Source organism: Luteimonas salinilitoris, assembly GCF_041300785.1.
Taxonomy (GTDB): domain Bacteria; phylum Pseudomonadota; class Gammaproteobacteria; order Xanthomonadales; family Xanthomonadaceae; genus Luteimonas; species Luteimonas salinilitoris.
Genome location: NZ_JBFWIB010000006.1, coordinates 113132 through 167472, shown reverse-complemented (window position 1 = coordinate 167472; position 54341 = coordinate 113132). Strand labels below are relative to the sequence as shown.

Sequence of the window (54341 nt, the reverse complement as noted above, 5' to 3'; positions counted from 1 at the left end):
GTGCATGGCGATCCCTGACGTGCGCGCGACGCGTCGGCCGCCGATGCACGGATGACCGGATTCAATGCCCCTCAAAGCAGCCGCTGCCAATACCCGACATCGATCCAACGATCCTGCTTGAACCCGACCTGCTCGAAATGCCCGACCTTGCGGAACCCGAGCCGCTCGTGCAGCGTGATGCTCGGTGCGTTCGGCAATGCGATGCCGCCGATGGCCGCGCGCATGCCCAGCGTCTTCACCGCGTCGATCAATGCGGCGTACAGGGGCAGGCCGAGCCCACGGCCGGTGCACATGGGATCGAGATAGACGGTGGTCTCGACCGAGTAGCGGTACGCGCAACGTCCCTTCCATTTCGCCGCGTACGCGTAGCCGGCGATCGCGCCGTCCGCTTCGGCCACCAGCCAGGGCAGCGGCATCTCCAGCGTATCGGTGATGCGCTGCGCCATTTCCGCCGCGAAAACCTCCTCCGTCTCGAAGGTGACGCAGGTGTCGGCGACGTAGTGGTTGTAGATGCGCGCGATCGCGTCGGCATCGCCGGGCGCCGCGGGGCGGATGACGGGGTGCATTGGAACCGGCGGGACGGCGGCGCGGAACGCGCCGGCGCCTATTGAACCCGATTACACGCGGCGCGGCGACGGTCTGCCGATGCGGCCGCCTGTCCGCTTGCGACAGACGCCGTTCGGCACGCCAGCGGACCGGCAGCGCGGAAAACTCGACCACGCTCCACGCATGCGCCGCCGGACCCGGCTTCACCGCGCATTGATGCAAGCTGGCGCAGATTCGCGCTGGCGCGGGGCGGGGATTCCGTGTCCTCCGGCTCCGCCGCTGAACCGGCGCGCGCTGTGGCACCCATCGACGGCCCGTCGCCCGATCCTCTCCGGAGCCATTGCGATGAAATCCCTGATCCGAACCCTGTTGCTCGCCGCCGCCGTCCTGCCGCTGTCGGCCTTCGCGCAAACCCTGCATGTTCCCCTCAGCGGCTACCAGGAGGTCGCGGCGCTCTCGTCGCCGGGCAGCGGCATGTTCCGCGCATTCGTCGATCGCCGCGCCGGCGTCATCCGCTACGCGCTCAGCTACCGCGACACCGGCAGCGAGGTCACCCAGGCGCATATCCATCTGGGCCAGAAAGGCGTCAACGGCGGCGTGATGGTGTTCCTGTGCAGCAATCTCGGCAATTCGGCGACCGCGCCGCCGTGCCCGGCCGCACCGGGCATCGTGACCGGCACGCTCGCGGCCGGCGACGTGGTCGGGCCGGCCGGCCAGGGCGTCGCGGCCGGCGACTTCGAGCAGCTGCTCGAGGCGATCCGCCACGGCGTCGCCTACGTCAACATCCATACCACGGCCTATCCGGGCGGCGAGTTGCGCGGCCAGACCCGGCGCTGAAGAGCGCTCCGCACCGCCTACGGCGGCAGCGGCACGCCGCCGAACGCCTTGACCGTGCGCAGCACGAAGCTGGAGTTCACGTCGGCCACGCCGCTGGCGTTGAGCAGGCGGTCGAGCAGGAAGCGGGAGAAGTGGTCCAGGTCCTGCACCATCACGTGCAGCAGGTAGTCCATGTCGCCGGTCAGGGCGTGGCAGGCGACCACCTCGTCCCAGCCGTGCACGGCCGCGGTGAAGCGGCCGACGTGGTCGGCATCGTGCTTTTCCAGCTGCACGCGGACGAAGGCCTGCAGGCCGAGGCCGACGCGCTCGGGGTCGACCTCGGCGCGGTAGCCGGCGATCACGCCGCTGCGCTCGAGCCGCTGCACCCGGCGCAGGCAGGCCGAGGCCGACAAGTGCACCCGCTCGGCCAGCTCGGCATTGGTGAGGCGCCCGGCGCGCTGCAATTCGGCCAGAAGCTGCAGGTCTGTGCGGTCTAGGTCTGGAATCTGCATGGTTCTGCCGCCTTTCCGGTGTTTCTCGCAATAATACTGCGCACCGGCCGGGTTTTCCCGCAACAACGCAATCTCCTTGCGCGGCACCGGCGCTACAGTCGGAAATAGTCCCAACCAGCCGTGGAGCCCCCGTCATGAGCACCCAGCCACGCCGCGTCGAGAACCTGCACACCGACAAGGGCAAGGTGCCGGTGTACGCCACCGGCATCGTCGAGCAGCCCTGGGACGACTACAGCGACGACGACCACGCCACCTGGTCGACGCTGTACGCGCGCCAGCGCGAGATCCTGCCGGGCCGCGCCTGCGACGAGTTCCTGGCCGCGCAGGATGCGATGGGCATGTCGGCCGACCGCATTCCGAAGTTCTCCGAACTCAACCGGGTGCTCGCCGCTGCCACCGGCTGGACGCTGATGGGCGTGGAGGGGCTGCTGCCGGAACTGGATTTCTTCGACCACCTGGCCAATCGCCGCTTCCCGGTGACCTGGTGGATCCGCAAGCCGGAGCAGATCGACTACATCGAGGAGCCGGACCTGTTCCACGACCTGTTCGGCCACGTGCCGCTGCTGATGAACCCGGTGTTCGCCGACTACATGGAGGCGTACGGCAAGGGCGGGGTGAAGGCGCACGGCATCGGCGCCGATGCGCTGCAGAATCTGACCCGGCTGTACTGGTACACGGTGGAGTTCGGCCTGATCAAGCAGAGCGGGGGCGGGCAGGCCGGCGGGCTGCGCATCTACGGCAGCGGCATCGTCTCATCGAAGGCCGAGTCGGTCCATTCGCTGGAAAGCGCCGCGCCCAACCGCATCGGCTTCGACCTCGAGCGGATCATGCGCACCCGCTATCGCATCGACAGCTACCAGAAGACCTACTTCGTCATCGACAGCTTCGAGCAGCTGATACAGGCGACGCAGCCGGACTTCACCCCGATCTACGCGCGGCTGTCGCGGCAGGCTTCGCTGCCCGCCGGCGAGGTGCTCGACACCGACACGGTGTACCAGCGCGGCACCGGCGAAGGCTGGCCGACGGATGCGGATGTCTGACGGCGTCGCGCCGTAGCGAGCATTCCCGGCAAAGCCGGAGCTTTAGAGGTGAGCCCCTCAAAGGGGCCAATCAAAGCATGCGCCGCCTGAAGGCGGCAGACGCATTTTCCTTCTCCCTCCGGGGTGAAGGCGTGCTGCTTGCGAGCCATCGGCTCGCGCACGCCTGAACGCCCTTGCGCCAAGCGCAAGGGCCGGGCCAGGTCACGTTGCGCACGTTGTAATCTGCACACCCGATCCCCCCGAAGCCCTCTTTGTCGATGCTGAATGTCTGCCTGGCCTGTGCGCTCCTGCCTGTGGGCGCCGTCGCGCTGAATCCCGACGCCAACGACGCCGTCACGCTCGACCGGGTGGTGGTGGAGGCCACGCGCCTGCGCGGCGTGCCGGCGTTCGACATGCCCGCGTCCACGGCGACGATCTCGCTGCGCGACGACGGCAACCGCGCCGGTGCCGACGTGTCGGAAGTGCTGCGCGGCATACCGGGGGTGCTGGCGCGCGACCGGCAGAACCTGGCGCAGGACACGCAGCTGTCGATCCGCGGCTTCGGCGCGCGCTCCACCTTCGGCGTGCGCGGGGTGCGGCTGTACGCCGACGGCATTCCGGCGTCGATGCCGGACGGCCAGGGCCAGCTGTCGCACTTCAGCCTCGCCGGCGGCGACCGCATCGAGGTGATCCGCGGGCCGTTCTCGGCGCTGCACGGCAATTCGTCGGGCGGCGTGGTGCAGATCCACAGCGCCGACGGCGAGGCCGGCGATCCCTGGCGCGCACGCGCGACCGTCGGCCGCGACGCGACGTATTCGGCTGCCGCGCAACTGCTCGGCGGCGGCGGGCGCATCGGCTACAACCTGGCGCTGTCGCGCTACGACACCGACGGCTGGCGCGACCACAGCGCCGCGCGCCGCGACACCGCCAACCTCAAGCTCGACGTCGACCTCGGCGAGCGCCGGCGCCTGGACCTGGTGCTCAACTACGTCGACGTGCCGGAGGCGCGCGATCCGCTGGGATTGACGGCTGAGCAGGTGCGCACCGATCCGCGCCAGGCGGTCGCCAACGCGATCCTCTTCGATACCCGCAAGACGGTACGCCAGCACCAGGCCGGCATGACCTACGAGCACGGCCTGGGCGCGGCGCAGGCGCTGCGGCTGATGGCCTACGGCGGCAGCCGCGACGTGCTGCAGGTGCTGCCGATCCCGGACTTCGCCCAGGGCAATCCGCTGAGTTCGGGCGGGGTGATCGACCTGGACAACCGCTACGACGGCCTCGACGCGCGCTGGTCATGGCAGGGCGCGGTCGCCGAGCGGCCGTTCGAGTTCACCGTCGGCGGCAACCTCGATCGCCAGCGCCAGCACCGCCGCGGCTTCGAGAACTTCGTCGGCGAGACGCTCGGCGTACGGGGCGCGCCGCGCCGCGACGAACGCAACGCCGTCGACAACACCGACGCCTACGCGCAGGCGTGGTGGCGCTTCGCCGAACGCTGGTCGCTGCTGCTGGGAGCGCGCCACAGCGAGGTCGAATTCGAATCGCGCGACCGCTACGTCACCGACGCCAATCCCGACGACAGCGGCCGCGTGCGCTTCCGCCATACCGCGCCGGTGGCCGGCCTGACCTTCGCGCCGCAGGCGGACTGGCGCGTGTACCTGTCGGCCGGCCGCGGTTTCGAGACCCCGACCTTCAACGAGATGTCCTACCGCGCCGACGGCGGCGCCGGGCTCGCGTTCGGGCTGCGCCCGGCGGTCAGCGACAACGTCGAGCTCGGCATGAAATGGCGCAACGCGCGCGGCGCGACCTGGGAGGCGGCGCTGTTCCGGGCCGACACCGACGACGAGCTGGCGGTGGCGCGCAACGTCGCCGGCCGCAGCAGCTTCCGCAACGCCGGGCGCGCGCGGCGGCAGGGGTTCGAGACCGCCTTCGCCACGCCGCTGGGCCAGGCCTGGGACCTGCGGCTGGCGTACACGCAGCTGGACGCGACCTTCCGCGACGCCTACCTGATCTGCCAGGGCGTCGGCTGCACCGTGCCGGAGATCGAGGTGCCGGCCGGCACGCGCATCCCCGGCGTGCCGGAACGGCAGCTGTTCGCGCGCCTGCAGTGGCGCGGTGAAGCCTGGAGCACGGCGATCGAGGGCGAGGCGGTCGGCGACGTGCCGGTGAACGACCTGGGCAGCGAATCGGCCGCCGGCTACGGCCTGCTGCACCTCGAGGCCGCGCGCCGCTGGCGCACCCGCAGCGGCGAGCTGCGCGCCTTCGCCCGCATCGACAAACTGCTCGACCGCGCCTACGTCGGCTCGGTGATCGTCAACGAGGGCAACGGCCGCTTCTACGAACCCGGCGCCGATCGCGGCTGGCTGCTGGGCGCGGAGTGGACCTGGGCACGCTGAAGTCGCGCCAGGCAGCCTTCTTCGTTGCGGCGAGACAAGCCCCGTCGCCACGGGCGGTGTCAATCAATCGCCAAGCCCTTCACGATGGACCAACACCGCACCCGTTGACTCCAGGTGCGGGCGATTCACTGACACCGCCCATGGCGACGGCCCATTCTTCACTGCGGCGGACAGGGCTGCCTGGCGCGGCACCGCCGAAGGCTTCGGCTTCAAACCCAACCGTCGCTGCCGACCGCACGCAGGTAGGCCTGCAGGCCGCGATCGGCCGTGTCGTCGAACCGTTCCCCGGTCCCGGCGAACGCGTCCATCCGGTCCGGACGGAAATTGCGGAATCCGGCGCGCAGCCGGCACCAGGCGCCGAGCGTCCAGCTGCCGCCCCAGAACGCCAGGCACAGCGGCTCGATTTCACGTTCGCTGTTGCGGCCGTCGCCGTCGCAGTAGCGGATCGCCAGCACCTGCCGCGCCTCGATCGCGGCGTGCAGGCGGTCGATGACGCCGCTGGCCTCGATCCGGTCTCCGCGCGCGGGCGCGTAGATGCGGGTGCGCTGCGCGCGCGCCTGCAGCGCCGGCGGCAGCACCGCCTCGATCTTGAGCAGCGCGGCGCGCGCCGCGGCCGCCAGCCGCGGACCGCCGAACGCGCGCACGAAGCGCGTGCCGGTCACCAGGGCCTCGAGTTCGTCGCCGTCGAACATCAGCGGCGGGATGTCGGCGCCCTTGCGCAGCACGTAGCCGATGCCGGCCTCGCCCTCGATCGGCACGCCCGACAGCTGCAGGTCGACGATGTCGCGGTACACCGTGCGGACCGACACCCCGAGGGTGGCGGACAGCTGGTGCGCCGGCAGCGCGGAACGGCGGCCACGCAGGGCATGGATGATCAGGAACAGTCGGTCGGCGCGGCGCATCGGCACATCATTGCGCAGGGCCTTGGCGGCGGCCAGCCGCCGATGGGACGGCGCGGGCTCACCACGGCGAGCCCGCGGTCGGCCGCAGGCGCATGACCTCGCGTTCGCGCGGTCGCTGCGGCGGTGCGTCGGCATGCCAGGCCGCGCGCATGCCGTCGTCCCACACCGGCACGCGGGCGAACCAGGCGAACACGTGTTCCCCCTGGCGCACGGGCAGGGCGGGAAAATCGTTCGACGCATACTCGCTGGCGAAGACGCCCAGCAGCGCGGCGCCGGCGGCCGCGAACCGCGGCCACAGCCGCTGCCGGAAATGCAGCGGCACCGCCGGATCGACCGGGGCGTCGAAACGGCACACCACGCCGATCACCTCCGCGCCCGCGGCCACGCCGGCATCCGTCGCGTCCGCGTCGGCCGGATCGAGGACCGGCCGCAGCAGCAGCACGTCGTCCGAATCGATCATGGTCGCGTTCGCCGCATCGCGATGGCGGCGCCACGCCGGACCGCCGTAGAAGCCGGCCAGCGCCTGCCGCCGCGCCTCCATGCCGGGAAAGCCGCGCAGCCACACGAAGCGGTCGGGCACGTCGAGATCGCGAAAACGGCCGAGCAGGCGCATGCCGCAGGCTTCCTGCGGCGTCACCAGTTCGCGCTCGAACAGGTCGATCAACGTATCGCGGCGCCCCGGGTGCAGGGTGTAGCGGCGCAGCTCGACCACCACGGGCAGCCTCGTCGCCGTTTCATCGTGCCCTGTCATGGCCGCCGCTCCGCGGCCGCAGGCCGTCGGTGGCCGCCACGTCCGGCGGCGCAGGCGCCACGGCAGCTGCGGACCTGCAGCCGGCGCGTCATGCCGGCAACCGCGTGAAGTACATGTGCCAGTTGGTTTCCCAGCTGGCGCCGCCGTCGGTGGACAGGCCCTGCTGCCAGTGCGCGCCGTCGGCGGTGATGTCGTTCCAGATGAAACGCGCCAGCACGGTGCGGCCCTGGTGCCGGTCCATTCCGTAGAAGCTGCCGACGCCGTGCTCGAAGCCGCCGACGACCGGCGCCTCCAGGATGCCGTCGCGGTTGCTGGCCCAGTACAGGCTCCATTGCCGCGCCTGCGGATCGAACAGCCGCAGGGTCATGCCGAGCAGGCCGCCGCCCCAGTCGCTGACGAACTCGTCGACGTTGCCCAGGCCGCGCAGCACCGGCCGACATACCTGCTCCGCATCGAAGCGGTCCCAGTCCTGTGCGCCGGCCAGGCGCGTCCCGAGTCGCTCGTTGCGGACTCGCCAGCGGCCGTGCAGGAAATCGAAGTCGTGGCGACCGTCGCGGTCGTCGTGCGCTGCTTGCATGAAGTGTTCCTCGTCGATGGTCCCAGGCCACCGGGCCTGCGGGGCCGGCACGGGGGTATCCGCAACGGGAGACACCCGTCGATGCGGGCGGTTCCGGGGGAGGCGCTTGTTGCGCCGCGGTGGGAACAGCCTGCGCCGGGCCTGCTGACAGCATGGTGTCAGCAGGCATCGGCGCGCCGGCCTGCCGCCGCTGCCTGGCGCGCGCCATGCGCTTTATGCCTGGGCGAAGTGCCCGTGGAAGCCGAGCGGGAAGGCATACGGCAGCCAGACCTGGGCCAGCGGCCCGTCGCCGATGCGCCGTGCATCGAATACGGCGATGCCGCTGCGATCGTGCGCCGCATCGAGCAGGGTGCCGACCAGCCAGCCGTCGTCGGGCCGGTCGCTGCCGGGGCGCGGCACGAACACGTGCTCCTCGGCCAGGATGTCGGCGCCGTAGCGGTGCACCTCGCGCCGGCCGCGGGCCGGGTCGAGCATCGCCACGGCGTTGAAGTAGGGCGCGTTGGCTTCGCCCGCGGTGGTGGGTGCATACAGCCGCGCCGGACGATCGCCGGGCGTGCGCGGATCGAACAGCGGGAATTCGATGTCCGCGATGTCGTGCGCCGCCCAGCGCGCGCGGCCGCGGCGCAGGTCCAGATGCAGGTCCGCCAGCCGCGATGGCATGCCGCCGTCGCGCGCATGTCCGCGCATCGCCTCCCGCATCGGCGAACGCGCTTGCTCCGGATCGGCGTGACGGACGGCGCGCACCACGATCTCGCCTTCGCGTTCGAAGGCGTCGCCGAAGTGGTAGACGGCGGCAAAGTCGACCTCGAACCAGCGCGCCCGGTCCGGCGCGTTCTTGTCGACCACCGCCACCGCGCAGGCACGGTCGGTGGCGAAGCGCAGGCGTTCGAAGAATGCGCCGACGCCCTCGGCGAATTGGAACGGCGCCAGCACGAAGACCAGGTGCCGGTCGGTCATGGCGAAGCTGTGCAGGTAGCCGGGCAACGGCGTCTCCAGCATGTGCGCGCCGCGCAGCGTGCCGTCGGCGCCGATGTGCCAGAGCAGCATGCCGGCGGGGCCCATCATCGAGATCGCACCGAAGTTCCAGAGCGAGCCGTCGCGATCGCGCAACGGATGTGCGGAGAACGGCAGCGCCGCCAGGTCTTCGCGCCAGGTCACCGGCCCCAGCGTGTCCAGCATGTCGGGGGCGAGCTCGAACGCCGACCCGCCCTCCCACAGCGCGAACAGCCGCCCGCCGATCATCGTCACCGAGGTGTTGGCGGTATTGGCGTCGTCGTTGTTGCGCACCGGCTGCGCGTCCGGCACGGTGGTGCCGGCGGCCATGGTGAGGAAACGGCCGGCGGCGCGCTCGCGTTCGAACTTGGGCGTGGCCACCATGCGTGCGCGATGGGTCACGCCGTCCGCGCCCAGGCGCCAGCCGTGCACCATGCCGTCGCCATCGAACCAGTGCTCGTAGCGGAAGCCGCCCCGCTCCAGCCATGCCGGTCCGTTGCGGTACAGGGTGCCGGCGAGGCCGTCCGGCAGGCGGCCTTCGAGCTGCGCCGTGACTGGCCCGAGCGACTCGGTGCCGATGCTCTTCCAGCCCGCCAGCCACGGATGCCGCTCCAGGCCGGCGGCGAACTCCGCCGGATCTCCGGCCAGCGCCGTGCCGCGCAGCAGCGGCGGCGTCAGCGCCAGCGCGGTGGCGCCGGAGAGCAGGTTGCGCAGGAAACGGCGGCGGTCCATGGCGGCGCCCTCAGCGGATCGCGATATCGAGAGCGAGATCGTCTGCGCCGAGTTCGAACCGGGCTTCGTCGAACGTCGGCTTGCGCATCACCCGCGGGTTGTTGCTGAAGCCGTAGCCCTCCACCGGCAGGCCGGCGAGGTTGGTGTCGAGGCGGCCGTTGTCGTTCTCGTCGTGCGTGGCCATGACCGCGTAGGCACCCGGCGCCAGGTCGCGGAACACCACGCGCGCGCCGTCGCCATCGGCGGCGACCTGCGTGCCGGCGACCGGCGGCGCCTTGCCGTCCCAGCCGTCGGCGCCGTCGACCACCGCTACGCGCACGGTGCCGGCGGGGGTGCGCAGGCCCTGCAGGTGGACGCTGAGGTCGGCGGCCTGCAGCGGCAGCGCGGCGGGCAGCAGCAGGGCGATGATGGCGACACGGATACGGGAGATCTGCATTGCGGGCTCCTCGGCAGGTGGCGGAACGACGATCGCAGTGTCGGGCCCGCCCGCGCCGCGGACAGGAGCCGACGGTCATCGATCCGACCTGCCGGAAGTCACCTCTTTCGTCCGCCCCATTGCCCTGGCGCGCCGTCCGCCGCAGCATGGCCGCATGACGTCGTCGGTCCGCAAATTGTTGCTGCCATTCAATCTCGCCGGGCTGTGCACGCTGGGCGCGGTGGCGCTGTCGATGCGCTGGATCGCGCCGGAGTCGGCGGTGCTCGGCTGGGCGGCGCTGGCGGCGTTCACGCTCGCCTTCCTGCTGCACGACGTCGGTCGCCTGCGCGACACCTGGGCCGGCCACGCGTTGCTGGTCCTGATGCCGTTGCTGGCACTGCTGCTGGTCTGGCTGACGCCGCGCGCCGGCACCGCGCAGGTGCTGCTGGTGGTGTGGACCGCCGCGCTGGCGATGGCCTGGCCGCTGCGATTGGCGGCGGCGGCGGTGCTGCTGGCGGACGTCGCGGTATACCTGATCCTGGCGCGGCAGGGGCATTTCTCGCCGCTCACCGTGACCCTGATGTATCTCGGCTTCCAGGCCTTCGCCGCATTGATCGCCCACTACGCCACCAGCGCCGAGCGCACGCGCGACGCGCTGGCACGCGTCAACGCCGACCTGCTGGCCACGCGCGCGCTGCTGGCCGACAGCGCCCGCGACGGCGAGCGCGTGCGGGTGGCGCGCGAGCTGCACGACGTCGCCGGCCACAAGCTCACCGCGATGACGCTCAACCTGCGTGCGCTCGGCAACGACCCGGCGTTCGCCGGCCGCGAGGAACTGCGCATCGCGCAGCGCATGTCGCAGGAGCTGCTGGGCGACATCCGCGGCGTGGTGCAATCGCTGCGCGACTCCTGCGGCCTGGACCTGGCCACCGCGCTGCATGCGCTGGCCGCGCCGCTGCCGCGGCCGCGGCTGCACCTGGACATCGCCGAGGACGTGCACGTCACCGATCCGGCACTGGCCGAGACCGTGCTGCGGATCGTGCAGGAGGCGCTGACCAACAGCGCGCGCCATGCCGATGCCGACATCGTACACGTGCACCTGTCGATGCGCGAAGGCGCACTGCAGGTGCGGGTGGAGGACGACGGCCGCCTGCGCGGTGCGCTGTGCGAGGGCAACGGCCTGGCCGGCATGCGCGAGCGGGTCGCCGCGCTCGGCGGCTCGCTGGCGTTCGCGGCCACTCCGCACGGCGCGCTGCGCATCGACGCGAGCCTGCCGGCATGAGCGAAGGCGCGGCTCCGGGACTGCGCATCGCCCTTGCCGACGACCAGGCACTGGTCCGCGCGGGCCTGCGCGCGCTGCTGGAACAGCAGGGGATCGAGATCGCGTTCGAGGCCGAGGACGGCGAAAGCCTGCTGGCGCAGCTGGCGCGGATGCCGGTCGACGTGATCCTCAGCGACATCCGCATGCCCGGCATCGACGGCGTCGACGCGCTGGCCGCGCTGCGCGCGCGCGGCGACGCCACCCCGGTGCTGCTGCTGACCACCTTCGACGAGGCCGACCTGCTGCTGCGCGCACGCGACGCGGGCGCCCAGGGTTTCCTGCTCAAGGACGCCGCGCCCGAAGACCTGCGCGAGGCGATTGAGCGCCTGGCGGCCGGCGGGAGCCTGTTGCAGCCGGTCAGCACCGATCCGGTGCGCGCACGCTACCGCTACCACGACGAGCGCGCGCCGGTGGACACCTTCAACGCGCGCGAGGTGGCAATCCTGCGGCTACTGGCCGGCGGCTACTCCAACCGGGAGATCGCGCGCAGCCTGTTCCTGGCCGAGGGCACGGTAAAGAACTACGTCTCGACCATCCTCGACAAGCTCGGCACCCGCGATCGCACCCGCGCCGTGCTCAAGGCGATCACACTGCGGGTGATCTGATGCGCTCGCCGCCGGTGTGATCCGGTTACGGGTTCCGGCCGCTCCGACCGATCGCCGGCGCCGGAGCGCCACGGGCGTCGCAACGTGCGGCGATGGTCGAAATCGCGGCCGCGCATTTTTGCGCCGCCCGCGGCGCATGAGAGGATGCGCATAGCCCTGCCGGTCTGCGAGCCCATGGTCCCCGCCTCCGCCCCCGATTTCATCGATGTCGTGCCCGGTATGCTGGATGCCGGCACCTGCGCGGCCATCGTCGAGCGCATCCGCGGCAGCGATGCACTGCAGCCCGGCCGGATCGGCGGCGGCGTGTTTCCCGAACTCAAGCGCAGCCGCGACCTGTCGCTGGCCGGCCACCCGGCCTGGGCGGACGTGGAACAGGCACTCAACGTCGCCGTCTACGGCGGCCTGCTGGGCTACCTGCGGCGCTATCCGCAGGCGCTGATCGCGCCACTGATGCTGCAGCAGCCCGGCGCCGACGGCGCCCCGCGGCGACTGTCCGCCGACGACCTGGCGGCGATGGACGATCGCCGCCTGGGCGAACTCGCGCGCACCTGCCTGCGCCCGGGCGCGATCAACCTGCAGTGGTATCGCGACGGCGAAGGCGGATATCCGTACTGGCACTGCGAACTCCATCCGCGCGATGCGCAGTGCGAGACCCTGCACCGGCACCTGCTGTGGACGGTCTATCTCAACGACGGCTTCGGCGAAGGCGAGACCGAGTTCCTGTTCCAGCAGCGCAAGGTCGCGCCGCGCACCGGCGACCTGCTGCTGGCGCCGACCGCCTTCACCCATACCCACCGCGGCAATCGCCCCCGCGGCGGCGACAAGTTCATCGCCACCAGCTGGATCCTGTTCCAGCGCGCCGAAAAGCTGTTCGCCGGGGCCTGACCAAACGCGCGTAGAGCGGAGCTTGCTCCGCTGCGCCGTCTCCGGAGATCGTAGAGCCGAGCTTGCTCGGCTGCACCGGCTCCGGAGCCGGGACGGGAACAGCGGAGCAAGCTCCGCTCTACAGCAGGATCAGCCGTCCTTGCGCGGCTGGTTGAGCACCAGCCAGTACAGGCCCACCTGCTTGACCGCCCACACGAACTGCTCGAAATCGACCGGCTTGCGGATGTAGCTGTTGACACCCAGGGCGTAGCTGGCCTCGACGTCGAACGGCTCGTTGCTGGTGGTCAGCACCACCACCGGCAGGGCGCGGGTGCGGGCATCGCTGCGGATCGCCTGCAGCACCTCGCGGCCGTCCACCTTCGGCAGGTTGAGGTCGAGCAGGATGATCGAGGGCAGGTCGTCGGGGTCGCGGGCGGCATGGGCGCCGCGCGCGAACAGGTAGTCCAGCGCCTCGGCGCCGTCTCGCACCACCGTCAGGGTGTTGGCGATCTTGGCCTCGGCGAAGGCGATGCGGGTCAGTTCGACGTCGTCCGGATTGTCCTCGACCAGCAGGATCTCTTTCTCGTTCACGCTCCGCTCCGCGACGCCGGCGCGGCCGGCAATTCGACGTGGAACACGCTGCCGGAACCGGGCGTCGACTCCGCCCACAGCCGGCCTGCATGCCGCTCGGCGATGCACTGCGCGATCGCCAGCCCGAGGCCGTGCCCGCCACCCTGCTCCGGTCCGTGCAGGCGCTGGAACGGCTCGAACATCCGTTCAGCATAGCGCATGTCGAATCCGCTGCCCTGGTCGCCGACCGAGATCACGATATGGTCGTCGCGACGCTCGCCGCGCACGTCGATGCGCACCCGCTCGCGTTCGCGCGAGAACTTCCAGGCGTTGTGCAGCAGGCGCTCGAACAGCTGCTTGAGCTGGCGCTCGTCGCCGAATGCCGCAAGCTGCGGCTGCACCGTCACCTCGGCGTCACGCTCCGGCTCGGCGTCCTGCAATTCGGCCGCGCTCCACTCCACCAACAGGCCGACATCGATCTGCTCCGGGCGCAACGGCGCCCGCGCGACATGCGACAGCTGCAGCAGGCCTTCGATCAATTCCTCCATGCGTGCGGCGGCATCGCAGATGCGATCCAGGTAGTCGCGCCCGCGCGCGTCGATGCCGTCGGCATGGCCGGCGGCGAGGATCTGCGCGTAACTGCCGATCGCACGCAGCGGCGCGCGCAGGTCATGGGAAATGCCGTGCGCGAGGGTTTCCTGCTGCCGGCGCAGCATCCGCAGCGCGTGCGCTGCCTCCTGCAGACGCGTCTCGGCGTCGTCGGCGGGCTGGTCTGAACGGGGCTCGGGAGACATCGCGGCTTCCGGGTGGTGCGCGGCCAGTCTAGCCACGATCCGGTCGCGGCAGCGTGTATCCGGGCTAAATCCCCGTCGGGCGCCTGCTAATACTTTTGGTGCATGCCGCGCAGGCGTGCAGGGCAAGAAAGGACGAGGGCGCCGCCCTGCGCGACAGCAGGCCCTAGAACAGGTCGCCCTGCGGCGATGGCGGCCGCGGCGGAATGAAGTGCGCGCAGTCGAGCGGCGGCAGGCGCCCGTAGCCAAGCCGGCGATGGGTGCGCGCGAAACGCCCGGCGATCAGGTCGGCGAACGGCCCCTCGCCGCGCATGCGCCGGCCGAACGTGCTGTCGTAGTCGCGACCGCCGCGCATCTGCCGGATCAGGCTCATGACGTGCGCGGCGCGCTCGGGATAATGCAGTTGCAGCCATTCGCGCCAGAGCTGCTTGAGTTCGTGCGGCAGCCGCAACAGTACGTGGCCGGCCGCGGCCGCACCATGTTCGCGCGCCGCCTCGAGAATGGCTTCCAGCTCGTGGTCCGTGATCATCGGGATCACCGGCGCCACCATCACCCCGACCGGCACGCCGGCATCGGCCAGTCGCCGCAGTGCCTGCAACCGGGCGTGCGGCGCCGATGCGCGCGGCTCCATCTTCGCCGACAGCCGGTTGTCGAGCGTGGTGATCGAGAAGTACACCGTGACCAGCCGCTGCCGCGCCAGCGCCGCCAGCAGGTCGAGGTCGCGCAGCACCAGCGCGTTCTTGGTGATCAGGCTGACCGGATGCCGGCACTCGGCCAGCACTTCCAGCAGTGCCCGGGTGATCCGGTAACGGCGCTCGATCGGCTGGTAGGCGTCGGTGTTGATGCCCAGCGCGATCGGCGAGCAACGATAGGAGGGCCTGGCAAGTTCCACACGCAGGCGCTCGGCGGCATTGGTCTTGGCGTACAGCCGGGTCTCGAAATCGAGGCCCGGCGAGAGATCCAGATAGGCGTGCGACGGCCGCGCGAAGCAGTACGCGCAGCCGTGCTCGCAGCCGCGGTAGGGATTGACCGACTGGCTGAAGGCGATGTCCGGCGAATCGTTGCGGCTGACGATGCTGCGCGCGCGCTCCTCGGTGACCACCGTGTCCGGGTGCGAGGCCTGCGCCTCGTCGGCCAGTTCCGCCAGACCGCCCCAGCCGTCGTCCTCGGCCCGGGCCTCGGTCTTCTCGAAGCGGCCGCTGACGTACGAACCCGATCCCCGCCCCTTGATCACCGTGGCCGTGGGCATCCGTTGCTTGCCGTTCTCACGCATGCCGATCAGATTAACTCCGCAGAATCGCAGTCGCCGCGACCGCGCCAGGCAGCCCCCATCGGTGGCGGCCATGATGAACGCGCCGCCGCGCGTCGCGAAGGGAAACAACGGCAGGGAACATCTGCCGTCGGCTTGCAACGGGTCGGGGCTGAAGCCCCTCTTACAAGAGCATCGGTGCCGGGGACGCCATGGGAGGCAAATTTCGATAGGGCCCTAACTGAACAGGCCGACGGCCCGGTGGCCGGTGCACGGCGTTCCCGCCGTTCCCGCTAGACACCAGAGCCGAGCCCCGCCCGGGGCGCAGCAGGGGAAATGCATGAGCCTGGTCGTCCAGAACGTCCGCCGGGATGGCCACCCCCGGATCCGGCCGATGCCTCCGCATCGAACCGGCGGTGGCCCGCCAACACCGATGACCGTCGACCGCGACGGTGCGCGGCTTCCGTCGATGCCCGGACCGGTGCCGCGGAACCGCGACGGCGCGGCCGCGCACCGTCGCCCACACACCTGCCTGTCATCCACGGCGCGGAGACTGGCCACTGCCGCGCGGCCGCTGCCGTCGTACCGCCGCGATCGGCAACCGCAAGGAGCGTGACGATGGCTGCCCTACCCAAGTTCAACCCGCACTGCGTGATCTGGTTCGGCCGGCCGTCGCCGCGCGAGCGCGACATGCTGGCAGCCGCCGGATGGCGGATGCGGATCGCCGATCCCGCCCGCGACATCCGCGTCGGCATGCGTGGCGAGGACTACGTGATCGGCCTGGTGGATCTGCGTGGCGGCGAGACCTCGGCGCTGGCGGCGCTGGAGCGGCTGGTCACCGACCATGCCGACCTGCCCCTGCTCGCGCTGACCTCGGAAGACACGCCGACCGAGGATGCCGGCGTGCGCCGGATCCTGAGCGCCTGCGGCGAGCGCCTGGTGGCACCGTTGAACCCGCAGCAGTTCGGCCAGGCGCTGTCGTCCTTCGATGTCGACGGCACGTGCATGGCGGACGACAGCGGCATGATCGGCCAGAGCGCGCCGATGCTGGAAGTGCACGGCATCCTCCACCGCTATTCGCGGGTCGACCTGCCGGTGCTGATCACCGGCGAGACCGGCACCGGCAAGGAGTTGGCGGCACGCGCGCTGCACGAGCGCTCCTCCCGCCACCGCGCGCCGTTCGTCGCGGTCAACTGCGGGGCGCTGCCGCCGAGCCTGGTGCAGTCGGAGCTGTTCGGCCACGAGCGCGGCGCCTTCACCGGCGCCAGTGCGCGCCGCATCGGCCTGTTCGAATCCGCCGACGGCGGCACCTTGTTCCTCGACGAGATCGGCGACCTGCCGCTGGACGCGCAGACCAACCTGCTGCGGGTGCTGCAGGAAGGCACCCTGGAGCGGATCGGCAACAGCCATTCGCTGCGGATCGACGTGCGTGTGCTGGCGGCCACCCATGTCGACCTCGAGCAGGCGGTCGCCTCCGGGCGTTTTCGCCAGGACCTGTACTACCGGCTCGACGTGCTGCGCGTGGACATGCCGCCGCTGCGCGATCGCGGCGACGACATCGAGCTGATGGCGCGGCGCTTCCTGGAGGCGTTCCGCGAGCACCATGCGGTGACCGCGCGCGGCTTCAACGCCGCCGCACGCCAGGCGATGCGCGCGCATCGCTGGCCGGGCAACGTGCGCGAACTGCTCAACCGGGTGCGGCGCGCGGCGGTGATCGCCGAACAGCCGTTGATCGGCCCCGCCGAGCTGCAGCTCGGAAAAGACGATGGCACGGGCGCGGGCCTGGACCACGCGCGCGAACACGCCGAGCGCGAGGCGGTGCTGTCGGTGCTGCGCGAAACCGGCTGCAACGTCAGCGCTTCGGCACGCCGGCTGCGCGTCTCGCGCGTCACCATGTACCGGTTGTGCCGCAAGCACCGGCTCTCGCTGGCGGAGATGCGGTGACCTTTTCACGCGCCGCACGCGGGATCACAGCATGTACGGCACCTTGAAGGTCAGGTTGAAGTCCGGCGCGTCCGGCGTCAGGCCGATGCCGAGCAGGCCCACCAGCGTGGTGTTGGCGTTGAGCGCGTGGGTCACGCCGAGATTGAAGGTGGCGGCGTTGGCGTCGCTGCCGATCACCTTGATCCAGTCCGCGTTCTCGTAGCGGGTGCGCGCACGCGCGTTGAGGCGGTCGCTCAGCGAGATGCTCAGGCTGGTGCGCTCGTTGAAGGCGAAGGCGACGCCGGCGCCGAAGTAGAACGCGCGGCCCAGCTGCACCTCGCCCGGGTTCACCGTGTCCGGGTTGTTGTCGAGGTCGTCGAAGCTGCCGGCGAACGAATGCACGTAGCCGATGTTGCCGAACAGGATCGCCGGATCGGTGGTCTTGACCGCCGACAGGCCGACGGTGGCTTGCCAGACGCCGTTGCCGGTCGGCTGCTCCTCCGGCACTGCGAAGCGGATGAAGTCGTCCTCGTCGCGCTCGAGCACCTTCCACGGAATGCCGTAGGGCTCGCGCCCGGTCGGCGCGGTGACGCCGACGTTGAGTACCGTTTCCGGCAGGAAGCCACGCTCGCCGAACAGCTTGTAGTTGGCGCTGGCGCTGATGTCGCCCAGGCCGGCGCCGTCGGTCTGCTCCTGCGCGACCGACGCCGCCGCGCCGCCGGCGCCGCCCTTCTGGTAGACGGTCTTGCGTGCGATGTAGGGCAGGTCGAGGTTCAGCGTCAGGCGCGGGTTGAGGCCCCAGCGCGCGGCGAAGTTGTAGTTCAGGGTGTCGGACTCGACGTTCTCGATGGCGATGTTACCGAGGAAGATCGCGTCCAGCGCCAGGAATCCGTTGAGGGTGAGCTGCTTGCGGTCGTAGCGGTTGTAGCTGACGCTGTTCTCCAGGATCAGCCGCTGGTTGAAGAGCGCCTGGTTCTGTTGCTTGACGTCGGCGACGCTGCGGGTATCCTCCTCGCGCGCGCGCCGCGCGTCCTCGGCGCTGCCGGCATAGCCTTCCTGCGGCGGTGGCGCGGCGGGCGCCGCGACCGGAGCCGGCTGCGGTGCAGGCGTTGCGGCGGCAGCGGCGATCGCCGTATCCGGCGTTCCGGTGGCCGGCGTCGCCGCGCTCTGGCCGCTGACCCGTGCCTGCAGCGCCTGCATGCGCATGTCCAGCTCGCGCAGGCGCCGTACTTCCTGGGCATAGCTGGCCTTGAGCGCGGCCAGCTCCTGCATCAGCTCGCCCATTTCCTTGTATTCGGCCGGGCTCGGCGCCACGCCCGTATCCTGCGCGGCGGCGGTGCCGCTCAACGCGAGCGCGAGCGCCATCGTCAGGAGCTTCGGTCGCGCGGTCGGTGTCCTTGTCACGTGGAACTCCTGCGGTTGCATTCGCGTCGTCCGTTCAAAGGTGGCCGCCGAGCCCGCGGGTCAGCGAGATCGCCTGCGCCACACCCTGGTCGAGCGCGGCATTGGCCGGCAGCGATTGCCGCACCAGGTCCAGGTGCAGCTGGTTGCCGACCGCCTGGCCGTCGCTGCCCAGGCGGATGCTCTGGCCGAGACTGCCGGCGCGGATCCACTGCTCGGCGGCGCCATGGCCGTCGACCTGCAGCAGGATCCGGGCTTCACCGCCGTCGAAGCCGGCGCTCGCGCTCATTCCCGCGGCGGCGGCTTCGGCGTGGCGGCCGCCGGCGGCGGCGATCGCGGCCGGCGCCTCGCCGTCGCGCACCGTCAGCGAGGTGACATTGCCGGCGACATTGCCGTCGCCCGCGACCTGCACCGACTGCACCATGCCCGAGACATTGGCCAGCCCCGCCGAATCGACGCTGCGCTGCCCCTGCGCGACCGGCAGGGGCGCGTCCTCGGCGGTGATGGTGACGCTGGGCCGGTAGCTGACCGTGGGCGTGCCGCGGCTGAAATCGAAGCCGAAATCGAGCTGGCCCTGCAGGGTCTGCCCGGCCGCGGTCTGCCAGGTCGAGACCATCGACACGCCGAACCACAGCACCGCGTCGTTGCCGACCGTATAGCGGCCGCGCATCAGGCCCAGTTCGGTGTCGGGAATCTCGGTCAGTCCGCGCGCAGGTCGCGCGGTCTCGCCGTCTGCCTGCGCGAGCGCGGACGCCATCGGCAGCCCGGCGCACAGCGCGGCCGGCAACGCCAGCGACCATCGTCGAATGCTATTCATTTCGTCTCTCCTTCAGAACAGGTCCGCGTGCGTGAATCCGAAATCGAGCAGTTCGGCGTCGGTGATCGGCCCCTGGCGCGCGTACAGCGTCTTCGCGCTGGGCCGGGACACCGGCTGCAGCAGCACCGTGTTCCGGTCGAAGTCACTGGCGATCACGATGAAAACGGCGCGCGACGGCCACGACTGCATGAACTCGTCGAACGGCACGCTGCGGTTGCCCAGGATCGGGTCGCCGAGCTCGACCTGGTCGCCGTCGACCTGCTTGAGCACCACGAAATGGCGAAAGCCGCCGACGTCCATCAGCACCAGCGCCGGCACGCGCAGGCTGCGCAGCCGCGCTTCGTCGACCCGGTAGCCGCGTCCGCGCATGCCCAGCGATTCGACATAGCGCTTGATGTCCAGGAGCGAAAAGCCGCGCTCCTGCACCAATTCCGGGTCCGCCACGCCCATCATGCCGTCGATCACCGTGGCCTCGTCGGCATCCAGCCGATATCCGTAGCGCAGGATCGTCGCCAGCGCGGCGGCGCCGCAGCTGTAGTCGGTGTGCTGGCGCACCAGGTGCCGGAAGCGCGCCTCGCGCATGCTTTCCACGGACTTGGTGATCAGGCCGCCGTCGGGGAGCACGCCGCTGAAGCGCACGTCGCCGGCATGGACACCGGCACACGCCGCCGACCAAAGGCAGGCGGCCGCAAAAACCTTCCGCAACATCGCGATCTCCGTTCGGGTGGAAGGCCCCGCTCCGCGGGGGAACGCGGAACGGGGCTTCCTGGGCTCCCGGCCTCAGGGGAAAGGCCGGGAGGTCACACGTTGCGACGGCGCTTATTCGCCGCCACCACCGCCACCGCCGCCGGTCGACGGCTGCGCCACGGCCAGGGCCAGGCTGTTGGCCTGCAGGTTGCCCGTGCCCGAAGCGACGTTGACGCCGATGTTGCCGGAGGCGTTGCTGAAGGCGCTGCCCGACAGGCTGGCGGTATTGGTCGCATCGACCACGACCCACTGCGTGGTGCTGACCGTCCCGCTCAGGCTGGCGACCAGGTCGCTGTAGGACAGCTCGACGAAGCCCAGCTCGCCGGACTCGCGACCCTGGTAGCTGCCGCTCTCGTCGGTATCGAAGGCGAGCCCGCCCACGCCCTGGCGGTACGGATTCTGCACCGCGCCCTGGCTCTCGCTGTCGAAGTCGGCATGGCCGATGCTGGGGCCGGCCGGATGGTCTTCGCCTTCCCACATGTCGGCGTAGAAGTTGCTCTGCTGGTAGGCGTTGCCGCGGCCGCTGTAGCTGCCCTGGGTGCTGCCGGCATAGCGGCCGGCGCCCACGCCCAGCGACCAGCCCTGGACCGGACCGCTCAGGCTGACCTCGACGCTGTCGGTCATCTCCTCGACGTGGCCCGCGTTGCTGACGACGTTGCCGGTGGAGATCTGCTTGGAGCTTACGCTCGCCTGCGCATAGGCGCTGGTGGCGACCGACGCCGCGAGCGCGTTCTTCTGCTGGTTGTTGTTGCCGGAAGCCACGTTGGCGCCGATGTTGCCCGAGGCGTTGGCGAACGCGTTGCCGCCGATGCCGGCGGTGTTGGTCACGCCCATGTTGAGCGTCTGGTTGCCGGCGCCGTACTGGTCGACGAAGACCTCGGCGTCGGCCAGGCCGAAGGCGAAGCTGGCGTCCGCGGCCGAGAGCGCGGCGGCGTTGTCCTGCACGTTGTTGTCGCCGGCGGCGACGTTGAACGCCAGGTTGCCGGATGCGTCCGAACCGACGTCGTCGCCGATCGAGGCGTCGTTGGTCAGCATGTCGTTGATGCCGACGTTGTCGGTGACCATCTGCCGGTTGTCGACCACGGCGATCGCCGCCGAATCGATGGCGATGTCGCCGGAGAGCGTCGGGTCACCGCTGAAGGCGATGTCGGAGCTCAGCGACAGCTCCTTGTCGAGCTGCACGTTGACCCCGTGCTCGTTACGCTCCGAACGCACCTCCTCGTTGCGCTCGATGTCCTCGTATACCTGGTTAGTACTCAGTCTGTGCGACTCGCTCACGCGCAGGCTCAGGTCATAGCTCTCGCTCAGGCTCTGGTCGATGTCGATATCGTGGTTGTAGTTGGTGTCGACGGTGTTGGTGGTGTAATTGCGGGTGTCGTCGACGGTGATGTCGTGATCGATCACCACGGTCTCGTTGTACTCGACGTCCTGTGCCTGTGCCGCACCGGCCGTTGCCGCGGCGACCGCAATCGCGAGCGCCGTCCATTTCATATTCGCTTTCATGATGTCCTCTGCTTTCTCTCTGGAGTGAAGTGCCGGTTCACGGAACGGTCTGCACGGACAGGACCAGCTGGTTGTCCGTGGCGTTGCCCGACCCCGCGATCTGATTGAGCTGCAGCACGCCCTCGAAGCCGCGTAGTGCGGAAGCTTCAACGGCGACCTTGCGGTCCGCCGTTTCCGCGCCCCCCTGGCCGGTGGGTTGCTGCAGCCCTGCTGACGCGAACGCCGGCGACGACAACTGCTCGTCGCTGGCTTCGCGTATGCCCTGTTGCGCCAGCGTCACGGCGATCGCGTTGAGTTCCGCGTTGCCGCTGCCGCTGGCCTGATTGATGGAGACCAGCCCGCTCGCGTCGGCGAATGCCTGCCCGCCGATGACGGCGGTCGCCTGCGTGGGCATGTCGAAGCGGTCGGATGACCGCGCCTGGCGCGCGGCGACCGCCGCCTGCGCCGTGTCGCCGCTGGCGAAGGCGCGCAGGTTGGCCTGCTGGTTGAGATCGCCCGCCGACAGGTTGACCGCGATCGCGCCGCTGGCGCCGTTGAAGGCGCGCTCGTCGACACGGGTCTCGGCCAGCCAGCCGAGCATCGCGGCGTAGTCGTCGCTCTCCTGCGCCTGCGCGCCAGCGAGCGGCAGCAGTGCCAGCAGCAAGACGAAGCGGAGCGGCGCCATGGTCATCGTCCGCCGTTGCCGTTGCCCGGCAGGTTGCCCAGCGGAAACTGCGAGAGCGCACCGTCGATGTGCCGGCCGATGCCGCGGGTGCCGGTACCGACGGCGCCGAGCGGTGCGCTCAAGGCGCCGTTGATGCCGGCCCCGGAAATCAGCCCGCCCCGTTCCGGGCTGGCCGGTCCGAGGCTCCCGGCCACGGCGGTCGCGGCGATCTGCCCGACCGCGGCGCCGCCCGTGCCCGGTTGCAGCCGGTTGCCCGAATCGATCGCCGCGAAATCGGCGTCGCTCAGTTCGCCGGTCCCCAGCGACCGGTCGATCTCACGATTCGGCGCCGGGTCGGCGATCACCGCCATGCTCGGCGGTGCCGGGCGGACGGCGTGGCGTGCATTGACGTCGCGCAGCAGCACCATCTCGCCGTGCCTCGGCTCCACGCCGTTGCGCGCGCCGGCGGCCTCGGCCGCGCCTGGCGCCATGCACAGCAGGCAGAGCGCGGAAATGTGGATGGGTCGGTTCATGGCATGGCCCCTTGCGGAAACGCGAGGGGATGGATGCACGATCCGTGCCACAAACAAAAATCTTTAAAAACAGTGACTTACATTCGTTCCAGGCAGCACGACGATGCCTCGATGTAACAGGGCGCCGGCACCGCCGGGCCCGCCGCGGCGGCGCGGCGGCGGCATGACGCGCTTCTTGGCGATCGCGGAGCCCTGTATCACTTGCGTTACACCCGGGCCGCAACGGTTTACATGGCGACGCTGCGGCGGCGTGCAGAGCGAAGCGCCGTCGCCGGCATGTGTTCCGCTTCCACGGAGGCGGCGTTAGCCTAGGCAAACCGTTTCTCGGCCGACTTCCTCAAGGCTTCCGATGCCCGACCTGTTGCAGCGCGGCTGGGATGCGCTGACCTCGACCCCGGGGCTGACCGCGCTGCTCGTGCTCGGCTGGCTGCTGTACCTGGTCTGGCTGGGCGGCTGGATCGTGCTGCAGAAACGCGAACCGGTAGCGACCCTGAGCTGGCTGCTGGGCCTGGCGTTGCTGCCCTATCTCGGCTTCCTGGTCTACCACGTGTTCGGGCCGCAGAAGATCCGGCGCCAGCGACTGCGCCGCGAGAGCAACCGCGCCCGGTTGCCGCAGGAAACGGACGGGTTTTCCGGGCACTCCGACGCCGCCGAACTGGCGAGCCTGGCGCAAGGGGCCTCCGGCCTTGCGCCAGCCTCGGCCACCGAGGCCCGCCTGCTGATCGACGGCGGCGAGACCTACGATGCGCTGCTGGCCGACGTCGCCGCCGCGCGTACGCACCTCCATCTCGAGTACTACATCTACGACACCGACCATATCGGCATGGCACTGCGCGATGCGCTGGTCGAGCGCGCCCGGGCCGGCGTGCGGGTCCGGCTGCTGATCGACGCGGTGGGCAGCGGCCAGCCGCGACGGTTCTTTTCGCCGCTGATCGACGCCGGCGGCGAGGTGACGTGGTTCCATCCGACCCAGTTCGGCCGCATCTGGCAACGGCCATGGCTCAACCTGCGCAACCACCGCAAGATCGTGGTGATCGACGGCCGCATCGGCTACACCGGCGGCATCAACATCAGCGACCGCCAGGACGAGCGCCGGCGCGAGGACGCCTACCGCGACCTGCACCTGCGCCTGGAAGGCGAAGCGGTGCGCCGCCTGCAGAAGGTCTTCGTCGAGGACTGGCTGTACGCCAACGGCGACGAGACCTGCATCGGTGAGATCGCCGCGCAGACGCCAGCCTGCGACCCTGGCCCGATCGCCGCCCAGGTCCTGTCCTCGGGACCGGATTCGTCCTGGGAAGCGATCCACCGCCTGCATGTCGGCGCGATCCACGCCGCGCGCGTGCGGGTCTGGCTGGTGACGCCCTATTTCGTGCCCGGCGAGGCGGCGATGATGGCGCTGACGTCGGCGGCGCTGGCCGGGCTCGACGTGCGGCTGCTGCTGCCGCGGCGCTGCGATTCGCTGCTGGTGACGCTGGCGGCGCGGTCCTACTTCGACGCGCTGATGGAAGCCGGCGTCCAGGTGTACGAATATGGTCCGCGGCTGCTGCACAGCAAGGCGCTGGTGGTCGACGATTCGCTGGCGCTGGTGGGCAGCGCCAATTTCGACAATCGCAGCTTCCGGCTCAATTTCGAGGCGTCGGTGCTGTTCGACGACCGCGCGCTGACGGCGCAGCTGGCGCGCCACGTCGAATCGGAATTCGCGCGGGCGCGCCGGGTCCACGCCCGCGGCGACCGGCCGCTGCTGCGCGAACGCCTGCCCGAGGCGCTCGCCCGGCTGCTCTCACCGCTGCTCTGAGGGTCGCCCGCCCCGTCGCGACCGGCGGCCGCAGCCGCCCGCCGGACGGCTGCCAGCCCGCGCGGCAGGGGGTAGACTGGGGGAGTCTTCGTGGAAGGAGGGATTCCACATGCCTTGGTTGTTCCTGCTGCTGGCCATCGCCGCGTTCGCGATCGCGATGGCGACTTCCTCGCTGGCGCTGGCGGTGGTCTGCATCCTGGCCGCGCTGGTGCTGCTGGCGATCTGGGTCATGGGCCTGCTGGCACAACGCGTCGGCAGCCAGAGCCGCGACGACACGATGATGATCGACCCGCAGGAACTGCGCCGCCTGCGCGAGCAGGCCGAGGCGCGGCGCGCGAGCGAAGGCGTGGGCGCTCCAGGCGAAGCGCCGCCGCATTGAGCCCCGCGGACGTGCGCGCGGTCGCGCCATTGCCGAAAGCCGAGCGCGTGCCATGACCCGGCTCAGCGTCAATCTCAACAAGGTGGCGCTGCTGCGCAATGCGCGCGGCGGCGGCGAACCGGACGTACTCGAGGCCGCGCGCACCTGCCTGGACGCCGGCGCGCACGGCATCACCGTGCACCCGCGACCGGACGCGCGCCACGCCCGCAGCGACGACGTGCTGGCATTGGCGGCGTTGTGTCGGCAGCGCGGCGTCGAGTTCAATCTCGAGGGCAACCCGTTCGCGGCGCCGCGTCCGGGGTACCCCGGATTTCTCGCCCTGTGCGCCGAGGCGCGCCCGCGGCAGGCGACACTGGTGCCGGACGACGACGGCCAGCTGACCTCCGATCATGGTTTCGATTTCGCACGCGACGGCGATCGTCTGCGCCCGCCGGTCGCCGAACTGCGTGCGCTGGGGTGCCGGGTCAGCCTGTTCGCCGACGCCGGCGCGGCGGTCGAGCAGGCCGCGGCGATCGGCGCCGACCGCATCGAGCTCTATACCGGGCCGTTCGCAGAAGCGCATGCCCGCGGCGGCGGTACGGCCGCACGCGGCTGCGCCGAGACCGCAGGGCGCGCACGCGATGCCGGGCTAGGGGTCAACGCCGGGCACGACCTGAGCCAGGCGAATCTCGGCGCCTTCCTGGCCGCGGTTCCCGGCGTGCTCGAGGTGTCGATCGGCCACGCCCTGATCGGCGAAGCGCTGTATGCCGGGCTCGCGCCCACCGTCGAAGGCTACCTTCGACTGCTGGACGCCGCCCGCTAGACGCTCCGGCACCCCGGATCCGCACTGCACCCGGAACACTGACGCTCGAGAGCATGCTTGCCGCGGATCGACGCGGATCCGGCAGCCGGCCCGCGATGCTCGTTCGAATGCCCTCTCGCTCGCGAACGGACAGGGCAGCCCTGCGCCATGGTTTCGTAGGAGCGCGCCATGCGCGCGATGCCGCGCCAGGCAGTCTTCTCCGTTGCGGTGAGACAAGCCCCCGTCGCCACGGGCGGTGCCAATCAATAGCCAAGCCCATCACGATGGACCAACCTCTCATCTTCTTTGGCTTGAGGTGCGGGCGATTCACTGACACCGCCCGTGGCGACGGGGCTTGCTGCGTCGTAGCGGAAAGGACTGCCTGGCGCGGCATCGCGCGCATGGCGCGCTCCTACGGATCTCCGGCCGTACGTGCCTGGAACGGCCGGCCGATGCCTTGCGCGTCCGCGAAAATTGGCGAAGAACCAAAAAGAACGCCGCCCGGAGGGCGGCGTTGAAAGTCGGTAAGCGTCCGGCCGGCGCGCTGCAGGCGAGCCGGCCGGGATATAGCGTGTTTACTTCTTGACGAAGCCGATCTTGAGCATCTGCGCGTTCTTGGCCTGCGCCAGCACCTTGGCCAGGACGCCGTAGTCGGAATCCTCGCTGGCATCGATCTCCAGGGTCGGCTGGTTGGTCGGATCGCGCTGGACCTCGGCCTCCATCATGTTGCGCAGCGCCGACAAGGGTGCCGGGCTGTCGTTCCAGTACACCTGGCCCGCCGGATCGATGCGCAGCCGGATCGGCTCCGGTGGATCGAGCGGGTTCTCCGGCGGGGTGAGCGACTTTTGCGGCAGATCGATGTCGATCGGATACGACAGCTGCGGCGCCGTCACCATGAAGATGATCAGCAGCACCAACATCACGTCCGCGAGCGGAATGATGTTGATGTCGGCCATCGGGCCTTCGCCGGCATCGGAACTGAATGCCATCGTGGGTCTCCGTTAGTTTTGTTCGCGGGTGGCGACGAAGCCGACCTTGCGCATGCCCTGGGCCTGCGCAATGGTGACCACCTCGTTCACCACCCGGTACTTCGTGGTCGCGTCGCCGCGCACGTTGACCGGCGGCTGCGGCGTCTTCTGCGCCTCGACCGAGAGCGCGCTTTCGAGCAGCTGCCGGCTGACCGGCTGGTCGTTGAGGTAGATCTGGCCGCTCTCGGTTACCGCGATGGTGATCGGCGGAGCCGGCGGGGCTTCGTCCGGACGTTCGTCCAGATTGGCCTCCGGCAGATCGACCTTGATCTTGTGCGCCATCAGCGGTGCCGTGACCATGAAGATGATCAGCAGCACCAGCATCACGTCGACCAGCGGCACGACGTTGATCGTCGCCATCGGCTTGCCGCCGCCCTCATTGCTACTGAACGCCATATCCGGCCTCCTTCAGTCGCGCCCGAATCAGCGCTGGCCCGGCACTTCGCCGACGCGTGCACCGGTGGCGAAGAAGTCGTGCAGGTCATGCGCGAAGGTATCGAGCTTGTTGTTGGTGATTCGATTGGTGCGGGTGAAGAAGTTGTAACCCAGCACCGCCGGAATCGCCACGCCCAGACCGATCGCGGTCATGATCAGCGCCTCGCCGACCGGACCGGCGACCGCGCCGATGTCGGCCTGGCCGCTGGCGCCGATGCGGATCAGGGCGCGATAGATGCCCCACACGGTACCGAGCAGACCGACGAACGGGGCGGTCGAACCGACCGTCGCCAGCACGGTCAGGCCACTCTCGAGCCGCAGCGATTCGCGGGTCACGGCCTGGCGCAGGGCGCGGTCGACGAACTCGGAACGGTTCAGCGACTCGACCAGGCGCGAGCCCTCGTGGCGCTGATGGTGGGCCGCCGCCTGGGCGGCGTCGAGCGCGACCTTGGAGAACGGCTCGCTCCGGGGCTGCTCTTCCATGTAGCGGATCGCATCCTGCGCGTTCGGGGTTTCCCAGAACGTGCTGATCACGCGATCGGAGCTGGTACGCAGGCGCGCGTTCTTGATGAAGTTGAAGATGATCCAGTAGATCGACATGGCCGACATGACCAAGAGAGTGCACAGCACTACCCAGCCGACGATGTCGAGGTGCTGGATCATGTCGGCGAAGCCCATCTGCTGCAGCGCTGCGGCGCTGTCGGCGGCTCCGGTGACAGGGGCGTTGGTGGTTTCCTGCAGCATGACGCTTACCTTTGAGTGTTGAAGTTTGGAGTTATGGGGTGAATCGGTGGAGCGGAACGGGTGTTACGGACGCAACATCTATCTGGTAACCGGACCCGGCACGATCATCCGCCGAGGTTGAAGTCGACCGGCACGCGCACGCGCCCGGCCGAGGGCCTGCCGTCGACGGTGGCGGGATTGAAGCGCCACTTGCGCGCGGCCTGCATGGCGGCGCGGTCGAGATCGCGGTTGCGGCTGGATTTTTCCACCGAGACGTTGGTGACGTTGCCCTGTGCGTCGACGTCGACGATCAGCACCACCGTGCCTTGGACGCCCGCGCGCAGCGCCGACGGCGGGTACTTCGGCGGGTTCATGTTCTTCGACGAGATATCGACGCTGGCGCCGATGTCGGCCTGCGGCGCGGGCGGCGCGGGCGGCGCCGGCGGCGGGGCCGGGGTATCGATCGGAGACGGCTCGTCGAACACCACCGGCGGCTCTTCCGGCGGCGGTGGCGTCGGCGAAGGCTGCGGCGGCACGAGCTCCTTGACCTCCTGCTTCGGCGGTTCCGGCGGCGGCGGCGGCGGCGGCGGCGGGGGAGGCGGCGGCTCGATGATCACCACCTGGGTGACCTCTTCCTTCGCGGCCCCTGCATCGGGCGGGTTCACCGGGGCCAGCAGCAGCAGCACGGCGGCCGCATGGAACCCGATCACCATGGTGAAACCGGCGATGCGCGCCCAGTTGAGGCCTTCGTCTTCTTCGCTCTTGTCGATCGTCGGCAAGCGTTGCGTCATGCGGGGGAACTCAAGTCTGTCCGGACGCCGGAGCGCCCCGGTCTAGTTGTTTGGATACCCGCTGCCGCGATTTCGACGACGGGAATTTCCAAGTCTATACCAACTTTGGCACCGGTTACCAATCGACCGGAACCGGTTTCGGCAAGTCGGCGCCGGCTCATCGTGCCAGCAACTGTCGCGCTTCCTCGGGCCGCTTCAAGCCCTTGTCGAGCGCCTGCTGGGCAGCCTGCTTGGCTTCCGCGTCACGGCCTTCCCCGGCGAGGATCTTGGCGAGATTCAGGTACGACTCGCCGTTGTCGCTGAGCGGTGCCGCCTTCTGGTAGGCCTCGATCGCCGGCTCGATCTGGTCGGAGAAGTAATAAGCCTGCGCCAGCGCCACGTAGGTCTGATGGTCTTCCTTCAGCACGCCCTTCTGCAGGCCTTCCTTGATCACCTCGATCGCCTTCTGCTCGCCGCCTTCGCTGTTGATGTGCAGCGCGACCAGGTTGCGGTACTCGCGGTCCTCGGTCAGCTGACCCTCGGCGCGCAGCTTTTCCATCACCTCGATCGCCTTGTCGTCGCGTTCGGCCTGCATGTACATGCTCGCCAGATTGAGCTGCGAGCGCTTGTCGCCCGGCGACTGGCTCGCGACCTGCTCGGCGAGCGCGGTCGCCTCGGCGGTCTGTCCGGTCTCGGCGTAGGCGGCCATCAGCGCCTGGGTCCAGGCGGCGTTCGGCGTCTCCGAAGCCTCGATCGCCTGCTTGAGCGCCGGCACCGCCTCCCCATAGCGCTCGGCCTGGTACAGCAGCTGTCCTTTCAGCGCCAGGTCCTCGGGCTTGTCGCTCTGCGTTTCGGTGAGATAGCGGTCCAGCGTCGCCAGGCTCTCGTCGGTCTGCTCGTCCTGCGCCTGCAGTTGCGCGAGCATCATCATCGACTGGTAATGGCCGTTGTTGTCGAGCGCATCGAGTTCGATGGTCCGCTGTAGGTACGCCTTGGCCGCCCCGGTGTCGTCCTCGCTATAGGCGGCGTTGGCCGCCAACTGGGCGGCATAGGCCTTGTCGTAGTCGTTGGCGCGTTCCTCGGCGAGGATCTCGTCCGCGAGCTCGCGCACCTGCGCGTATTCTTCTTTCTCGAAGGCGGTGCCGAGCTTGTTCAATTTCGATCCCATCCGCGACGAGGCGCTCTCGCCGGGGGCTTCGCGCGTGGCCTGCGGATAGAGTTCCTCGGCCTTCGGCGCGCGATCGCGGCGCGACTGGCATTGCTCGACCGGAACGTTCGCCGGCGATTGCGCGGCGGCGGCATCGACGCCGAGCGTGGCGGCGACCGCCAGCGCGAGCAGGGCGGGCGCGTGGATCATCGATTTCATTGCATCACCTTCTCTTGTTGCCTGGGAACGCCGGTCGGATCGGCCGGTTGGAAAATCGTCGGGCGTCCTTCCCCGAAAGCGCGATGATGCCGATGCCGCGCTCGCGGCTCAACCGCATTTGGGAACGCGTCCGCTGGCGCGCGCCTGTTCGTACGTGGGCACCAGGCGCGCCGCGCGCGACTGGAGCTCGCCGATGCGGCTTTGCGGATCCGGGTGGGTCGACAGCCATTGCGGCGGGCGGCTGCCGCCCGCGGCGATCATGTTCTGCCAGAGATTCACGGCCGCGCGCGGATCGAAGCCGGCGCTCGCCATCAACTGCTGCCCGACCACGTCGGCCTCGCTCTCCTGCGCGCGCGAGCCGGGCAGCAGGAAGCCCGCCTGCGCGGCGATGCCACCGCCCTGCACCGCGGCATTGCCGACGCCCTCGCCGTAGCGCGAGCCGAGCAGCGAGCCGACCACCTGCAGCGCGCCGGAGGCGCCGGCCTGGCGGGTGATGCGTTCGTCGTGGTGGCGGGAGGTCACGTGGCCGATCTCGTGCGCGATCACCGCCGCCAGCTGGTCCTGGTCGCGGGCCACGCCGAAGATGCCCGTGTACACCCCGACCTTGCCGCCCGGCAGCGCGAACGCGTTGGGGTTGTCGTCGACGAACACCGCCGATTCCCAGCCGATCCGCTGCGCATCGGGCGGCAGCTGGCGCACGATCGCATTGACCACGCAGCTCACGTAGGCGGTCTGGCGGCTGTCGTTGCTGACCTTCTGCTTCGCCTTCATTTCGGCGAACGCCTGCGCGCCGAGCTGGTTGAGCTGCGCTTGGGGAACCGCACCGACGTACTGGGTGCGCCCGGTCGGCGAGGTGGTGGTGGCGCATGCCGACAACACGAGGGCGGCACCGAGCGCGAACAGGAACGGTTTCATGGCGAAGGTCCCGGGGATCGGCTGCCGTTGTAGAACGGCGGTGATTAAAATTTCGTCAAACGAACAACACCGTCGGCATCGACCTGGTCGCTGGCGCGAAGATCCTACGCGGCCCGCGTGTCGTCCGCGTGACCACGGCGTTCAGATATCCAGGTTGGCGACCCGCCCCGCCGCATCTCCGATGCGGTACCGATGGAGAAGCCGCGCGGCTTGCGACGGGGAGCCACGACGGCCTCAGACATCCAGATTCGCCACCTTCAGCGCGTTGTCCTCGATGAACCCTCGGCGCGGCTCCACCACGTCGCCCATCAGCGTGCTGAAGATCTGGTCGGCGGCCACCGCGTCCTCGATCCGCACCTGCAACAGGCGACGGGTTTCCGGATTGACCGTGGTTTCCCACAGCTGGTCCGGATTCATCTCGCCCAGCCCCTTGAAGCGCTGGATCTGGCGGCCCTTCTTGGCTTCCTCGAGCAGCCATGCCTGGGCCTCGGCGAAACTGGCGACCGGCTGGCTGCGATTGCCGCGGACGATGCGGCCGCCACCGCGCACCAGGCCATGCAGCAGTGCCGCGCACTCGCGCAGCGCCCGCAGCTCGCCGCCCTCGAACGCGGCCAGCGGCAACACCTGCTGCTGCTCCACGCCCATGTGGCGGCGGACGATCAGCAGCGTGGCCGGCACGCCCTCGCCGCCGCGCTGCAGCTGCAGCGCGTAGCGCGGGCGGCCCAGGCCGCTGCGGTTGAGCCGCGCCTGCAGGCCGTCGAGCACCTGCCGCGCCTGCGCATCGTCGCCGAGATGGGCGGCGTCGAGCGGCGCTGCGTCGATCAGCGCCGCCAGCACGGCCGGATCGTAGCGATGGGCATTGCGGGCGATCGCCTCGCGCGCGCCGGCATAGGCCAGCAGCAGCTTCTCGAGTTGGACGCCCTCGACCGGCGGCTCGCCCTCGGCCGGGATCAGCGAGGCGCCCTCGACCGCGTTGCCGGCCAGGTAGACGTCAAGCGCGGCATCGTCCTTGAGGTACAGCTCGCTCTTGCCCTGCTTGATCTTGTACAGCGGCGGCAGCCCGATATAGATGTGGCCGCGCTCGATCAGTTCCGGCATCTGCCGATAGAAGAACGTCAGCAGCAGCGTGCGGATGTGGCTGCCGTCGACGTCGGCGTCGGTCATCAGGATGATGCGGTGGTAGCGCAGCTTGTCCGGGTTGTATTCGTCCTTGCCGATGCCGGTGCCGAGCGCGGTGATCAGGGTGCCGACCTCGGCCGAACCCAGCATGCGGTCGAAGCGCGCGCGCTCGACGTTGAGGATCTTGCCCTTGAGCGGCAGGATCGCCTGGGTCTTGCGGTTGCGGCCCTGCTTGGCCGAGCCGCCGGCCGAGTCGCCCTCGACGATGAACAGTTCCGAGAGCGCCGGATCCTTCTCCTGGCAGTCGGCCAGCTTGCCCGGCAGGCCCGCGATATCGAGTGCGCCTTTGCGGCGGGTCAGGTCGCGGGCCTTGCGCGCGGCTTCGCGGGCACGGGCGGCATCGACGATCTTGCCGGCGATGGCGCGCGCCTCGGCCGGGTTTTCCTGCAGGAACTCCTCCAAACGTGACGCGAACGTGCTTTCAACGACCGGTCTCACGTCGGACGAGACAAGTTTCTCCTTGGTTTGCGAGGAAAAGCTCGGATCCGGCACCTTCACCGACAACACCGCGATCATGCCCTCGCGCATGTCGTCGCCGGACAGGCTGATCTTGGCCTGGCGGGCGATCCCGTTCTGCTCGATGTAGTTGCTCAAGGTGCGCGTGAGCGCCGCGCGGAAGCCGATCAGGTGGGTGCCGCCGTCCTTCTGCGGGATGTTGTTGGTGAAGCAGAACATCGTTTCCTGGTAGCTGTCGGTCCACTGCAGGGCGACGTCGACGGTGATGCCGTTCTGTTCGCCGCTCACCGAGATCACGTTGGGGTGCAGCGGGGTCTTCAGCTGCGCCAGGTGTTCGACGAAGGAGCGGATGCCGCCTTCGTACTCGAATACGTCGCGGCGCGCTTCGCCGCGCTCGTCGCCGCGTTCGTCGACCAGGGTGATGCGTACGCCCGAATTGAGGAACGACAGTTCGCGCAGGCGCCGGGCCAGGATGTCGTAATGGAACTCGGTGTCGGTGAAGATCGCGGTGGCCGGCTTGAACCGCAGCAGGGTGCCGCGCTTTTCCGACGGCTCCCGCGCCTCGAGCGGATACAGCGGCTCGCCCAGCGCGTATTCCTGCCGGTAGTGCCGGCCATCGCGCCAGATGTCGAGCCACAGGTGCTCGGACAGCGCGTTGACCACCGACACGCCGACGCCGTGCAGGCCGCCGGAGACCTTGTAGCTGTTGTCGTCGAACTTGCCGCCGGCATGCAGCACGGTGAGGATCACCTCGGCCGCGGACACGCCCTCCTCCTTGTGGACGTCGACCGGGATGCCGCGGCCGTTGTCCGATACCGCCACCGAGCCGTCCGGATGGATGGTCACGACGATGTCGTCGGCATGGCCGGCCAGCGCCTCGTCGACGGCGTTGTCGACCACCTCGAACACCATGTGGTGCAGCCCGGTGCCGTCGTGCACGTCGCCGATGTACATGCCGGGACGCTTGCGCACCGCCTCGAGGCCGCGCAGCACGGTGATCTTGCTGGAATCGTATTCGGTGCCGCCCGGCGCGGGCGGCGAAGGGATCTGGTCGGTCATTCGCGTCTTCTGGGCTGGACGGGTCCCGTTCGTCACCGTCGCGCCGGCCACGACCGGCACACACATTAACTATAGGGACTCAACGCGCGATTATAGCATCGCGGCCGCCGCCGGATCGCGCCAACGCGGCGCGACGACGGGGCGCTCAGGCGGGAGTCACCCCGCCCTGTTCCACGTGGAACCGACGCACGTCCGGCATCTCGGCGCCCACCTCCGCCGGCCAGTCGGTGCCGGTGGCGAAGACCTGGGCATCGCCTTCCCGCAGCAGCGCCAGCACCCGTTGCCGGTGGCCGGCGTCGAGCTCCGAGGCCAGATCATCCAAGAGCATCACCGGCCATTCGCCCCGGCAGGCGGCGTAATCGCCGGCCTGCGCCAGCAGGCAGGCCAGTGCCGCAAGCTTGCTCTGACCACGCGACAGCGGCTCACGGTTCGGCGCACTGGAGAACTCGACGCGCCAGTCGGCCCGGTGCGGACCGACACCGGTGTGGCCGAGCATCCGGTCGCGCTCGCGCGCCACCAGCAACGCATCTTCGAGGCCAAGCTCTCCGCGGCGCCAGCCAGGCTGAAACACCAGTGTCGCCGCGCCCAGCATCGGCGCGATCCGGGCCACGGTGGCCGCCAGCACCGGTTGCAACCGCTCCAGGTAATCCTCGCGGAATCGGGTCAGCGGTTCGCCGGCCAGCGCCAGTTCACGGTCCCAGACTTCGAGCTGGTCCGCCGGCGCGCCGGACTTCAGCAATGCATTGCGCTGCTTCAAGGCCCGCGCGTAGCGGCGCCACAGCGGAAGGAACTCCTGTTCCACGTGGAACAGGCCCCAATCGACGAAGCGCCGGCGCGGTTCGCCGCCACCGGATATCAGGGCATGGCTGCCGGGCTCGAAGCTGACCACCGCCAGTGCAGCGCACAGGTCGCCCAGCTGCGCCACGGCCTGGCCGTCGAGCCGGCCCTCCCAGTCCTGTCCGCTGTGACGCAGGCCGGCGCGGCGCGCCCGTCCAGGCTGCCGCTCCGACCATTCCACGTAGACCTCCAGGGCCTCGGCGCCGGTGCGCACCAGTCCGTCGCGCACGCGGCCGCGGAAGCTACGCCCGTAGGCCAGCAGATGCACCGCTTCCAGCACGCTGGTCTTGCCCGCGCCATTGTCTCCGACCAGCAGGTTGAGCGAAGGCCCCGGCGCCAGCTCCACCTCGGCCAGCCGGCGCAGATCGCGGATCTGCAGCCGGGTTACATGCATGTTGTCGGCTCCCGGGCCGGTAGACAGGAAGCAAAACGCCCGGACCATGCCGGGCGTTCTGGTTTCACGTGGAACCTGAGCGCAGTCACAGCCGCAGCGGCATCACCACGTGGCGGCATCTTTCGTTGCCGGCCTCGCGGACCAGCGCCGACGAGTTCGCATCGCGCAGCTGCAGGACGACGTGCTCCTCGCGCAATGCGGACAGGGCATCGAGCAAGTAGTTGACGTTGAAGCCGACCGCCAGGTCGTCGACATTCGTCTCAGCCTCGACTTCCTCCTGCGCCTCTTCCTGCTCGGGGTTGTGCGCGCTGATCTTCAGCTGTCCGGGCGAGACTTCGATGCGCACGCCGCGGTACTTCTCGTTGGACAGGATCGCCGCGCGCTGAAGCGACGCCCGCAAGGCCTCACGTTCGATCCGCACCTCGCGATCGGCGCCGATCGGGATCACCGCCTCATAATCGGGGAAACGGCCGTCGATCAGCTTGGTGGTGAAAGTGACGTCGTCGCGCCGCACCCGCAGATGGTTGCGGTCCATCTCCAGTTCGAGCTCGCGGTCGACCCCTTCGAGCAGACGCTGCAGCTCCTGGATGCCCTTGCGCGGCACGATGATCTGCCGCTTGTTGCTTACGGTGGCCTCCAACTGCGCCTCGCACAGCGCCAGGCGGTGGCCGTCGGTGGCCACGCAGCGCAGGTGTCGGTCCCCGAGGTCGAACAGCAGGCCGTTGAGGTAATAGCGCACGTCCTGCTGCGCCATCGCGAACGCCGTGCGCTCGATCAGTTCCTTCAGCACCGCCTCGGGGACCTGTACGCGCTCGGTGGTCTCGACGTCGTCGATCGCCGGGAAGTCGTTGGCCGGCAGGCTCGCCAGGGTGAAGCGGCTACGCCCCGCCTGCACCGTGACCTTGTCGCCGGTCTGCGAGACGGTGACCTTGCTGCCGTCGGGCAGGGCGCGGACGATCTCGAACAGCTTGCGCGCCGGGATCGTGGTCTCACCGTCCTGGGCGTCGTCGACCGGGGTCCTGGCGACCATCTCCACCTCCAGGTCGGTCCCGGTCAGCGACAGACGGCCGTCGGCCACCTGGACCAGCAGATTGGCGAGCACCGGCAGGGTCTGCCGCCGCTCGACGACGTTGACCACCTGCGCCAACGGTTTCAGAAAGACTTCGCGTTGCAGACTGAAGCGCATGCCGGTCGTGTCCCCGTGCCCAAGATTGAAGAGATTGGATAAAACAAGAAACTGGTGGTGATGGAGCCCGGAATTTCGGGCGATAACTCACTTAACTATCTGAAATAAAACACTATTATTCGATCACAACCGGGTGGATAACGGCTCCCCCGGAAGGCCGACAACCTGTGGATAGAATCAGCGGCGCCATTCGATCCTCAGGTTGTCCACAACTTGTCCGGTTCCTGTCCACCGGGCTTGTACGCGGCACCTTCGCCGTCATTCGCTGAGTTTGCGGATCAGCTTGTCCCAGTCCTCGCGCAGCTTGCCGTCGGTTTCCATCAGGTGCTTGATCTGCCGGCAGGCGTGCAGCACGGTGGTGTGGTCGCGCCCCGCGAACGCGTCGCCGATCTCGGGCAGGCTGTGCTCGGTCAGCTCCTTCGTCAGCGCCATCGCCACCTGTCGGGGCCGGGCCAGCGAGCGGGTGCGTCGCTTGGACAGCAAGTCCTTGATCTGCAGACCGTAGTAGTCTGCCACGGTCTTCTGGATATTGGCGATGCCGACGCTGTGCATCTGCGCGCGCAGCAGGTCGCGCAGGGTCTCCTGGGCGAATTCCTGGGTGATGCTGCGGCCGGTGAAGTTGGCGCGCGCGACCAGGGTGTTGAGCGCGCCTTCCAGGTCGCGCACGTTGGAGCGCATCTTCTTGGCGATCAGGAAGGCGACGTCCTCGGGGATCAGCGCGCCGCGCTCGCGCGCCTTCGACAGCACGATCTGCGCGCGGGTCTCGAAGTCGGGCGGGTCGATCGCCACCGACAGGCCCCAGGCCAGGCGCGACTTGAGGCGCGGCTCGAGGCCGTCGACCTCGCGAGGGAAGCGGTCGCAGGTCATGATGATCTGCTGGCGCCCGTCGAACAGCGCGTTGAAGGTGTGGAAGAACTCCTCCTGGGTGCGCTCCTTGCCGGCGAAGAACTGGATGTCGTCGATCAGCAGCGCATCGACCTGCTGGAACTGGCGCTTGAAGCCGTCCATCGCCCGGTCCTGCAGTGCCCGCATCATCGCGCTGAAGAACTGCTCCGAGCGCAGGTACAGCACCCGCACCGACGGGTTCTGGCGCCGCATCTGGTTGCCGGCGGCGAACATCAAGTGGGTCTTGCCCAGGCCGGTGCTGCCGTACAGCAGCAGCGGATTGTGGGCGCGGTCCCCTGGCTTCTGCGCCGCCTGCCAGGCAGCGGCGCGGCCGAGCTGGTTGCTGCGGCCCTCGACGAAATTTTCGAAGGTGTAGTGGCTGTCGAGATTGCCGTGGAACGCCTCGGCCGCCGGCGCATGCGCGATCACCGGCAGGGTGTCCATGTTCGTCCGCGGCAGCGAGCCGATCTCGAGCGCAACCTCGGCGCTGCCGGAGAAATGCCCCAGCAGTTCGCGGATCCGGGTCAGGTAGCGCGAGCGCACCTCGTCGCGGACGAAGGCATTGGGTGCGTACAGCACCGTGGTGTCGTCGCGACGTGTGGCCTGCAGCGGCTTGAGCCAGGTATGGACGTCTTCGGCCGGAAACTCGGCTTCGAGGCGTTCGAGACAGCGGGGCCAGGCATCCATCGGGCGTTGCGTCTAGGGTCGGCAAAGGCGCCGGACAACGGCAACCGTCGCGGCGCGGGCGGGGAGAGGGTGAAGCCGCAGACTACCATTGCACCCCGTGGGGCGCATCATCGCCGCCGCCGCGGGCGGCGAACCGTCGCTGGCCCAAGCCGCCGCCAAGGTTGACCTGCCGGCCGTGGCGCCGCTAGAATCTCCGGTTCTTTCCGTCGCGCACCGCACGAGAGTTCCACCATGGCCACCAAGCGCACTTACCAGCCCAGCAACCTCAAGCGCAAGCGCGACCACGGTTTCCGTGCCCGCATGAAGACCGCCGACGGCCGCAAGATCCTGGCTCGCCGCCGCGCCAAGGGTCGCAAGCGCCTGACGGCCTGACGCCGTCGTTCGCACGGGCGCCGCGGCGCCCCGTTCCCGAGCGCCAGTTTTCCGATGACCGCCGGCTTCCCGAAGCAGGCCCGCGTCCGTGCGCGCGCCGATTTCGATCGCGTGTTCAAGCACGCCCGGCGCACGGCGTCTCCGCTGATGGCGTTGCACTGGCTCGACGACGCGTCGCCGCCGCGGCTCGGCCTGGCGGTGTCGCGCAAGGTCGATCCCAACGCGGTCGGACGCAACCGCATCAAGCGCGCCCTGCGCGAACAGTTCCGAAGCCTGCGCGCGCAATTGCGCCCCGGCGCATATGTGGTCGTGGCCCGCGCGGCATCGGCCGATGCCACCGCCGCCGCGTTGCGCGAAGGCTTCGTCGCGGTGCTCGCGCGCGCCGGTGCGTTGCCGCCACCGGCGGCGGACGGCACAATGCCGGGCGCTTCCTCCTCTTCCACCCCGTCCCACGTCCCTACGCCGGATCGCTGCGGCGAATGAGCTTGCCTGCCTGATGAACCAGACCCGTACCTTCCTGATCCTCGCCTGGCTGATGGTGGCGACGTTGCTGTGGATGGAGTGGAACCGGGACAAGGACGCGGCGCCGGAAGCGGCCGCCTCCGCCGAACAGGCCGAGGCGCGCGGTGCGGCCGTGCCCGGCAGCGATGCCGGAACCGGAACCGGAGCCGGGACGGCGGCGGTGCCGACGGCGCCCGATCTGCCTGCCGAGGCGGAGAGCGCGAGCGCGGCGGTGCCGGGGATGCAGGCGCCTGCACCTGCGGCTGCCGGCGACCAGTCGGTCACGGTCACCACCGACGTGCTGCGTCTCACGCTCAGCCGTGGCAATGTGATCGACGCCGCCCTGCAGGGCTACCCGCAGACGCGCGACGAAGACAGTTCGCCGGTCAAGCTGCTCGACACCGATCCGGCGCGCTTCTACGCCGCGCAGAGCGGCTGGGTCAGCCAGGCCAATCCGGCCCCGGACCACGAGAGCGGCTTCGTTCCGGAGGGCGCCGAGCGCGCCTATCGCCTGACCGAGGGCGGCGACGCGGTCGACGTGCCGTTCGTCTGGCGCGGCGCGGACGGCGTGACCATCCGCCGCACCGTCACCGTGCGTCGCGGTTCCTACGCGATCGACGTGCAGGACACGGTGGTCAACGAAGGCGCACGGCCGTGGCAGGGTTTCGTCTATCGGCAGCTGATGCGGGTGCCGCCGCAGGTCAAGCGCGGCATGACCAATCCGGAGTCTTTCAGCTTCAGCGGCGCCACCTGGTACAGCGGCGACGAAGGCTATGGACGTCGCACCTTCGGCGACTTCGCCGATGACGGCCCGCTCAACCTGCAGGCGCGCGAAAGCTGGATCGCGATCCTGCAGCACCACTTCTTCACCGCGTGGATTCCCGAGCCTGACGCCGAAACCACGATCTCGCTGCACGTCGACGGTCCGCGACACCTGATCCGCGAGGTCGGACCGGGTCTCAACGTCGCCCCGGGACAGCAGGCATCGACCGAGGCGCGGCTGTGGGTCGGTCCCAAGCTGGTGCAGCAGATCCAGGCGCAGGACGTGCGCGGCCTCGACCGCGCGGTCGACTACTCGCGCTTCTCGCTGTTCGCCTTCGTCGGCGAATGGTTGTTCTGGCTGCTCGACAAGCTGCACGACCTGTTCAAGAACTGGGGCTGGTCGATCGTCGGGCTGGTGCTGCTGGTGAAGCTGGCGATGTATCCGCTGTCGGCGGCGCAGTACAAGTCGATGGCGCGCATGCGCAAGTTCCAGCCGCGCATCGCCCAGCTCAAGGAGCGCTACGGCGACGACCGCCAGAAGTTCCAGATGGCGATGATGGAGCTGTACAAGAAGGAGAAGATCAATCCGGTCGGCGGCTGCCTGCCGATCCTGCTGCAGATGCCGATCTTCTTCGCCCTGTACTGGGTGCTGCTCGAGTCGGTGGAACTGCGCCATGCGCCGTGGATGCTGTGGATCCAGGACCTGACCGCGCGCGATCCTTGGTTCATCCTGCCGGTGATCAACATCGCGGTGATGTGGGCGACGCAGAAGCTCAGCCCGATGACCGGCATGGATCCGATGCAGCAACGCATGATGCAGCTGATGCCGGTGGTGTTCGGCGCGGTCATGATCTTCTTCCCGGCCGGCCTGGTGCTGTACTGGGTGACCAACGGCGCGCTCGGCCTGGCGCAGCAGTGGTGGTTCATCCGCAAGTACAGCGAGCCTGCCGCCAAGCAGGCTTGAGAGCCGGGAATCTGAAGGCCGGGAATCGGGAGTCGGGAATCGGTAAAGGCAACAGCAAATGCAGCCTCTGCCGTTGCGTGAACGGCGGCTCCCCTTAGTGGGAGTGGCGGTGGCATGCCACCGCCGGGAAGTCGCGACACCGTCCGCTCACCGATCGCCCGATATCAGCGCTCCCGCAGGCCCTGTTTCCGAGTCCGTTTCTCCCTTCCTGGACGTCGAACCCAGGAAGGCGAGCCGAAAAGGGGCGTTCCTCGGCACCTCACCGCCGTATCCTGCCCTGCGATTCCCGATTCCCGATTCCCGGCCGTGACTACCGACACCATCGTTGCCATCACCACCGCGGCAGGCGCCGGCGGCATTGGCGTGGTGCGGCTGTCGGGCCCGAAGGCGCGCCGCATCGCCGAGACGATCTGCGCGCAGCCGCTGCAGGCACGCCGTGCGCATTACGTCCGCGTCCGTGATGCCGACGGCGCGGTGCTCGACGACGGCATCGCGCTGTGGTTCCGCGGCCCGGCCAGCTACACCGGCGAGGACGTGGTGGAACTGCAGGCGCACGGCAGTCCGCCGATCCTGCGGCAGCTGGTCGCGCGCTGCTGCGCGCTGGGAGCGCGACCGGCGCGCGCCGGCGAGTTCAGCGAGCGCGCCTTCCTCAACGGCCGTCTCGACCTGACCCAGGCCGAGGCCGTCGCCGACCTGATCGCCGCCGGCGACGCCCGCGCCGCGCGCGCCGCGCGGCGCGCGCTGGAGGGCGAGTTCTCGCGGCGCGTGGAGGCGCTCGCCGCGGCGCTGCTGGCGTTGCGGGTGCAGGTGGAGGCGAGCATCGACTTCGCCGACGAGCCGCTCGACACCCTCGGCGGCGAACGCCTGCGCGAACGCCTCGACCAAGCGCTCGCCGACCTGGACGCGCTGCTGCTGGCCGCCGAGCGCGGGCGCAAGCTGCGCGACGGCCTGCATGCGGTGATCGTCGGGCCGCCCAACGCCGGCAAGAGCTCGCTGCTGAACGCCCTGGCCGGCAGCGAGCGCGCCATCGTCACCGAGATCGCCGGCACCACCCGCGACCTGCTGCGCGAGACCGTGCGCATCGGCGGCGTGGAACTGACCCTGGTCGACACCGCCGGCCTGCGCGCCGGCGGCGACGCGATCGAGCGCGAAGGCATGCGCCGCGCCGAAGCGGAACTCGGCCAGGCGGACCTGGCCATCGTGGTGCTGGACGCACGCGATCCCGGTGCCGGCCGTGCCGCCGTCGCGGTGGCGATCGCGGCAGTGCCACAGCGGTTATGGCTGCACAACAAGGTCGACCTGCTCGGCGTTCCGGTTGCCGGTGAGGCCGACGATGCCGATGTATTGCGGGTTTCGGTACGCACCGGTCACGGACTGGAGCGCCTGGTGGCGCGATTGGAGGCGTTGGCGCAGGGGCCGGAGACGGGCGCGGAGGCCGGGACGTTCAGCGCCCGGGCACGGCATGTCGAGGCGCTGCAGCGTGCCGGCCGTGAACTCGCGGCCGCGCGCGCCGCGCTGCGCGACGAGGCCCTGGAACTGGCGGCGGAGGCGCTGCGGGCCGGCCACGACGCGCTCGGCGAGATCACCGGCCGGGTCGCGCCGGACGATCTACTGGGTCACATTTTCTCGACGTTCTGCGTCGGCAAGTAGGCGCAGGGGCCCGTTCACGGGGGCGAGGGTGTTGACAAATGGCGCCCACTGCCGCGTCCTAGGCATACGTGCGGCATCGCACATCAGGGGGAGTTCTCGATGTTTTTGACAGACAACGGGCGCACGCGTCCGCTTTGGTACCGAATCGTCGCCGGCGCGGGGCTCGCCTGTGCGCTGGCGGCCTGTTCGCAGGAACCGGCCGCGCCCGAGGCGGAGCCGGACGCCGCCGCGAAAGCCGCGCCGGCCGAACCCGCCGAGGCGGCTGCCGACCAGACCACGACCATGAGCACCGAAGAGCTGCGCGCCTCGGCTGCCAAGGCCTACCAGGAGAGCCGCCTGTACGCGCCGGCCGGCGACAACGCGATGGAGTACTACCTCGGCCTGCGCGACAGGCAGCCGGGCGACGCCGGCGTCTCCAGCGCGCTGACCGATCTGTTGCCGATGACGGTGATCGCCACCGAGCAGAGCCGCGACCGCGAGGATTTCGAGGAAGCCAGGCGCCTGCTGGCGCTGATCGAGCGCGCCGACAAGCAGCATCCGGCGCTGCAGCGGCTGGGCAACAGTATCGATGCCGCCGAAGAGGCGGTCACCCAGCGCGCCGAGCAGCAGCAGCTGACCGCGGAGCAGGAAGCCGAGCGCAGGCAGCAACTCGAGGAGGAGCGCCAGCGACAGCAGCTATTGCAGCAGGAGCAGGCGGCCAAGGAGTTGGCCGCGCAGCAGGAGGCCGAGCGCCAGGCGGAGGAGGAACAGGCCGTCGCCGAAGAAGCCGCCGCGCAACGCGCCGCGCAGCAGCGCGCGGCCGAACAGCGCGCAGCGGAGGAACGCGCCGCGCAGGCCGCCGCGGCAGCGGCGACGCCGACCGCCGCCGACCTGCGCGCGATCAGCACGCCGGCGCCGCGCTATCCGCCCGAGGCGTTGCGCAGCGGCCAGGGCGGCGAGGTGCTGGTGGAGTTCACCGTCGGCGCCGACGGTTCGGTCAGCAGCGCCCGCGTGGTCCGCGCGGATCCGCCGCGCGTGTTCGACCGCGAGGCGGTCGCCGCGGTGCGGCGCTGGCGCTTCGAGCCGGTGGCGGCGCCGGTGACGACGCGGCGCACGATCGCGTTCACGCCCGGCGGCTAGGGCACCGTGGTCCTCGCGACGAAAAGGCCCGGCGCAATGCCGGGCCTTTCATTTGGACGGCGCCTCCGGCGACTGCGATCAGGCCGAAATCGCCAGCTTCTCGCGGTGGTAGAGCCGCGCCGCCAGCAGCCACAGCAGCAGTCCCAGGCCGAAGCCGGCGCCGAGGTAGACCGTCCACTCCTGCATCGTCACTGCTTCGCTGCGGACCAGCTTGAGGATCATCTGGTTCTGCGCCAGGAACGGCACGGTGAACTGCCACAGCTGGTTCTTCACCGGATTCACCATCAGCACCACGGTCGGGATGATCGGCAGGAACATCAGCACGCTCATGTAGCTCTGCGCCTCCTTCACCGACTTCACGCTGGCCGCGATCAGGGTCAGCAGCGTGGTGCCGATCAGCACCATCGGCAGCAGTACCAGCAGCAGCCGCAGCATGGTCGGCAGGGTCACGTCGATCAGCTGCAGCGGCCCCGGCGCCAGCGAGAAGCTGAGCTTGAACGACAGCAGGATCAGCAGCAGGCTCAGCATGCCGAACAGGCAGGCGGCGAGGATCTTGCCGCTCATGATCGCCGAGCGCGATGCGGGCGTGGCCAGCAGCGGTTCCAGCGACTGCCGTTCGCGCTCGCCGGCGGTGACGTCGATCACCAGATAGGCGCCGCCTATGAAGCTGAAGAGGATCAGCATGTAGGGCAGGAACGCCAGCAGCATGCCGCGCCGCGCTTCCGGCGTAGCGACGTCGCGCTGCGCGACCTGCACCGCGAACCCGGATTGCGGACTGATGCCGCGATTGATGCCGCGCAGCGCACCGACCGTACGGCTGTACTCGCCCAGCACCGCGCGCAGGCGCTCGACCGGAATGCGCGAGTCCTGGCGCGAACTGTCGTAGATCAGCTCGACGCGCGCGCTGCGGCTGTCGCGCCACTGCTCGCCGAACTCCGGATCGATCTTCAGCACCACGTCCGAGGCCTGGTCGCGGACCTCCGCGTCCGGATCCGCCGGCGCAGGCATGGCGACGATGTTGCGCCCCTGCAGGAAGCGGACCAGGTTCGGCGCCTGCTCGGCGCCGACCACCGGGACCTCCAGCGTCGATTCGAGCTGCGTGCGCACGCGCTTCTCGGCCATCGCGCCGATGCCGAGAATCAGCGCCGGCATCAGCAGCGGCCCCATCACCAGGCCGAGCATCAGGGTGCGGCGATCTCGGAACAGGTCGAGCAGCTCCTTCCGGGCGACAATCGCGACGGCCCTCATGCCGCTTCTCCCTGATCGAGATCGGCAAGCCGCACGAACACGTCCTCGAGATCGTCCAGGCCGGTGGCGGCACGCAGCTCGTCCGGCGTGCCGATCGCGCGGACCTCGCCGTGCGCGATCACCACGATGCGATCGCACAGCGCGGCGACCTCCTGCATGATGTGGCTGGAGAAGATCACGCAGCGCCCCTCGTCGCGCAGCCGGCGCAGGAAGCCGCGCAGTCCGCGCGTGGTCATCACGTCGAGGCCGTTGGTGGGTTCGTCGAGAATGACGTTGCGCGGGTCGTGCACCAATGCGCGCGCGATCGCGGTCTTGGTGCGCTGGCCCTGCGAAAAGCCCTCGGTGCGCCGGTCCAGGAAGTCCTCCATGACCAGCGTCTCCGCCAGCTGCTCGATGCGGGCCGCGATGGTGCCGGCATCCAGGCCGTGCAGCGCGCCGAAGTAGGCGATGTTCTCGCGCGCGGTCAGGCGCTTGTAGACGCCGCGCGCATCGGGCAGTACGCCCAGCCGCTGCCGCACCGCGGTGGCCTCGCGATGGGCGTCGAGGCCGTCGACGCGGACGTCGCCCTCGTCCGGCTTCATCAGCGTGTACAGCATGCGCAGGGTGGTGGTCTTGCCGGCGCCGTTGGGGCCGAGCAGGCCGGTGATCTCGCCGTCGCGGGCCTCGAAGCCGACGCCGCGTACCGCGTGCACGGGACCGGCCTTGGCCTTGAACGTCTTGTGCAGGTTCCGGATCTCGATCATCGCTCAGGGCTCCCATCCATACGTGCCGGCGAACGGCGGTTGCGGTTGCAGGCGTTGCAGGCAATCGGCGTCGAGCGCGGCGGCGTCGGCGTTCTCGACGAACTGCGCGAACAGCTTCGGCATGCAGCCGATGCCGATCACGTTGTGCCCCTGACCGGGCAGCACCAGGTGGCGGGCGTTGGGCAGGTGCGCGATCGCCTCGTCGCCGTAGCGTGGCGGCGTGACCGGATCGAGCTCGCCGCTGATCGCGAGCACAGGCAGCTCGCCCTGCAACGGTTCGCGGAAATTTTCGGCGCGTCGGCCGCGCGGCCAGACCGCGCACTGCGCGTCGCTCAACTCGACCAGCGCGGCGCCGAGCACCGTATCGCGGTCGGCATCGTCGGCGCGCAGCTCGTCGGCGTCCTCGCTGCACAGCACCGACAGCTGCATGCCGTGATAGATGGCATCGGAGACGTTGGCGGTCAGCAGGCGCGACTGCGCCAGCAGGCTTTCGTAGCGCTCCTGCGCCGTCTCGTGCAGCAGCAGCGGCAGCGTGGCGGCGATCTGTGGCTGGTAGGAGTACATGCGCAGCAGCCCGGCAAGATGGCCGTAGCGCGGCGTTTCCTCGCGCCACTCCCCGCTGACCGGGTCGCGGTAGCGGACCGGTGCGATGCCGCCGGCACTCAGGCGCTCGCGCACCGCCACCAACCGGTCGGCGGGATCGCCGAGATTGCGCAGGCAGGCGTCGTCGTCGCGGCAGGCGGCGAACTGTGCCTGCAGCGCGTCCTCGAGGTTGCGCGCATGTTCCTGGCCCAACACCAGTGTGTTGGGCACCACCGAGTCGAGCACCAAGCTGCGGGTGTGTTGGGGGTAGGCCGCGGCGTACTGTTGTGCGACGCGGGTGCCGTAGGAAATGCCGACCAGATTGATCCGTTCGACGCCGAGCGTCTCACGCACCAGGTCGAGGTCGCGGACATGGTCGCCGGTGGTGTAATGGCGCAGGTCGGCGATCTTCGACAGTGCGTCGCGGCAGCGTTCGGCGAATGCACGCATGGCCTCGGGCGATTCGTCGTCCGGGTCGTAAATGGCCTTGCCCCCGTCCTCGTCGCGGCAGGCGAGCGGGTGTGAACCGCCGGTGCCACGGGCGTCGACCAGCACCACGTGACGGGTGCGGCGCACGTCCTCGAACGCGGCATGCAACTGCGGATAGCTCTCGATGGCCGACTGCCCCGGCCCGCCGGCGATCATGTAGACCGGATCCTCCACAGCCTGACCTTTCGCCGGCACCAGTGCCACCGCCAGTTCGATCGTGCGGCCCTGCGGCGCGTCATGGTTCTCGGGGACCTGTAGCGTCGCGCACTGCGCCTCGACCGTCTGGCCGACGGTGGCGCTCAGGGCGCAGGGGGCGAACGCAAGTCCGCCGTAGTGCAGCACGCCCTGCGCGTCGGTGCGCGGACCGACGCGCTGTTCGCCGCCACAGGCCGCCAGCAGCAGTGCGGCCGCCAGCAGCAGCATGAAACTTGGCCGGGATGTCATGGAGCCTCCTCGGGGATGAAGATGGATTCGATCGTCTCGCCGAACGTCCGTGCGATGCGGAACGCCAGCGGCAGGCTGGGATCGTACTTGCCGGTCTCGATGGCGTTGACCGTCTGTCTCGACACTCCCAGACGCTCGCCGAGTTGCGACTGTGACCAGCCGTGCGACTCGCGCAGCTCGCGGACGCGGCTCCTCATCGGTAGCGCCGCGCGGCCACGGACTTGCAGGCGCCGTAGAGCAGCACGTAGATCGGCATGATCCAGATCAGCACCACGATGCCGTCGACGTCCAGCACGTCCGCCCTGGCGAGCAGGCCCAGCGAGAACGAGCCCAGGCACAGCAGCAGCGCACCCAGGCCCATGCCTTCCAGCTCGATGCGCCGCTGCAGTTCGTCGCAGGCGCGAACATAGCGCAGCATGGCGCGGGCGGCAAAGCCGATCGGCAGCAGCGGCAGCAGCGGCAGCAGCGGCAGCAGCGGCAGCAGCGGCAGCAGCGGCAGCAGCGGCAGCAGCGGCAGCAGCGCGAGTGTTGCTCGCAGCGCTGGCATATCGAAATGGCGCAGCGCGAAGGTCGCCGCCAGCAGCACGACGGCGTAAGCGCCCATCGCCGGAAGGAATTCACGCGTCAGGTGCCGGCTGGCAGCGGTCCGCATCGGCAGGTCCTTGTCAAGCTTGCTTGACACACACGATGCCGCGACCTCTGTGGCATGTCAAGCATCCTTGACACAAGTCGCTGTCTGCAGCCGTGCCGCCAGTGCGTCCAGCTGCTCACCCAGGACCTCCAGGCTGGCCGAGTCCTGCACCCGGTCCAGGTGTGCCCGTGCCGCTTCCAGGTGGCGGAGTGCGGCCGCGGTGTCGCCGGACAGCGCGGCGTGCTCGGCGTCGAGCCAGTCGCGATACGGCGACAGGTCCAGCAGTCCGCCCTCGCACAACGGTCGCCAAGCGGCGACCAGGGAATCATCGCGCAGCATCACGGCCGCATGCCCGGCCAGGGACACGGCGATGTTTGGGCGCAGGACTTCCGGAGCCTCCCAGAACCGTGCGCAGAGCACTTCGGCGCAGTCGCGCGCGGCCGGAGCGTCGCGCTGGTCGCAGGCGCGCGATAGGCGCAGCAGCCGGCCGACGATGACCAGTACCGGGGTGGAAGAGTCGTCGGTGACCGCGGGCAGCAGCGCCTCGGGCCAGTCGCGCGGACGCACCCCGGCCATGCTCAACGCCATGAGCTGATTGATCTGCTGCTGCAGGGCGGCGTCCGGCGTCGCGCGCAGCAGGTCGAGCAGGCCGCGGCCGTCCGAACGCCAGCCCTTCGACTGGAACGGCACCAGGTTCACCAGGCCGAGCAGCAGCGCCGAGTACGCGACGCCTTGGACCGCCGCCGCCCATGCCGAGCCCGCCAGCAGCGCCGCCGCGGTCAGGCCGAGCACGGCGGTGAGCAGGTTCGCCAGCGGCCCTCCGAAGAGGAAGACTGCGTGGTCAATGGGCCCGAAGTGGCGCCTTTCGCCCGGCAGCAGCGCTGCGAAGCCGCTGATCCCTCGGACGCCGCCGCCGTGTCGGAAGCGCCAGCCGCCGGCACCGCGTTCGAACCGGTACGGGCCAATGCCGAAGGCGAGCGCACGCATGCCACACGCGAGTCCGGCCGCCGCGTGCCCGGCCTCGTGCAGCACGATGTTGGGCCAGATAGCGAGCACGAAGCCGGCGAGCAACGCCCAGCCGGGCGAGGGCAGCAGATCGCCGTCCAGACGCACGCCGAAGCGCGCCGCGGCGAACCCCACGGCCATGCCGACGCCGGCGAATGCGGCCATCGACAACAGCCAGCGTAGGAATCGCCATGCCGGCGGGCGGGCGGGCGCGGCGGTGGGCGGCACCGGCGGCAGCAGTGTCGCATTGCGGTGCGTACGGGTTGGGGTCTGCATGTCGATCATGGAGCGTGGGCGTCTTCCTTGCGGCCTGCGTCCGACAGGCGGGGGCGAGGTGATACCGGATACCGCCGATTGCCCTTGGGAGCAAGTCGTCAGGGGCGAGTTCACATGGCTGGCGAGGCGTTGCACGTTGACGAGCGCCGTGCGCGCTGCCACAGCGGGAGATCCGCCGCCGCGAAGCTACTTGCTGCTGACGTATTTCTCGCGGCGGATCTGCGGCACCGCCAGCCCATGCCCCTTCAACGCCTCGAAACAGGCGTCCACCATGTTCGGGTTGCCGCACAGGTAGGCGATGTCGCCGTCCGGATCGGGGGCAAGTTCGTCGAGGAACTGCTGCACGTAGCCGTGGCGCACGTCGGCATGCGCCTGCCGCGATCCCGCCTCGGGCAGCTCGCGCGAGAAGCACGGCAGGAAGCGGAAACCGGGATGGCGTTCGGCGAAGGCGCGAAACTCGTCGCCGTAGAGCAGTTCGGCGGGCGAACGCGCGCCGAACTGCAGCACCACCTCGACGCCGCGCTCGGCCATGGCTTTCTCCAGCAGCGGCAGCATCGCCCGGTACGGAGTGACGCCGGTGCCGGTGCCGATCAGCAGGTAGCGGCGGTTGCCGTCGCCCGGCATCAGGCAGAAGCGTCCGAACGGGCCGCTGGCGTCGACCGTGTCGCCCGCCTCCAGGCCTTCGAACAGGGCGGTGGCCGCGCCGCCGGGAACATAGCTCACCGCGATCTCGACCGACTCGCCGGGCCCGAGCGCGTGGTCGTGGATGGTCGCCAGCGAGTAGCTGCGCCTGGTGGGCGTGCCGTCGGCATAACGGAAGTGCACCTGCACGAATTGGCCGGGCACGAAGTCCAGCGGCTGGCCGTCGCCGCGCACGAAGCTGAGATGGGCGATGCCGGGCGCCAGCATGCGACGATCGACGAGCTTGAGGGGGAAGTGCTGGATGGCCACGGGATACCGGAGTCGGGCGGCGGACGGCCGCGGGAAGGTGCAGTGTGCGATAAGCGCCGGTCGCAGGCGCATGATCGCGGACGAGAAGATCGCAGCCGGGACGACCGCGCTCGCCGGCCGGGCCGCCGCGCAACGCTGCGTCGCGCAGGCGACCCGGCGCGACCGCCTATAATAACGGGATTCCCCGCGCGTCTCGCGGCACAGGTAGTCAAGCATGGCCCGGAATCCAGCGGACTCGTCGCCGGCGCTGTCGGTGCGCGACCTGCGCAAGACCTACGCCGGCGGCGTCGAGGCGCTCAAGGGCGTCTCGCTGGACGTCGCGCCCGGCGACTTCTACGCCCTGCTCGGCCCCAACGGCGCCGGCAAGAGCACCCTGATCGGCATCGTCTCCTCGCTGGTCAACAAGACCACGGGCGAGGTCTCGGTGTTCGGCGTCGACCTTGCGCGGCGCCGCGATGCCGCCATGCGCCTGATCGGCCTGGTGCCGCAGGAAATCAACTTCAACCTGTTCGAGAAGCCCTTCGACATCCTGGTCAACTACGCTGGGTTCTACGGCATTCCGCGTGCCGAGGCGGTCGTGCGCGCCGAGCAGGAATTGCGCAGCGCGCAGCTGTGGGACAAGGCCCAGGTGATGAGTCGTACGCTCTCGGGCGGCATGAAGAGAAGGCTCATGATCGCGCGGGCGATGATGACGCGGCCGCGCCTGCTGATCCTCGACGAGCCCACCGCCGGCGTCGACATCGAGATCCGCCGCGGCATGTGGCGCACCCTGCGCGAGATCAACGCTGCCGGCACCACCATTATCCTCACCACGCACTACCTCGAGGAAGCCGAGAGCCTGTGCCGCAACCTGGCGATCATCGACCACGGCCGCATCGTCGAGGAGGGCCCGATGAAGACGCTGCTGGCCAAGCTCGACGTCGAGGGCTTCCTGCTCGACATCGAGGGCGCGCTGCCGGCGGCGCTGCCGGTGATTCCCGGCGTCGAGGTGCAGGCGCCGGACGACCACACGCTCGACGTCGAGATGCCGCGCTCGATGGACCTCAACCGCCTGTTCGGCTCGCTCGACGCCGCCGGCATCCGCGTGCGCTCGATGCGCACCAAGTCCAACCGGCTGGAGGAGCTGTTCGTGCGCATGACCGGCACGCCCGACGCCGCGGCGATCGCCGCGGCAGCGCGGGAGTCCGCATGAGCGCCGCACGTCACGACCACGCCGAGGTGCGGATGCGCGACAACTGGATCGCGCTCGGCACCATCGTGCGCCGCGAGATCGTGCGCATCCTGCGCATCTGGGGCCAGACCCTGGTGCCGCCGGCGATCACCATGACGCTGTACTTCCTGATCTTCGGCGGCCTGATCGGCTCGCGCATCGGCGAGATGGGCGGCTTCAGCTACATGGAATTCATCGTCCCCGGACTGGTGATGATGAGCGTGATCCAGAACAGCTACGGCAACATCTCCTCCAGCTTCTTCGGCGCCAAGTTCGGCCGCCACATCGAGGAACTGCTGGTCAGCCCGATGCCGAGCTGGGTGGTGCTGACAGGCTACGTCGCCGGCGCCGTCGCGCGCGGGCTGGCGGTGGGCGCGATCGTGCTGTGCATCGCGATGCTGTTCACCACCGTGCGCATCCCGCACCCGCTGGTCACCTTCAGCACGGTGCTGCTGGGCGCGACCATCTTCGCCCTGGCCGGTTTCGTCAACGCCGTGTACGCCAAGAAGTTCGACGACGTCGCGATCGTGCCGATCTTCATCCTCACCCCGCTGACCTACCTCGGCGGCGTGTTCTATTCGGTCAGCCTGCTGCCGGGCTGGGCCGAGGCGGCCACCCACGCCAACCCGATCTTCTACATGGTCAACGCGTTCCGCTACGGCCTGCTCGGGCAGTCGGACGTGCCGCTGTGGATCGCGTACGCGTTGATGCTGTTCTTCGTCGTCGCACTGGCGACGTTGGGATTGATGCTGCTGCGGCGTGGGGTCGGCCTGCGCAGCTGAGGCGCCGAGGCCAGGTGGGTGGAGCAGTCGCGCGGTCAACTTCCTGCCGACCCTCCCTCTGGCTGCAAAGCCCGGTGCAGGTAGGCTTTGGCGATGGTCCAGTCCTTTTCCACGGTGCGGGCGGAGACATTGACGGCAGCCGCGATCTCGGCGGTCGCCATGCCGCCGAAGATCTTGCATTCCGCGACGCGTTCCAGCCGGGCGTCGTGGTGCCGCAGCTGTTCGATCGCCTGCTGGAGGGCGAGAATATCGAGGTCGGGTCCCGGCACGACGGCGGCAGCGTCCGTGAGCGTGATCCGCAACTGTTCTCCGCCGCGTTTGGCGGAAAGCTTCTGTCGCGCGTGATCGACCAGGATGTTGCGCATCACATGCGAGGCCAGTGCCAGGAAATGCGATCGATCGTACGCCTGTGAAGGTGACTGCCGTGCAAGCCGGCAGTACGATTCATGCACCAACGCAACCGTGTCCAACGTATGTCCGGGTCGCTCGGACTTCAGTTGCTTGTGTGCGATTCGCGTCAACTCGCCGTAGACCGATGGGAAGAGAGTTTCGAGCATCTCCTGGGCACGCTCCGTGTACGCATCCAGCGGCGGTTTGACTTGTGGCGGCGGCCAAATATCGAGCATCGCCTCAAACTACCCGTTGGCCAGGGTGCACGCAAACGAAATCGGGCTTGCCTGGCAAACAGCGTGTGGGTTTTCAGACAGTCCGGCTCTGTTGATGCAGGTAGCTTGCTGGCTGGTCGGTAGCCCAGAAGCGGGCTGGCATGATGGCTGACGATCTCCGTTATCCTTCAGCGGCTCACTGAACAGGAGTTGGAGCGGTGCCCGAAGGACCGAGTCGCGGGGACGAGATTCAAGGCAGTTTTCGGGTGCTGCTCACGCTCGAACCGGAGGAGCGTGCGGCGCGCATCGCGGCGCTCGACAGGTCCGATCCGGAACTGGCCGGGGAAGTCAGGCAGTTGTTCGATCACGCTGAACGGGCAGGCGAGGCGTTCGAGGGCCGGCTTCGCGCCGCTGCGGCGGCATCGTTTCATGCGTTGGTCGACCGGCCCGACGTCCATCTGCCGTCCGGCCTGCGAGTGGGCGCATGGCGGTTGCTCGAGCCCGTCGGTACGGGCGGCATGGGAACCGTCTACCTGGCCGAACGCGCCGACGGAGCGTTCGAGATGCGAGCGGCCGTGAAGATGGTCCGGATCGAAGGTCCGCGCCTGGAAGAGCGGCTCGCTGCCGAACGGCAGATGCTGGCGCGTCTGGATCATCCTGGAATCGCGCGACTGCTGGACGGCGGGACCAGCGAAGGAGGCCAAGCCTACCTGGTCATGGAATGGGTGCCGGGCGTCGACCTGGAACACGCGCGGCCCGCCGACGCCGGCACCGCCCTGGACATGTTCCTGCAGGTCGCCGATGCCGTCGCGCATGCGCATCAGCGGCTGATCGTGCACGGCGATATCAAGCCGTCCAATGTCCGCGTCATGGACGATGGTCGCGCGCGCCTTGTGGATTTCGGCGTTGCCCGTCTGCTGGAAAGGGATGCGGCCGGAGTCGTTTACGGCGTGACGCCGGCTTTCGCCGCGCCAGAACAACTTTCGGGCGGACCCGCGACCACCCAGACCGATATCTGGGCATTGGGCGGCTTGCTGAACTGGCTCGTCACCGGCAAGCGACCTGAGTCCGCCGGTTCCATCAAGGCCGGCGACATGAAGCTGCCTCGTGCCCGGGAACTGCTTGCCATTATCGGCCGTGCCATGGCCGCGGATCCCGCCGCGCGCTACCCGACGGTGGATGCGCTGCGGGAAGACGTGCGACTGCTGCGGGAGCGCCGGCCGGTGAAGACGGTGCGCACGAGCGTTCTGCGTTACCTATGGCTTTGGATGCAACGTCATCGCCTGGCGGCAACGCTCGGCTTCCTGTGCCTGTTCAGTGCAGTCATCGGTGTGCTTGCGGTGGCATGGCAGGCGCGCGTCGCGATGGCGGAACGAGACGCCGCGCGTTTCGAATACCGGCGATACGAGACCATGCGCGACCACCTTGCCGGGTTGTTCGCACAAGTGGCTGCGGACGTCGACGTCGAACAGTTGACGGCGCGCGAACTGTTGGACGAGAGCGCAAGGAGATTGACGTCGGCGTCGGCCAGCGTGGAGAACGAAGCGGAAATGCGGATCGTGCTGGCGGAGCTCTATATCGCCTTGCAGGACTTTGCATCCGCCAAGCCGCTCCTCGAGAGCATACCCCTCGACGACGAGGCAAGTCTTTCGCCGATCCTGCGTGGACGGGCCTACTACGGCCTGGCCGGCGTACTGCATCGGCTCGGGGACAATGGCAAGGCGCTCGCCTACATCGACGAGGCCCTGCACGTGTTCGAATCCTTGCCGGGGGATCACCGGCGGCGCCGTTCCGAAGCACGCCAGATACGCGGCCGGATCCTGCGTTCTCTGGGCCGCTGGCCCGAGGCCATCGCCGAGTTGGAAGCGGGCGTGGCGCTCGCGCGAGGCACGGACGGACCGAGCCGAACGCTTGCCGACGCCGAAAACAGCCTGGCCGCCACACTGCTCTACGGCGGGCGCCTGCAGGACGCGAAAATCCACTTTCGTCGCGCGCTCGATACCTTCCGCGCGGTTGGCGCCGGAGATTCCTCCGATGCCCTGACGGTCATGGGAAATCTGGCCGGCGCGCTGCACATGCAGGGCCTTCTCGGCGAGGCGGAGACGCTCTATGAGGAAGCGATCGCAACCCGCAGGCTTCGTTTCGGCGATTCCGGCGCCATGGGCGCGCTGCACACCGGATACGGGTCGCTCTTGCTGCTGCGCAACCGGATGCGCGAGGCGCGTGATCACCTGCAGCGCGGCCTGGCGTTGCAGGCGCGCTATGCCGGCAAGTCCAGCCCGGCGTACGCGATGTCGTTGATGCGGCTCGGGAGCCTGGAGCTGTCGCAAGGAAATCTTTCAGGGGCCGACGAGCACTTGTCCGAGTCGGAGTCGACACTGTCCAAGGCGCTAGGGGCGGACCATCTGCTCACCCTGCGTGCGCGTGCGGAACGCGTATTCGTCCTGCGGCACCGCGACCCGGAGCGAGCGGTCGCCGCGTTCGCGGAGATCATAGGGGCGTTCGAGTC

At 69.5% G+C, this 54341-nt stretch carries 53 protein-coding genes (2 of these 53 running past the window's edge); 19 read left to right on the top strand and 34 right to left on the bottom strand.

Annotated features, from left to right (window positions below; all coding sequences use genetic code 11):
• Window positions 1-18, top strand: the 3' portion of a protein-coding gene (locus tag AB5T46_RS11725; protein ID WP_370564138.1) for an aspartate/glutamate racemase family protein. The gene continues 690 nt to the left of window position 1, outside the view; only the last 18 of its 708 coding nucleotides appear in the window; its start codon lies off the left edge, out of view; it ends in the stop codon at window positions 16-18.
• Between the two features lie 53 nt (window positions 19-71).
• On the opposite strand, the gene AB5T46_RS11720 is transcribed toward AB5T46_RS11725, so the two are convergent.
• Window positions 72-566 (bottom strand): arsinothricin resistance N-acetyltransferase ArsN1 family B, encoded by a 495-nt coding sequence (locus tag AB5T46_RS11720; protein WP_370564137.1) that lies wholly within the window; start codon window positions 564-566, stop codon window positions 72-74.
• Between the two features lie 325 nt (window positions 567-891).
• On the opposite strand from AB5T46_RS11720, the gene AB5T46_RS11715 reads away from it, so the two are divergent.
• On the top strand, window positions 892-1383 hold the full coding sequence (locus tag AB5T46_RS11715) for a CHRD domain-containing protein (protein ID WP_370564136.1): 492 nt from the start codon (window positions 892-894) through the stop codon (window positions 1381-1383).
• Window positions 1384-1400: 17 nt separating this feature from the next.
• Here AB5T46_RS11715 and AB5T46_RS11710 read toward each other — a convergent pair whose 3' ends face one another.
• Entirely contained in the window at window positions 1401-1874 is a 474-nt protein-coding gene (locus tag AB5T46_RS11710) for an Lrp/AsnC family transcriptional regulator (protein ID WP_370564135.1), read from the bottom strand.
• Between the two features lie 134 nt (window positions 1875-2008).
• On the opposite strand from AB5T46_RS11710, the gene phhA reads away from it, so the two are divergent.
• Window positions 2009-2914, top strand: coding sequence for a phenylalanine 4-monooxygenase (phhA, locus tag AB5T46_RS11705; RefSeq protein WP_370564134.1), 906 nt, complete (start codon window positions 2009-2011; stop codon window positions 2912-2914).
• A gap of 257 nt (window positions 2915-3171) precedes the next feature.
• Window positions 3172-5286: a TonB-dependent receptor family protein gene (locus AB5T46_RS11700; RefSeq protein WP_370564170.1), complete on the top strand. Its 2115-nt coding sequence runs from the start codon at window positions 3172-3174 to the stop codon at window positions 5284-5286.
• 209 nt (window positions 5287-5495) lie between these two features.
• Here AB5T46_RS11700 and AB5T46_RS11695 read toward each other — a convergent pair whose 3' ends face one another.
• From AB5T46_RS11695 to AB5T46_RS11675, 5 genes are all read right to left on the bottom strand, one after another.
• On the bottom strand, window positions 5496-6188 hold the full coding sequence (locus tag AB5T46_RS11695) for a helix-turn-helix transcriptional regulator (RefSeq protein ID WP_370564133.1): 693 nt from the start codon (window positions 6186-6188) through the stop codon (window positions 5496-5498).
• Window positions 6189-6246: 58 nt separating this feature from the next.
• Entirely contained in the window at window positions 6247-6939 is a 693-nt protein-coding gene (locus AB5T46_RS11690) for an NIPSNAP family protein (RefSeq protein WP_370564132.1), read from the bottom strand.
• Between the two features lie 88 nt (window positions 6940-7027).
• Window positions 7028-7516, bottom strand: a complete 489-nt coding sequence (locus AB5T46_RS11685; RefSeq protein ID WP_370564131.1) for a hypothetical protein — start codon at window positions 7514-7516, stop codon at window positions 7028-7030.
• A 213-nt stretch (window positions 7517-7729) separates the two neighbouring features.
• Window positions 7730-9241: a carotenoid oxygenase family protein gene (locus AB5T46_RS11680; protein ID WP_370564130.1), complete on the bottom strand. Its 1512-nt coding sequence runs from the start codon at window positions 9239-9241 to the stop codon at window positions 7730-7732.
• Between the two features lie 10 nt (window positions 9242-9251).
• Window positions 9252-9677, bottom strand: a complete 426-nt coding sequence (locus AB5T46_RS11675) for a DUF2141 domain-containing protein (RefSeq protein ID WP_370564129.1) — start codon at window positions 9675-9677, stop codon at window positions 9252-9254.
• A 154-nt stretch (window positions 9678-9831) separates the two neighbouring features.
• Here AB5T46_RS11675 and AB5T46_RS11670 point away from each other — a divergent pair, with 154 nt between their 5' ends.
• From AB5T46_RS11670 to AB5T46_RS11660, 3 genes are all read left to right on the top strand, one after another.
• Window positions 9832-10938, top strand: coding sequence for a sensor histidine kinase (locus AB5T46_RS11670; RefSeq protein WP_370564128.1), 1107 nt, complete (start codon window positions 9832-9834; stop codon window positions 10936-10938).
• Window positions 10935-11582, top strand: coding sequence for a response regulator transcription factor (locus AB5T46_RS11665; protein ID WP_370564126.1), 648 nt, complete (start codon window positions 10935-10937; stop codon window positions 11580-11582). Before AB5T46_RS11670 ends, AB5T46_RS11665 begins: the two co-directional genes overlap by 4 nt.
• A gap of 144 nt (window positions 11583-11726) precedes the next feature.
• Window positions 11727-12467, top strand: coding sequence for a 2OG-Fe(II) oxygenase (locus AB5T46_RS11660; protein WP_370564125.1), 741 nt, complete (start codon window positions 11727-11729; stop codon window positions 12465-12467).
• 129 nt (window positions 12468-12596) lie between these two features.
• Here the strand turns inward: AB5T46_RS11660 and AB5T46_RS11655 are convergent, their stop codons facing one another.
• The 3 genes from AB5T46_RS11655 to AB5T46_RS11645 all read right to left on the bottom strand — a co-directional run bounded on the left by AB5T46_RS11655 (window position 12597) and on the right by AB5T46_RS11645 (window position 15080).
• Entirely contained in the window at window positions 12597-13037 is a 441-nt protein-coding gene (locus tag AB5T46_RS11655) for a response regulator (RefSeq protein WP_370564123.1), read from the bottom strand.
• Complete coding sequence (locus AB5T46_RS11650) at window positions 13034-13810, bottom strand: sensor histidine kinase (RefSeq protein ID WP_370564122.1); 777 nt, start codon at window positions 13808-13810, stop codon at window positions 13034-13036. The genes AB5T46_RS11655 and AB5T46_RS11650 overlap by 4 nt, the downstream gene beginning before the upstream one ends.
• 163 nt (window positions 13811-13973) lie before the next feature.
• The gene (locus AB5T46_RS11645) at window positions 13974-15080 is read right to left on the bottom strand and encodes a PA0069 family radical SAM protein (protein WP_370564169.1); all 1107 of its coding nucleotides are present in this window, start codon (window positions 15078-15080) and stop codon (window positions 13974-13976) included.
• Window positions 15081-15674: 594 nt separating this feature from the next.
• On the opposite strand from AB5T46_RS11645, the gene AB5T46_RS11640 reads away from it, so the two are divergent.
• Entirely contained in the window at window positions 15675-17000 is a 1326-nt protein-coding gene (locus tag AB5T46_RS11640; protein WP_370564121.1) for a sigma-54 interaction domain-containing protein, read from the top strand.
• A gap of 24 nt (window positions 17001-17024) precedes the next feature.
• Here AB5T46_RS11640 and AB5T46_RS11635 read toward each other — a convergent pair whose 3' ends face one another.
• The 6 genes from AB5T46_RS11635 to AB5T46_RS11610 form a co-directional block, all read right to left on the bottom strand.
• Window positions 17025-18263, bottom strand: a complete 1239-nt coding sequence (locus tag AB5T46_RS11635) for a transporter family protein (RefSeq protein WP_370564168.1) — start codon at window positions 18261-18263, stop codon at window positions 17025-17027.
• 154 nt (window positions 18264-18417) lie between these two features.
• Window positions 18418-19137 (bottom strand): hypothetical protein, encoded by a 720-nt coding sequence (locus AB5T46_RS11630; RefSeq protein WP_370564167.1) that lies wholly within the window; start codon window positions 19135-19137, stop codon window positions 18418-18420.
• A gap of 72 nt (window positions 19138-19209) precedes the next feature.
• Window positions 19210-19905, bottom strand: a complete 696-nt coding sequence (locus AB5T46_RS11625; protein WP_370564120.1) for a C39 family peptidase — start codon at window positions 19903-19905, stop codon at window positions 19210-19212.
• Between the two features lie 111 nt (window positions 19906-20016).
• Complete coding sequence (locus tag AB5T46_RS11620) at window positions 20017-21447, bottom strand: adhesin (RefSeq protein ID WP_370564119.1); 1431 nt, start codon at window positions 21445-21447, stop codon at window positions 20017-20019.
• A 37-nt stretch (window positions 21448-21484) separates the two neighbouring features.
• Window positions 21485-22111: a hypothetical protein gene (locus AB5T46_RS11615; protein WP_370564118.1), complete on the bottom strand. Its 627-nt coding sequence runs from the start codon at window positions 22109-22111 to the stop codon at window positions 21485-21487.
• Window positions 22112-22113: 2 nt separating this feature from the next.
• Complete coding sequence (locus AB5T46_RS11610) at window positions 22114-22623, bottom strand: hypothetical protein (RefSeq protein WP_370564117.1); 510 nt, start codon at window positions 22621-22623, stop codon at window positions 22114-22116.
• A gap of 349 nt (window positions 22624-22972) precedes the next feature.
• On the opposite strand from AB5T46_RS11610, the gene cls reads away from it, so the two are divergent.
• The 3 genes from cls (at window position 22973) to AB5T46_RS11595 (ending at window position 25599) form a co-directional block, all read left to right on the top strand.
• Entirely contained in the window at window positions 22973-24418 is a 1446-nt protein-coding gene (cls, locus tag AB5T46_RS11605) for a cardiolipin synthase (protein ID WP_370564116.1), read from the top strand.
• A 109-nt stretch (window positions 24419-24527) separates the two neighbouring features.
• Window positions 24528-24797, top strand: coding sequence for a hypothetical protein (locus tag AB5T46_RS11600; RefSeq protein WP_370564115.1), 270 nt, complete (start codon window positions 24528-24530; stop codon window positions 24795-24797).
• A gap of 52 nt (window positions 24798-24849) precedes the next feature.
• Window positions 24850-25599, top strand: a complete 750-nt coding sequence (locus AB5T46_RS11595; RefSeq protein ID WP_370564113.1) for a pyridoxine 5'-phosphate synthase — start codon at window positions 24850-24852, stop codon at window positions 25597-25599.
• A gap of 554 nt (window positions 25600-26153) precedes the next feature.
• Here AB5T46_RS11595 and AB5T46_RS11590 read toward each other — a convergent pair.
• The 10 genes from AB5T46_RS11590 to dnaA all read right to left on the bottom strand — a co-directional run bounded on the left by AB5T46_RS11590 (window position 26154) and on the right by dnaA (window position 37498).
• Window positions 26154-26567 (bottom strand): ExbD/TolR family protein, encoded by a 414-nt coding sequence (locus AB5T46_RS11590; protein ID WP_370564112.1) that lies wholly within the window; start codon window positions 26565-26567, stop codon window positions 26154-26156.
• 12 nt (window positions 26568-26579) lie between these two features.
• Complete coding sequence (locus tag AB5T46_RS11585; RefSeq protein ID WP_370564111.1) at window positions 26580-27002, bottom strand: ExbD/TolR family protein; 423 nt, start codon at window positions 27000-27002, stop codon at window positions 26580-26582.
• Window positions 27003-27029: 27 nt separating this feature from the next.
• Window positions 27030-27785 (bottom strand): MotA/TolQ/ExbB proton channel family protein, encoded by a 756-nt coding sequence (locus AB5T46_RS11580; RefSeq protein WP_370564110.1) that lies wholly within the window; start codon window positions 27783-27785, stop codon window positions 27030-27032.
• A gap of 104 nt (window positions 27786-27889) precedes the next feature.
• Entirely contained in the window at window positions 27890-28555 is a 666-nt protein-coding gene (locus AB5T46_RS11575) for an energy transducer TonB (RefSeq protein ID WP_370564109.1), read from the bottom strand.
• A 157-nt stretch (window positions 28556-28712) separates the two neighbouring features.
• Window positions 28713-29900 (bottom strand): tetratricopeptide repeat protein, encoded by a 1188-nt coding sequence (locus AB5T46_RS11570; protein WP_370564108.1) that lies wholly within the window; start codon window positions 29898-29900, stop codon window positions 28713-28715.
• Window positions 29901-30008: 108 nt separating this feature from the next.
• On the bottom strand, window positions 30009-30815 hold the full coding sequence (locus AB5T46_RS11565; RefSeq protein WP_370564107.1) for a M48 family metallopeptidase: 807 nt from the start codon (window positions 30813-30815) through the stop codon (window positions 30009-30011).
• Between the two features lie 234 nt (window positions 30816-31049).
• Window positions 31050-33509 carry a DNA topoisomerase (ATP-hydrolyzing) subunit B gene (gene gyrB / locus AB5T46_RS11560; RefSeq protein WP_370564106.1) on the bottom strand — a complete coding sequence of 820 codons (2460 nt, stop codon included), beginning with the start codon at window positions 33507-33509 and terminating at the stop codon, window positions 31050-31052.
• A 145-nt stretch (window positions 33510-33654) separates the two neighbouring features.
• Window positions 33655-34740: a DNA replication/repair protein RecF gene (gene recF, locus AB5T46_RS11555; protein ID WP_370564105.1), complete on the bottom strand. Its 1086-nt coding sequence runs from the start codon at window positions 34738-34740 to the stop codon at window positions 33655-33657.
• A gap of 85 nt (window positions 34741-34825) precedes the next feature.
• Window positions 34826-35926, bottom strand: a complete 1101-nt coding sequence (dnaN, locus tag AB5T46_RS11550) for a DNA polymerase III subunit beta (RefSeq protein WP_370564103.1) — start codon at window positions 35924-35926, stop codon at window positions 34826-34828.
• Between the two features lie 258 nt (window positions 35927-36184).
• Window positions 36185-37498 carry a chromosomal replication initiator protein DnaA gene (dnaA, locus tag AB5T46_RS11545; RefSeq protein WP_370564102.1) on the bottom strand — a complete coding sequence of 438 codons (1314 nt, stop codon included), beginning with the start codon at window positions 37496-37498 and terminating at the stop codon, window positions 36185-36187.
• A gap of 231 nt (window positions 37499-37729) precedes the next feature.
• On the opposite strand from dnaA, the gene rpmH reads away from it, so the two are divergent.
• The 5 genes from rpmH to AB5T46_RS11520 all read left to right on the top strand — a co-directional run bounded on the left by rpmH (window position 37730) and on the right by AB5T46_RS11520 (window position 42866).
• Entirely contained in the window at window positions 37730-37870 is a 141-nt protein-coding gene (gene rpmH, locus AB5T46_RS11540; protein ID WP_013536759.1) for a 50S ribosomal protein L34, read from the top strand.
• 54 nt (window positions 37871-37924) lie between these two features.
• Window positions 37925-38353 (top strand): ribonuclease P protein component, encoded by a 429-nt coding sequence (gene rnpA, locus AB5T46_RS11535; protein ID WP_370564101.1) that lies wholly within the window; start codon window positions 37925-37927, stop codon window positions 38351-38353.
• 13 nt (window positions 38354-38366) lie between these two features.
• Complete coding sequence (yidC, locus tag AB5T46_RS11530) at window positions 38367-40097, top strand: membrane protein insertase YidC (RefSeq protein WP_370564100.1); 1731 nt, start codon at window positions 38367-38369, stop codon at window positions 40095-40097.
• 306 nt (window positions 40098-40403) lie between these two features.
• Window positions 40404-41747: a tRNA uridine-5-carboxymethylaminomethyl(34) synthesis GTPase MnmE gene (gene mnmE / locus AB5T46_RS11525; RefSeq protein ID WP_370564099.1), complete on the top strand. Its 1344-nt coding sequence runs from the start codon at window positions 40404-40406 to the stop codon at window positions 41745-41747.
• A gap of 99 nt (window positions 41748-41846) precedes the next feature.
• Complete coding sequence (locus AB5T46_RS11520; protein WP_370564098.1) at window positions 41847-42866, top strand: energy transducer TonB; 1020 nt, start codon at window positions 41847-41849, stop codon at window positions 42864-42866.
• A gap of 78 nt (window positions 42867-42944) precedes the next feature.
• On the opposite strand, the gene AB5T46_RS11515 is transcribed toward AB5T46_RS11520, so the two are convergent.
• The 7 genes from AB5T46_RS11515 to AB5T46_RS11485 all read right to left on the bottom strand — a co-directional run bounded on the left by AB5T46_RS11515 (window position 42945) and on the right by AB5T46_RS11485 (window position 49235).
• A complete protein-coding gene (locus AB5T46_RS11515) occupies window positions 42945-44114 on the bottom strand; it encodes an ABC transporter permease (RefSeq protein ID WP_370564097.1) in 1170 nt (389 codons plus the stop codon).
• Window positions 44111-44857, bottom strand: coding sequence for an ABC transporter ATP-binding protein (locus AB5T46_RS11510; RefSeq protein WP_370564096.1), 747 nt, complete (start codon window positions 44855-44857; stop codon window positions 44111-44113). The genes AB5T46_RS11515 and AB5T46_RS11510 overlap by 4 nt, the downstream gene beginning before the upstream one ends.
• Window positions 44858-44860: 3 nt before the next feature.
• The gene (locus tag AB5T46_RS11505) at window positions 44861-46372 is read right to left on the bottom strand and encodes an alpha/beta fold hydrolase (RefSeq protein WP_370564095.1); all 1512 of its coding nucleotides are present in this window, start codon (window positions 46370-46372) and stop codon (window positions 44861-44863) included.
• Window positions 46369-46569 (bottom strand): helix-turn-helix transcriptional regulator, encoded by a 201-nt coding sequence (locus AB5T46_RS11500; RefSeq protein WP_370564094.1) that lies wholly within the window; start codon window positions 46567-46569, stop codon window positions 46369-46371. The genes AB5T46_RS11505 and AB5T46_RS11500 overlap by 4 nt, the downstream gene beginning before the upstream one ends.
• Window positions 46566-47024 carry a hypothetical protein gene (locus AB5T46_RS11495; protein WP_370564093.1) on the bottom strand — a complete coding sequence of 153 codons (459 nt, stop codon included), beginning with the start codon at window positions 47022-47024 and terminating at the stop codon, window positions 46566-46568. The genes AB5T46_RS11500 and AB5T46_RS11495 overlap by 4 nt, the downstream gene beginning before the upstream one ends.
• A 57-nt stretch (window positions 47025-47081) precedes the next feature.
• Window positions 47082-48284 (bottom strand): M50 family metallopeptidase, encoded by a 1203-nt coding sequence (locus tag AB5T46_RS11490; RefSeq protein ID WP_370564092.1) that lies wholly within the window; start codon window positions 48282-48284, stop codon window positions 47082-47084.
• Window positions 48285-48470: 186 nt separating this feature from the next.
• Window positions 48471-49235: a ferredoxin--NADP reductase gene (locus AB5T46_RS11485; protein ID WP_370564091.1), complete on the bottom strand. Its 765-nt coding sequence runs from the start codon at window positions 49233-49235 to the stop codon at window positions 48471-48473.
• 214 nt (window positions 49236-49449) lie between these two features.
• Between AB5T46_RS11485 and AB5T46_RS11480 the strand changes: the two genes are divergently transcribed.
• Window positions 49450-50427, top strand: coding sequence for an ABC transporter ATP-binding protein (locus tag AB5T46_RS11480; RefSeq protein ID WP_370564090.1), 978 nt, complete (start codon window positions 49450-49452; stop codon window positions 50425-50427).
• Window positions 50424-51227, top strand: a complete 804-nt coding sequence (locus tag AB5T46_RS11475) for an ABC transporter permease (RefSeq protein ID WP_370564089.1) — start codon at window positions 50424-50426, stop codon at window positions 51225-51227. The genes AB5T46_RS11480 and AB5T46_RS11475 overlap by 4 nt, the downstream gene beginning before the upstream one ends.
• A gap of 35 nt (window positions 51228-51262) precedes the next feature.
• Here AB5T46_RS11475 and AB5T46_RS11470 read toward each other — a convergent pair whose 3' ends face one another.
• Window positions 51263-51853 (bottom strand): ECF-type sigma factor, encoded by a 591-nt coding sequence (locus tag AB5T46_RS11470; protein ID WP_370564088.1) that lies wholly within the window; start codon window positions 51851-51853, stop codon window positions 51263-51265.
• A 197-nt stretch (window positions 51854-52050) separates the two neighbouring features.
• Here AB5T46_RS11470 and AB5T46_RS11465 point away from each other — a divergent pair, with 197 nt between their 5' ends.
• On the top strand, window positions 52051-54341 hold the 5' portion of the coding sequence (locus AB5T46_RS11465) for a protein kinase domain-containing protein (RefSeq protein ID WP_370564087.1). 343 nt of this gene lie beyond the right edge of the window; 2291 of the gene's 2634 nt are visible here — the first part of the coding sequence; its start codon is at window positions 52051-52053; its stop codon lies beyond the right edge, outside the window.

What these genes read in the sequence shown, in the direction of transcription:
- AB5T46_RS11720 (WP_370564137.1), bottom strand. Translation starts at nt 566, where the DNA reads ATGCACCCCGTCATCCGCCCCGCGGCGCCCGGCGATGCCGACGCGATC.
- AB5T46_RS11715 (WP_370564136.1), top strand. Translation starts at nt 892, where the DNA reads ATGAAATCCCTGATCCGAACCCTGTTGCTCGCCGCCGCCGTCCTGCCG.
- AB5T46_RS11710 (WP_370564135.1), bottom strand. Translation starts at nt 1,874, where the DNA reads ATGCAGATTCCAGACCTAGACCGCACAGACCTGCAGCTTCTGGCCGAA.
- phhA (WP_370564134.1), top strand. Translation starts at nt 2,009, where the DNA reads ATGAGCACCCAGCCACGCCGCGTCGAGAACCTGCACACCGACAAGGGC.
- AB5T46_RS11700 (WP_370564170.1), top strand. Translation starts at nt 3,172, where the DNA reads ATGCTGAATGTCTGCCTGGCCTGTGCGCTCCTGCCTGTGGGCGCCGTC.
- AB5T46_RS11695 (WP_370564133.1), bottom strand. Translation starts at nt 6,188, where the DNA reads ATGCGCCGCGCCGACCGACTGTTCCTGATCATCCATGCCCTGCGTGGC.
- AB5T46_RS11690 (WP_370564132.1), bottom strand. Translation starts at nt 6,939, where the DNA reads ATGACAGGGCACGATGAAACGGCGACGAGGCTGCCCGTGGTGGTCGAG.
- AB5T46_RS11685 (WP_370564131.1), bottom strand. Translation starts at nt 7,516, where the DNA reads ATGCAAGCAGCGCACGACGACCGCGACGGTCGCCACGACTTCGATTTC.
- AB5T46_RS11680 (WP_370564130.1), bottom strand. Translation starts at nt 9,241, where the DNA reads ATGGACCGCCGCCGTTTCCTGCGCAACCTGCTCTCCGGCGCCACCGCG.
- AB5T46_RS11675 (WP_370564129.1), bottom strand. Translation starts at nt 9,677, where the DNA reads ATGCAGATCTCCCGTATCCGTGTCGCCATCATCGCCCTGCTGCTGCCC.
- AB5T46_RS11670 (WP_370564128.1), top strand. Translation starts at nt 9,832, where the DNA reads ATGACGTCGTCGGTCCGCAAATTGTTGCTGCCATTCAATCTCGCCGGG.
- AB5T46_RS11665 (WP_370564126.1), top strand. Translation starts at nt 10,935, where the DNA reads ATGAGCGAAGGCGCGGCTCCGGGACTGCGCATCGCCCTTGCCGACGAC.
- AB5T46_RS11660 (WP_370564125.1), top strand. Translation starts at nt 11,727, where the DNA reads ATGCGCATAGCCCTGCCGGTCTGCGAGCCCATGGTCCCCGCCTCCGCC.
- AB5T46_RS11650 (WP_370564122.1), bottom strand. Translation starts at nt 13,810, where the DNA reads ATGTCTCCCGAGCCCCGTTCAGACCAGCCCGCCGACGACGCCGAGACG.
- AB5T46_RS11645 (WP_370564169.1), bottom strand. Translation starts at nt 15,080, where the DNA reads ATGCGTGAGAACGGCAAGCAACGGATGCCCACGGCCACGGTGATCAAG.
- AB5T46_RS11640 (WP_370564121.1), top strand. Translation starts at nt 15,675, where the DNA reads ATGGCTGCCCTACCCAAGTTCAACCCGCACTGCGTGATCTGGTTCGGC.
- AB5T46_RS11635 (WP_370564168.1), bottom strand. Translation starts at nt 18,263, where the DNA reads ATGGGCGAGCTGATGCAGGAGCTGGCCGCGCTCAAGGCCAGCTATGCC.
- AB5T46_RS11630 (WP_370564167.1), bottom strand. Translation starts at nt 19,137, where the DNA reads ATGGCGTCCGCGCTCGCGCAGGCAGACGGCGAGACCGCGCGACCTGCG.
- AB5T46_RS11625 (WP_370564120.1), bottom strand. Translation starts at nt 19,905, where the DNA reads ATGTTGCGGAAGGTTTTTGCGGCCGCCTGCCTTTGGTCGGCGGCGTGT.
- AB5T46_RS11620 (WP_370564119.1), bottom strand. Translation starts at nt 21,447, where the DNA reads ATGAAAGCGAATATGAAATGGACGGCGCTCGCGATTGCGGTCGCCGCG.
- AB5T46_RS11615 (WP_370564118.1), bottom strand. Translation starts at nt 22,111, where the DNA reads ATGGCGCCGCTCCGCTTCGTCTTGCTGCTGGCACTGCTGCCGCTCGCT.
- AB5T46_RS11610 (WP_370564117.1), bottom strand. Translation starts at nt 22,623, where the DNA reads ATGAACCGACCCATCCACATTTCCGCGCTCTGCCTGCTGTGCATGGCG.
- cls (WP_370564116.1), top strand. Translation starts at nt 22,973, where the DNA reads ATGCCCGACCTGTTGCAGCGCGGCTGGGATGCGCTGACCTCGACCCCG.
- AB5T46_RS11600 (WP_370564115.1), top strand. Translation starts at nt 24,528, where the DNA reads ATGCCTTGGTTGTTCCTGCTGCTGGCCATCGCCGCGTTCGCGATCGCG.
- AB5T46_RS11595 (WP_370564113.1), top strand. Translation starts at nt 24,850, where the DNA reads ATGACCCGGCTCAGCGTCAATCTCAACAAGGTGGCGCTGCTGCGCAAT.
- AB5T46_RS11590 (WP_370564112.1), bottom strand. Translation starts at nt 26,567, where the DNA reads ATGGCATTCAGTTCCGATGCCGGCGAAGGCCCGATGGCCGACATCAAC.
- AB5T46_RS11585 (WP_370564111.1), bottom strand. Translation starts at nt 27,002, where the DNA reads ATGGCGTTCAGTAGCAATGAGGGCGGCGGCAAGCCGATGGCGACGATC.
- AB5T46_RS11580 (WP_370564110.1), bottom strand. Translation starts at nt 27,785, where the DNA reads ATGCTGCAGGAAACCACCAACGCCCCTGTCACCGGAGCCGCCGACAGC.
- AB5T46_RS11575 (WP_370564109.1), bottom strand. Translation starts at nt 28,555, where the DNA reads ATGACGCAACGCTTGCCGACGATCGACAAGAGCGAAGAAGACGAAGGC.
- AB5T46_RS11570 (WP_370564108.1), bottom strand. Translation starts at nt 29,900, where the DNA reads ATGAAATCGATGATCCACGCGCCCGCCCTGCTCGCGCTGGCGGTCGCC.
- AB5T46_RS11565 (WP_370564107.1), bottom strand. Translation starts at nt 30,815, where the DNA reads ATGAAACCGTTCCTGTTCGCGCTCGGTGCCGCCCTCGTGTTGTCGGCA.
- gyrB (WP_370564106.1), bottom strand. Translation starts at nt 33,509, where the DNA reads ATGACCGACCAGATCCCTTCGCCGCCCGCGCCGGGCGGCACCGAATAC.
- recF (WP_370564105.1), bottom strand. Translation starts at nt 34,740, where the DNA reads ATGCATGTAACCCGGCTGCAGATCCGCGATCTGCGCCGGCTGGCCGAG.
- dnaN (WP_370564103.1), bottom strand. Translation starts at nt 35,926, where the DNA reads ATGCGCTTCAGTCTGCAACGCGAAGTCTTTCTGAAACCGTTGGCGCAG.
- dnaA (WP_370564102.1), bottom strand. Translation starts at nt 37,498, where the DNA reads ATGGATGCCTGGCCCCGCTGTCTCGAACGCCTCGAAGCCGAGTTTCCG.
- rpmH (WP_013536759.1), top strand. Translation starts at nt 37,730, where the DNA reads ATGGCCACCAAGCGCACTTACCAGCCCAGCAACCTCAAGCGCAAGCGC.
- rnpA (WP_370564101.1), top strand. Translation starts at nt 37,925, where the DNA reads ATGACCGCCGGCTTCCCGAAGCAGGCCCGCGTCCGTGCGCGCGCCGAT.
- yidC (WP_370564100.1), top strand. Translation starts at nt 38,367, where the DNA reads ATGAACCAGACCCGTACCTTCCTGATCCTCGCCTGGCTGATGGTGGCG.
- AB5T46_RS11520 (WP_370564098.1), top strand. Translation starts at nt 41,847, where the DNA reads ATGTTTTTGACAGACAACGGGCGCACGCGTCCGCTTTGGTACCGAATC.
- AB5T46_RS11515 (WP_370564097.1), bottom strand. Translation starts at nt 44,114, where the DNA reads ATGAGGGCCGTCGCGATTGTCGCCCGGAAGGAGCTGCTCGACCTGTTC.
- AB5T46_RS11510 (WP_370564096.1), bottom strand. Translation starts at nt 44,857, where the DNA reads ATGATCGAGATCCGGAACCTGCACAAGACGTTCAAGGCCAAGGCCGGT.
- AB5T46_RS11505 (WP_370564095.1), bottom strand. Translation starts at nt 46,372, where the DNA reads ATGACATCCCGGCCAAGTTTCATGCTGCTGCTGGCGGCCGCACTGCTG.
- AB5T46_RS11500 (WP_370564094.1), bottom strand. Translation starts at nt 46,569, where the DNA reads ATGAGGAGCCGCGTCCGCGAGCTGCGCGAGTCGCACGGCTGGTCACAG.
- AB5T46_RS11495 (WP_370564093.1), bottom strand. Translation starts at nt 47,024, where the DNA reads ATGCGGACCGCTGCCAGCCGGCACCTGACGCGTGAATTCCTTCCGGCG.
- AB5T46_RS11490 (WP_370564092.1), bottom strand. Translation starts at nt 48,284, where the DNA reads ATGCAGACCCCAACCCGTACGCACCGCAATGCGACACTGCTGCCGCCG.
- AB5T46_RS11480 (WP_370564090.1), top strand. Translation starts at nt 49,450, where the DNA reads ATGGCCCGGAATCCAGCGGACTCGTCGCCGGCGCTGTCGGTGCGCGAC.
- AB5T46_RS11475 (WP_370564089.1), top strand. Translation starts at nt 50,424, where the DNA reads ATGAGCGCCGCACGTCACGACCACGCCGAGGTGCGGATGCGCGACAAC.
- AB5T46_RS11470 (WP_370564088.1), bottom strand. Translation starts at nt 51,853, where the DNA reads ATGCTCGATATTTGGCCGCCGCCACAAGTCAAACCGCCGCTGGATGCG.